General features: G+C 70.8%; 54 protein-coding genes and 1 tRNA gene (2 of these 55 only partly in view). 31 read left to right on the top strand and 24 right to left on the bottom strand.

Annotated elements, in window-relative coordinates; genetic code table 11:
• From V9U70_RS26220 to V9U70_RS26180, 9 genes are all read right to left on the bottom strand, one after another.
• Positions 1-418 carry the 5' portion of a type II toxin-antitoxin system death-on-curing family toxin gene (locus tag V9U70_RS26220; protein ID WP_336679152.1) on the bottom strand. The gene continues 356 nt to the left of window position 1, outside the view, so the window shows 418 of its 774 coding nt (coding positions 1-418); it begins with the start codon at positions 416-418; its stop codon lies off the left edge, out of view.
• A 60-nt stretch (positions 419-478) separates the two neighbouring features.
• On the bottom strand, positions 479-1351 hold the full coding sequence (locus V9U70_RS26215; protein ID WP_336679151.1) for a DNA adenine methylase: 873 nt from the start codon (positions 1349-1351) through the stop codon (positions 479-481).
• Positions 1348-2868, bottom strand: coding sequence for a hypothetical protein (locus tag V9U70_RS26210; protein ID WP_336679149.1), 1521 nt, complete (start codon positions 2866-2868; stop codon positions 1348-1350). Before V9U70_RS26210 ends, V9U70_RS26215 begins: the two co-directional genes overlap by 4 nt.
• Positions 2869-3465: 597 nt before the next feature.
• Entirely contained in the window at positions 3466-3795 is a 330-nt protein-coding gene (locus tag V9U70_RS26205; RefSeq protein WP_336679147.1) for a MazG-like family protein, read from the bottom strand.
• Between the two features lie 26 nt (positions 3796-3821).
• Positions 3822-5144, bottom strand: a complete 1323-nt coding sequence (locus tag V9U70_RS26200; protein WP_336679145.1) for a UDP-glucose dehydrogenase family protein — start codon at positions 5142-5144, stop codon at positions 3822-3824.
• A gap of 107 nt (positions 5145-5251) precedes the next feature.
• Positions 5252-6484, bottom strand: coding sequence for a hypothetical protein (locus V9U70_RS26195; RefSeq protein WP_336679232.1), 1233 nt, complete (start codon positions 6482-6484; stop codon positions 5252-5254).
• A gap of 97 nt (positions 6485-6581) precedes the next feature.
• On the bottom strand, positions 6582-6791 hold the full coding sequence (locus tag V9U70_RS26190; protein ID WP_336679143.1) for a hypothetical protein: 210 nt from the start codon (positions 6789-6791) through the stop codon (positions 6582-6584).
• Complete coding sequence (locus tag V9U70_RS26185) at positions 6788-7006, bottom strand: hypothetical protein (RefSeq protein WP_336679141.1); 219 nt, start codon at positions 7004-7006, stop codon at positions 6788-6790. Before V9U70_RS26185 ends, V9U70_RS26190 begins: the two co-directional genes overlap by 4 nt.
• Positions 7007-7289: 283 nt before the next feature.
• Positions 7290-8519 (bottom strand): helix-turn-helix domain-containing protein, encoded by a 1230-nt coding sequence (locus V9U70_RS26180; protein WP_336679139.1) that lies wholly within the window; start codon positions 8517-8519, stop codon positions 7290-7292.
• 300 nt (positions 8520-8819) lie between these two features.
• Between V9U70_RS26180 and V9U70_RS26175 the strand changes: the two genes are divergently transcribed.
• The gene (locus tag V9U70_RS26175; protein WP_336679137.1) at positions 8820-9662 is read left to right on the top strand and encodes an NAD(P)-dependent oxidoreductase; all 843 of its coding nucleotides are present in this window, start codon (positions 8820-8822) and stop codon (positions 9660-9662) included.
• A 189-nt stretch (positions 9663-9851) separates the two neighbouring features.
• Here the strand turns inward: V9U70_RS26175 and V9U70_RS26170 are convergent.
• Positions 9852-9925: transfer RNA gene (locus V9U70_RS26170), tRNA-Gly, on the bottom strand.
• Between the two features lie 802 nt (positions 9926-10727).
• On the opposite strand from V9U70_RS26170, the gene dcd reads away from it, so the two are divergent.
• On the top strand, positions 10728-11303 hold the full coding sequence (gene dcd, locus V9U70_RS26165) for a dCTP deaminase (protein WP_030588741.1): 576 nt from the start codon (positions 10728-10730) through the stop codon (positions 11301-11303).
• Positions 11304-11309: 6 nt separating this feature from the next.
• Positions 11310-11810 (top strand): phosphoribosyltransferase, encoded by a 501-nt coding sequence (locus tag V9U70_RS26160; protein WP_336679133.1) that lies wholly within the window; start codon positions 11310-11312, stop codon positions 11808-11810.
• A gap of 264 nt (positions 11811-12074) precedes the next feature.
• Here the strand turns inward: V9U70_RS26160 and V9U70_RS26155 are convergent, their stop codons facing one another.
• From V9U70_RS26155 to V9U70_RS26145, 3 genes are all read right to left on the bottom strand, one after another.
• The gene (locus V9U70_RS26155; RefSeq protein WP_336679132.1) at positions 12075-13037 is read right to left on the bottom strand and encodes a Yip1 family protein; all 963 of its coding nucleotides are present in this window, start codon (positions 13035-13037) and stop codon (positions 12075-12077) included.
• 218 nt (positions 13038-13255) lie between these two features.
• Complete coding sequence (locus V9U70_RS26150; RefSeq protein WP_336679131.1) at positions 13256-15523, bottom strand: (Fe-S)-binding protein; 2268 nt, start codon at positions 15521-15523, stop codon at positions 13256-13258.
• A 70-nt stretch (positions 15524-15593) separates the two neighbouring features.
• On the bottom strand, positions 15594-16214 hold the full coding sequence (locus tag V9U70_RS26145; protein ID WP_336679230.1) for a sugar transferase: 621 nt from the start codon (positions 16212-16214) through the stop codon (positions 15594-15596).
• Positions 16215-17103: 889 nt separating this feature from the next.
• Here V9U70_RS26145 and dnaK point away from each other — a divergent pair.
• From dnaK to V9U70_RS26125, 4 genes are all read left to right on the top strand, one after another.
• Positions 17104-18963, top strand: a complete 1860-nt coding sequence (gene dnaK / locus V9U70_RS26140) for a molecular chaperone DnaK (protein WP_336679129.1) — start codon at positions 17104-17106, stop codon at positions 18961-18963.
• A complete protein-coding gene (gene grpE, locus V9U70_RS26135) occupies positions 18960-19610 on the top strand; it encodes a nucleotide exchange factor GrpE (protein WP_336679127.1) in 651 nt (216 codons plus the stop codon). The genes dnaK and grpE overlap by 4 nt, the downstream gene beginning before the upstream one ends.
• Positions 19611-19706: 96 nt before the next feature.
• Entirely contained in the window at positions 19707-20894 is a 1188-nt protein-coding gene (gene dnaJ / locus V9U70_RS26130) for a molecular chaperone DnaJ (RefSeq protein WP_336679125.1), read from the top strand.
• Position 20895: 1 nt separating this feature from the next.
• The gene (locus tag V9U70_RS26125) at positions 20896-21348 is read left to right on the top strand and encodes a heat shock protein transcriptional repressor HspR (protein WP_336679123.1); all 453 of its coding nucleotides are present in this window, start codon (positions 20896-20898) and stop codon (positions 21346-21348) included.
• Positions 21349-21465: 117 nt separating this feature from the next.
• On the opposite strand, the gene V9U70_RS26120 is transcribed toward V9U70_RS26125, so the two are convergent.
• The 3 genes from V9U70_RS26120 to V9U70_RS26110 all read right to left on the bottom strand — a co-directional run bounded on the left by V9U70_RS26120 (position 21466) and on the right by V9U70_RS26110 (position 24468).
• On the bottom strand, positions 21466-22008 hold the full coding sequence (locus V9U70_RS26120; RefSeq protein WP_336679121.1) for a hypothetical protein: 543 nt from the start codon (positions 22006-22008) through the stop codon (positions 21466-21468).
• A 296-nt stretch (positions 22009-22304) separates the two neighbouring features.
• Positions 22305-23291 (bottom strand): LuxR C-terminal-related transcriptional regulator, encoded by a 987-nt coding sequence (locus V9U70_RS26115; RefSeq protein ID WP_336679120.1) that lies wholly within the window; start codon positions 23289-23291, stop codon positions 22305-22307.
• Between the two features lie 193 nt (positions 23292-23484).
• Positions 23485-24468, bottom strand: coding sequence for a helix-turn-helix transcriptional regulator (locus V9U70_RS26110; protein ID WP_419724033.1), 984 nt, complete (start codon positions 24466-24468; stop codon positions 23485-23487).
• Positions 24469-24596: 128 nt separating this feature from the next.
• Between V9U70_RS26110 and V9U70_RS26105 the strand changes: the two genes are divergently transcribed.
• Both V9U70_RS26105 and V9U70_RS26100 read left to right on the top strand, forming a co-directional pair.
• Positions 24597-24797, top strand: a complete 201-nt coding sequence (locus V9U70_RS26105; RefSeq protein WP_336679118.1) for a hypothetical protein — start codon at positions 24597-24599, stop codon at positions 24795-24797.
• Entirely contained in the window at positions 24794-25114 is a 321-nt protein-coding gene (locus V9U70_RS26100; protein WP_030588701.1) for a Rieske (2Fe-2S) protein, read from the top strand. The genes V9U70_RS26105 and V9U70_RS26100 overlap by 4 nt, the downstream gene beginning before the upstream one ends.
• 142 nt (positions 25115-25256) lie before the next feature.
• Here V9U70_RS26100 and V9U70_RS26095 read toward each other — a convergent pair whose 3' ends face one another.
• On the bottom strand, positions 25257-25658 hold the full coding sequence (locus V9U70_RS26095; RefSeq protein WP_336679117.1) for a pyridoxamine 5'-phosphate oxidase family protein: 402 nt from the start codon (positions 25656-25658) through the stop codon (positions 25257-25259).
• A gap of 196 nt (positions 25659-25854) precedes the next feature.
• On the opposite strand from V9U70_RS26095, the gene clpB reads away from it, so the two are divergent.
• Both clpB and V9U70_RS26085 read left to right on the top strand, forming a co-directional pair.
• Positions 25855-28440 carry an ATP-dependent chaperone ClpB gene (clpB, locus tag V9U70_RS26090; RefSeq protein ID WP_336679115.1) on the top strand — a complete coding sequence of 862 codons (2586 nt, stop codon included), beginning with the start codon at positions 25855-25857 and terminating at the stop codon, positions 28438-28440.
• A gap of 189 nt (positions 28441-28629) precedes the next feature.
• Positions 28630-29178, top strand: coding sequence for a YbjN domain-containing protein (locus V9U70_RS26085; protein WP_336679113.1), 549 nt, complete (start codon positions 28630-28632; stop codon positions 29176-29178).
• A gap of 95 nt (positions 29179-29273) precedes the next feature.
• Here V9U70_RS26085 and V9U70_RS26080 read toward each other — a convergent pair whose 3' ends face one another.
• Both V9U70_RS26080 and V9U70_RS26075 read right to left on the bottom strand, forming a co-directional pair.
• Positions 29274-31052, bottom strand: a complete 1779-nt coding sequence (locus tag V9U70_RS26080; RefSeq protein ID WP_336679111.1) for a C40 family peptidase — start codon at positions 31050-31052, stop codon at positions 29274-29276.
• A gap of 65 nt (positions 31053-31117) precedes the next feature.
• Entirely contained in the window at positions 31118-32287 is a 1170-nt protein-coding gene (locus V9U70_RS26075) for a pyridoxal phosphate-dependent aminotransferase (RefSeq protein WP_336679110.1), read from the bottom strand.
• 709 nt (positions 32288-32996) lie between these two features.
• On the opposite strand from V9U70_RS26075, the gene V9U70_RS26070 reads away from it, so the two are divergent.
• From V9U70_RS26070 to V9U70_RS26005, 14 genes are all read left to right on the top strand, one after another.
• Positions 32997-33518: a DUF2617 family protein gene (locus tag V9U70_RS26070; protein ID WP_336679108.1), complete on the top strand. Its 522-nt coding sequence runs from the start codon at positions 32997-32999 to the stop codon at positions 33516-33518.
• Between the two features lie 95 nt (positions 33519-33613).
• Entirely contained in the window at positions 33614-35215 is a 1602-nt protein-coding gene (locus V9U70_RS26065; protein WP_336679106.1) for a polyamine aminopropyltransferase, read from the top strand.
• A gap of 91 nt (positions 35216-35306) precedes the next feature.
• Positions 35307-36398 carry an SRPBCC domain-containing protein gene (locus V9U70_RS26060; protein ID WP_336679104.1) on the top strand — a complete coding sequence of 364 codons (1092 nt, stop codon included), beginning with the start codon at positions 35307-35309 and terminating at the stop codon, positions 36396-36398.
• Positions 36399-36559: 161 nt separating this feature from the next.
• Entirely contained in the window at positions 36560-37354 is a 795-nt protein-coding gene (locus tag V9U70_RS26055) for an aldose epimerase family protein (RefSeq protein WP_336679102.1), read from the top strand.
• Positions 37355-37417: 63 nt separating this feature from the next.
• Positions 37418-37957, top strand: coding sequence for an orotate phosphoribosyltransferase (gene pyrE / locus V9U70_RS26050; RefSeq protein ID WP_336679101.1), 540 nt, complete (start codon positions 37418-37420; stop codon positions 37955-37957).
• 233 nt (positions 37958-38190) lie between these two features.
• Positions 38191-39222: a class II fructose-bisphosphate aldolase gene (fbaA, locus tag V9U70_RS26045; protein ID WP_336679099.1), complete on the top strand. Its 1032-nt coding sequence runs from the start codon at positions 38191-38193 to the stop codon at positions 39220-39222.
• Between the two features lie 93 nt (positions 39223-39315).
• Positions 39316-40497, top strand: coding sequence for a MalY/PatB family protein (locus V9U70_RS26040; protein ID WP_336679097.1), 1182 nt, complete (start codon positions 39316-39318; stop codon positions 40495-40497).
• Positions 40498-40733: 236 nt separating this feature from the next.
• Positions 40734-41147, top strand: coding sequence for a DUF3151 domain-containing protein (locus V9U70_RS26035; protein ID WP_336679095.1), 414 nt, complete (start codon positions 40734-40736; stop codon positions 41145-41147).
• Positions 41148-41440: 293 nt separating this feature from the next.
• Complete coding sequence (locus V9U70_RS26030; protein ID WP_336679093.1) at positions 41441-42289, top strand: tryptophan 2,3-dioxygenase family protein; 849 nt, start codon at positions 41441-41443, stop codon at positions 42287-42289.
• Positions 42282-43502: a kynureninase gene (kynU, locus tag V9U70_RS26025; RefSeq protein WP_336679091.1), complete on the top strand. Its 1221-nt coding sequence runs from the start codon at positions 42282-42284 to the stop codon at positions 43500-43502. Before V9U70_RS26030 ends, kynU begins: the two co-directional genes overlap by 8 nt.
• Positions 43503-43612: 110 nt before the next feature.
• The gene (locus tag V9U70_RS26020) at positions 43613-44515 is read left to right on the top strand and encodes an alpha/beta hydrolase (RefSeq protein WP_336679090.1); all 903 of its coding nucleotides are present in this window, start codon (positions 43613-43615) and stop codon (positions 44513-44515) included.
• Positions 44516-44694: 179 nt separating this feature from the next.
• Positions 44695-46017 carry a sensor histidine kinase gene (locus V9U70_RS26015; RefSeq protein WP_336679088.1) on the top strand — a complete coding sequence of 441 codons (1323 nt, stop codon included), beginning with the start codon at positions 44695-44697 and terminating at the stop codon, positions 46015-46017.
• Positions 46014-46676, top strand: a complete 663-nt coding sequence (locus V9U70_RS26010) for a response regulator transcription factor (RefSeq protein WP_336679086.1) — start codon at positions 46014-46016, stop codon at positions 46674-46676. The genes V9U70_RS26015 and V9U70_RS26010 overlap by 4 nt, the downstream gene beginning before the upstream one ends.
• A 43-nt stretch (positions 46677-46719) precedes the next feature.
• Positions 46720-47925, top strand: coding sequence for a cytochrome P450 (locus V9U70_RS26005; protein WP_336679084.1), 1206 nt, complete (start codon positions 46720-46722; stop codon positions 47923-47925).
• A gap of 13 nt (positions 47926-47938) precedes the next feature.
• On the opposite strand, the gene V9U70_RS26000 is transcribed toward V9U70_RS26005, so the two are convergent.
• The 3 genes from V9U70_RS26000 to V9U70_RS25990 form a co-directional block, all read right to left on the bottom strand.
• Positions 47939-48289 (bottom strand): hypothetical protein, encoded by a 351-nt coding sequence (locus V9U70_RS26000; protein ID WP_336679083.1) that lies wholly within the window; start codon positions 48287-48289, stop codon positions 47939-47941.
• 69 nt (positions 48290-48358) lie between these two features.
• Positions 48359-49996 (bottom strand): ABC transporter permease, encoded by a 1638-nt coding sequence (locus tag V9U70_RS25995; RefSeq protein WP_336679081.1) that lies wholly within the window; start codon positions 49994-49996, stop codon positions 48359-48361.
• The gene (locus tag V9U70_RS25990) at positions 49993-50931 is read right to left on the bottom strand and encodes an ABC transporter ATP-binding protein (RefSeq protein ID WP_336679079.1); all 939 of its coding nucleotides are present in this window, start codon (positions 50929-50931) and stop codon (positions 49993-49995) included. Before V9U70_RS25990 ends, V9U70_RS25995 begins: the two co-directional genes overlap by 4 nt.
• 84 nt (positions 50932-51015) lie before the next feature.
• On the opposite strand from V9U70_RS25990, the gene V9U70_RS25985 reads away from it, so the two are divergent.
• The gene (locus V9U70_RS25985) at positions 51016-51624 is read left to right on the top strand and encodes a GbsR/MarR family transcriptional regulator (RefSeq protein WP_419724038.1); all 609 of its coding nucleotides are present in this window, start codon (positions 51016-51018) and stop codon (positions 51622-51624) included.
• Between the two features lie 166 nt (positions 51625-51790).
• On the opposite strand, the gene V9U70_RS25980 is transcribed toward V9U70_RS25985, so the two are convergent.
• Positions 51791-52669: a diacylglycerol kinase family protein gene (locus V9U70_RS25980; RefSeq protein ID WP_336679078.1), complete on the bottom strand. Its 879-nt coding sequence runs from the start codon at positions 52667-52669 to the stop codon at positions 51791-51793.
• A 186-nt stretch (positions 52670-52855) separates the two neighbouring features.
• Between V9U70_RS25980 and V9U70_RS25975 the strand changes: the two genes are divergently transcribed.
• From V9U70_RS25975 to V9U70_RS25955, 5 genes are all read left to right on the top strand, one after another.
• Positions 52856-54139, top strand: a complete 1284-nt coding sequence (locus V9U70_RS25975) for an adenylosuccinate synthase (RefSeq protein WP_336679077.1) — start codon at positions 52856-52858, stop codon at positions 54137-54139.
• Between the two features lie 318 nt (positions 54140-54457).
• Positions 54458-55126: a hypothetical protein gene (locus V9U70_RS25970; RefSeq protein ID WP_336679076.1), complete on the top strand. Its 669-nt coding sequence runs from the start codon at positions 54458-54460 to the stop codon at positions 55124-55126.
• 47 nt (positions 55127-55173) lie between these two features.
• A complete protein-coding gene (locus V9U70_RS25965) occupies positions 55174-55332 on the top strand; it encodes a hypothetical protein (RefSeq protein WP_336679074.1) in 159 nt (52 codons plus the stop codon).
• 219 nt (positions 55333-55551) lie between these two features.
• Positions 55552-55719, top strand: a complete 168-nt coding sequence (locus V9U70_RS25960; protein WP_336679073.1) for a hypothetical protein — start codon at positions 55552-55554, stop codon at positions 55717-55719.
• A gap of 347 nt (positions 55720-56066) precedes the next feature.
• Complete coding sequence (locus tag V9U70_RS25955) at positions 56067-56954, top strand: glycoside hydrolase family 19 protein (RefSeq protein WP_336679072.1); 888 nt, start codon at positions 56067-56069, stop codon at positions 56952-56954.
• A gap of 248 nt (positions 56955-57202) precedes the next feature.
• Here V9U70_RS25955 and dnaN read toward each other — a convergent pair whose 3' ends face one another.
• Positions 57203-57671: the 3' end of a DNA polymerase III subunit beta gene (dnaN, locus tag V9U70_RS25950; RefSeq protein WP_336679070.1), read on the bottom strand. It continues 749 nt past the right edge of the window; only the last 469 of its 1218 coding nucleotides appear in the window; the start codon falls outside the window, past its right edge; its stop codon occupies positions 57203-57205.

Genomic DNA, 57671 nt, shown 5'->3' with positions numbered 1-57671 from the left:
CCCTGGCCTCGTTTCTACCGAGCGGAAAAAGGCCAGCCACTACCGAGGTAGCCATTTGGTACAGCTCGTCTTCAGTGGTGTTGCAGAGGTCGAAGCCATTACGTTCCAGTGAAACAAGGCTGCAGACAAGAGCGGTTCTTTTGTTACCGTTCTCGAAGGCATGATTCTTGGCAACTCCGTAGAATAGAGTAGCGACCTTTTCGTGCGGCCTCTCATACTTACTACGGAAGATCCCACGAGCATCTGACATTCCCGTATTCTGACGCTCCACTGCCGAGGACAGCTTATTTGTATCCAGTGGAGTATCGCCCCCGAAATCGTGCGAACCGAGCGAGCTTTCGGCCAGCCTCTTTCTGACCATCAGCACCTCATCCAGTGTAAGTGAAACGTACTTTCCAGAATAGGAAGTTCTAGCCATCAAAGTCCCTTTTTAGTAGTACCTGGAAAAACGTGACTGGCGAGTGAGAGAGCGGGAAACCTAGTCACCCACGCAAGGGACCAGAAGTGAATCGGAAAATACCATTATTTCTTTGGCCTTGATAACGCGGTGAGCGGAATAGTTAAGTGAAAAAAATTCGCGCCGGCGATCGGGGTACAGTTCCGCAACCCTAGGAACGTTGTCGTAAGTCAACAGCCAGCGAGACGCCCGGGTTTTGTTCAAGCAGGAAGCCAGGTCTGAGTGGTGGCTATCAGCGAAGGAGTTGAGATACAGCGAGCCAGCTTTCTCGAAATACGGTGGGTCGGCATAAATGAGGACATTTTTCCTTCGGGAGTATTTTCTGATCACCTCCACTCCATCCATGTTCAACACAAAAATATTGCGCGCATGGAGAGAGATGAGCCGAATTCTTTCGATGAGTGCCTCCTTGTTGAAGCGCGCATCGATCTTGTAATTTCCACTTTGGTCCATTCCGCCGATAGGTCCGCCATTGAGCACCCCCGATCGGTTGGTGCGATTCAAAAAGAAGGTAGCGAAACCAAGTTCCATGTGATTATCTCTTGCTGCGGTAAGGTATATATTCTTTTGCCTTTCCCACTCTGCAATGTTGAGGGTAATCGCCTCGATCTTACGAGAGAACTCCGCTGGCTCGCTAACAATCGATTTCCAGAAGGAGTAGATAGCGGGATCCAGGTCGTTTATCACCACGCGCCTTACCTGGCCTGTTACCAGTAGCGCCAGCGCCGCGCCGGCTCCGCCCGCATACGGCTCAACGTAAGTGCCCGTCGAGAGTTCGTTAGTTTTTACGATTGAGCGTAAGCGAGGGTATAGCGATGACTTCCCGCCGGGATAACGCAAGGGCGATATGATGGGCCGTCTATGATGTGCCAGGCTGGTAGTGGCAGTTCTCATGGCTTCAGCATCACCTTAATCAGCCCCTCCATGCCTGCCCAACAGTTCTTTACGTCATCGGGCGTAGCGAAGATCTGGTGATTGTGGTTAATTGCATTCAGGTGATCCACGGTTGGTATGTAACCTCCAAGTGCAGTACCTCGAATTTTAGAAATCACCTGAATGTAAGCTGTCTTTTGATGAGCCTTCAAATGTTCTTCGAGCCAGGTCAAACAGTGACCTAGCTGTACGAAGCCGTTCTGATTTGCAGTATTGCGGATGACTTCGTTCAGTGATTCCGCGTACGCCTTGATAGATTTCTCGAGGAAAGTGCGCAGAAGGTCTAGTGCCGCGTTGGGGAAGTTCTTAATGTTGATTAGCGCCAACTCCTGGCGAATCAAGTGAATAGATGCCGGAAATCCGGGCGCCACTTGAATCTCGTCAAGATTCAAATATATCGACTTCGTCACCTTGGGCTTCGGCAGCTTGTCAGTGCTCGCATCTACCTGCGGTGATTTGTTCTGTGCAGCAGAACCAGAGTTCAGTGGCACGTTAGCTGGCGAGCCGGGGGAGCCAGCTGTAGTAGGGGGGTCTTGTCTGGTCTTCGATGCTCGGGCTTCGGTGATCTGAAAGAGCGAGCCCTGGGGTGGTACAGCAGGTGAGCTAGGAGGGCGTTGTTCTACGGCCAGAACGTCACTGTCAACGTGAGCGTTGATTAGATCACGTAGCTCGTTCATGTAATTTCGGTAGGAATCGGCCGTGTTGGCATTCAAAGTACGCGTGTTTACCCTCTTCTCCTTGATATCGCCAATGATTTTCTCGGCGACTTTGTCAAACTCTTGTTGTGAGGCGCGCAGATGGACGGTGGCCGTTGATTCGTCGACTGTGATCTTAACTAGATCGAGAAAGGTCGTGTTTCCGTAAAGTCGAGCCAAGATTGAAACGGGGAAAGAGCGTTTCCCGATGTAATCTTGGAGGTGGGCGTCTTTATAAGTTGCGCGACGGAAAAGGCCGAGGATTTGGCTTCTGATTATGAATTTCTTGACGTCGACAGTCGGGTAGTGTCGAATCAAGTACTCAGGCTTTTTTCCTGCGTCGATCTGGGCTTGGAAAAAAGCTGCCTGGCGGGCCGGCGACCAGCCCACTCGCTGATTCCCAGTGTGGATTGCGGCAATCAGTTGATCTGCATCGTCTTGGGTCGGTGCTACCTTGACGGTGATGTTGCGCAAGGTTTTTAGATCTAGGCCCGCTGTGATTCGCACTATTCTTGAGCGGTGCTCAGGGGCCAAGTAGGCGTTCTGCATGGCCTTTAGTGCGGCGACACGTCGATTCCCCTCGACCACAACATTATTGCCCGCTCGTTTGACGACGATTGGTAGCTCGTGGGTCAGGAGACCCACTTTGCAAATACTTTCAACGAGAGACAGTGCTTTCTCATTTTGAAAAAGATCTTGAATGATGTCAGCCTCGGGCGCCATGTCGCTAAGTTCAAGGCGCACGTTGCGCGGATCTAGCGATACATCGTCGGTTACATCCACGACGATTTCGTCCCACGTTGACATGTCAATCATTAAGCCCCCCCCGGGCCGCTCAGGTTCGCCGACCTCAGCCAGCGGTCTCCTTTACATACAGTATCTAGCGGGCTGCGGAAAGACCTCGTGGTTGGAATGTCTTGATGTAGCGGTTTTGATGGCCAAATCTGATACCTAATATGCCGACAAATGACCATCATCGCGTGATAGCTCAGGTCCAGGTTGCATTCGTTTGTAGGCCGGTGGAGCGGATTTGGCTGGTGCCCTGCCCGGGGTCGATCATGATCAGGTGGCCGCAGGCTGGCCAGCAACTCGGGCAGGCTGTGATCCTGCACGGAGAACGAGTGGCCCCTTGGTCCTGCTCGACGTGGGACTGAATCGGGGAGGTGGCTAAAGCCGTGGAGCCGACCGCCCCAGGTCGGGCCGAAGGCAGGAGCGTCGGGCCCAGCGGTGAGCCGGGGAGCGCGCGGCGTGCGGAGCGAGCCGCCGTGATGACATAGGGAAGGTGCAACCTTGCTGGATCAGGCATCCGGCGTGGTTCGTGCCCGCTCATGGCCGTCGACCGCGCCGGGTGAATGCGGTCGACGGTGGGTCCGGAGGTTGTCAGGCCGCCGCAGCGGCCTCCCGGCCCCTTCGCGTCCGACGGTGGAGGACCTCGCCGAAGGTGACGCGGGCGCCCGTGGGATCGATGTAGTGCATGGCCAGGAGGGCTGCGATGACGGCGCCGACCAGGTCGTTCTGGACCTCGGACCAGGTGTGGTCGTCGCCGCAGGTCGTGAGGCCCTTCAGGCCGTGGAGGGCGTGCATCGCCTCGCCGGCTTCCTCGGCGACCTTACCGACCTGGAGGGCTTTGAGTTCTTCGTCGGGGAGGTGGGCGCCGGCCGCTCGGTAGACGGCGGAGAGCTTCTCGATGTTGTCCCACAGGGTGTCCACGTCGGACCTCCGGTCGATGGGTTCGGCTATTCCTGTGCGGGTCGTCCGAGCTGGCGTACGGTCCATCCGGCCATGCGCCAGGCGTCGGCGTCGATGAGGTTGCGGAGGTCGACGAGGACTTGGTCCGCGACCAGTGGGGCGAGGGCCTTGGGGTCGGCCTCACGGAAGTGGGGCCATTCGGTGGCCAGGACGATCAGCTCAGCTGCCTCGACGGAGACTTCGAGGGTTTCGCAGTAGTCGAGTTCGGGGTGGCGGCGCAGTGCTGTGGGTACGGCGTGCGGGTCGTGGACGTTGACGGTCGCGCCGAGCTGGTGCATGAGCGCGGCGATTGCCAGGGCCGGGGATTCGCGGACGTCGTCGGTGCCGGCCTTGAAGGAGGCGCCCCAGACGGTGATGCGTACGCCGTCGACGGGTCGGCCGAGCGTCTGCTCGATGAGCTTCAGTGCGGCGGTGGGGCGGGATTCGTTGACCTCCTCTGCAGCGCGCAGCATGGTTGCTGCCTCGGCGGCGCCCAGGGTGCGGGCGGAGGCGGTGAAGGCGCGGACGTCCTTCGGGAGGCAGCCGCCGCCGTAGCCGGGGCCGGCGTTGAGGCCGCCGCGGCCGATGCGGGGGTCCAGGCCGATGGCCTCGGTGAGCTGCTGGACGTCGGCTCCGGCGGCGGTGCACATGTCGGCGACGCCGTTGATGAAGGAGATCTTCATGCCGAGGTAGGCGTTGGCGGCGCCCTTGATGAGTTCTGCGGTGGCGGGGTCGGTCACGAACAGCGGGATGCCGTTCGCCAGGAGGGGTGCGTAGACCTGGCGTACCGCGTCCTCGGCGCGGGCCGAGGGGACGCCCACGACGATCCGGTCGGGGCGCAGGGTGTCGTCGATGGCGTGGCCCTCGCGTAGGAACTCGGGGTTCCAGACGACCTCCACGTCCTCACCGGCCGGAGACAGCCGGGCGAGGAGAGCACCGAGGTCGCGCGAGGTGCCGACGGTGACCGTGGACTTCCCGACAATGACGGTCGGGCGGGTCAGGTGCGGGGCCAGGGCGCGGGCTGCGCCGAAGACCTGTCCGGTGTCGTAGCTCCGTCCGTCCGCGTCGATCGGTGTGCCCACGGCGAGGAAGTGGATGTCGGCGAACTCGGCTGCCTCCGCGAGGCTGGTGGTGAACCGCAGGCGTCCAGTGGCGGTGTGGGTGCTGAGGAGTTCGGGCAGGCCGTCCTCATAGATGGGGCACTCGCCGGCGTTGAGGCGGTCGATCTTCGCCTGGTCCAGGTCCACGCCGATGACCTCGTGGCCGATCTCGGCCATGGCAGCGGCGTGGGGGATGCCCAGATGACCACAGCCGATGACGGATACGCGCATGGGTCGACGCTCCTTTCCTTATCCCTCGCCCGCCCAGGGGAGTCCGGGCTGGCCGGGTGCGTCACGCTAGCGCCAACGCCCGGCGCGGCCCTCTTCGTGCAGGTGGATCAACCAGCGTGCTGTCTGAGCAGGTTGACGAGGGCGGGCAGGGCCTCGGCGGCGGTCGCCCGGCACACCAGGTCGCCGTCCTGGGGGCCTTCCAGCGGGTACGGCATGAACTGGCCGTTGCGCCAGAAGCCCTCCGGGTCCAGGTAGACGACCTGCATGCCGCGAGCGCGGGCGCGTGCCTGGACCTTGCGTCGGTCGGCGTGCAGGCCGACGACGAGGAGGGCCTTGGCGCCGTCCACCCACTCGACGTCGGGTACGGCCTGGTCGTAGCGGCGCATGAAGCACTCGTTGAGCCCGGCGCGCGCCGCGAGCACGTCGAAGTTGTTGGCGATGACCGGGCCGACGAGGTGACCGGCGTCCTTCAGTTCCTTCAGCGCCCACATGGCCGGAGTCGGTTCGGCCAGGAAGCAGGCGCGGAACATCTCCACGAACTCCGCAGTCTTCTCCTCCGGCTCCGTAAGAACCTCGTGGAGGAGCGTGTCCGCTGTCGGGGAGAGGGTGAAGCGGTGTTCCCGAGGCTCGTGGCCCTGGCGGTCGGTGACCCGGTAGATCTCATGGAGCCGGTGCAGGGGCGGGATACCCGCCTCGACCGACGTACCGCAGCCGATCTCCACCTGGAACGGCAGCAGGTCCGCGAGGACGGACAGGTCTGGGACGCGGGTCGGCGTACCGGGGCGGTCCTTGCACCTGATCCCGGTGGAGAGGACGTTCCACGGCAGCTGCCGGACAGCGGGCGGTGGTGCGTAGGACACCGAGGCGATCTGCACGTCCAGGCTGCGGTAGCCGACGGGGAGGGTACGGCCCGCCGCCGCGTCCTGGGGGTGGGCGTCGTGCTCGGTGATCCGGCACTTCAGGTCCCGGCGTGTCCATAAGAATCCGCCGGGAGCCTCCTTCCAGCCGCCGGTGGCGAGCGAGTCCCACAGGGCGTCGTGGTGCGCGTCGATCTCATCCGCTGGAGCGGTAGCGGAGTGGTAGAGGTACAGGTCGGTCAGGCCGATGGCTGGCGCGGCGGTGGTGGGGACCAGGCTGTACCGGTAGCGGTAGTGGATGATCCGCCGCCGGGCGTCGTCGGCGGCCGTCCAGCCGCTCTGTTCGGCCGTGGCCTTCTCCTGCGTACGGCGCCAGATGCCTTCCTCGATGTAGCGGGGTCGGTCGGCGTCGCCGAAGTAGGTCTTCCAGACCTGCTGTTGGTCGGGGGTGAGCTGGTCGATGACGATGTACGGGATGTCCATGATCTCTCCCTGGAGAATCACGCCTGGATGTTCCGGGTGCATGGCAAGGTCCGTTGGCCGGGAAGGTGGGGTGAACGGCCCGGACAGCGGAGCGGAGTCAGCGGTCGGAGAGCGGGCTCGCGTCCGTTGAGACGGCGGCGGGCTGGTGACCGAGGCCGTTGAGAAGCGGGACGGCCTGCTCACGCAGTGCCCAGGCCGGGCCCACCAGGCCGGCGACCGCCAGAAGCGTGAGCGCGATGCCTCCGCCTTCGGGGCGTACGGAGCGCGGCGCGGTCTTTCGGGCGTGGCGTCGCCGAGGTCCGGTCACGGGGTGCCGCCGAGGGCCCGTCCGTGTGCGTCGACGAGGCGGCTGGTCTGCTGGTGCAGCCACTCCAGCTCGGCAGAGGTGAGGATGAGCGCGCCATCGAGGGTCGAGCCGTCATCCAGGTGGAACTCGATGGGAACCGATCCCTGCCTGGCCCGCGCGTCGTAGACCGCGTCCCGTCCGGCCGAGAGCGTGGCGTGGGTGGCCCTCACCGGCACGGGATTGAGCGTCGTTCCGTCGGCGGGCGCGGACCAGGGGGCCCCGCCCCCAGGCGGACGCAGGTGGTACGTCGTAGCAGAGCCCTCACCAGGGAGAGCGACCACGACACCCACACGGCCATCGCGAGCGCTGTCTGTGGCGAGGTCGCCGAGCCGTGGAACGAACGGTGCTGCCGTACCTAACTCGGCCCCCTGCGAGGGAAGATGAAAAGAACGTCGTCGCGTCGTGCCCCGAAGTTAGGAACAGGACGGGCCTCGAATATGAGCCGGAGGAATACGACCCCTATCCGTCCAGGTGAAAGCGGTCGGACATGTGCCGCAGCTTCTCCCTCGTGGCTGCCCGTTCCGCGTAGACGATGCTGCGAAGCGTTGAACGGGCGATGGGATGGTTCCGCACGAGCTGCGGCGCGATCCGCTCAGCCGTCTCCAGCTCGGTGAGGGCCTTTGCCCGGTTCCCGTCCCACAGCCAGGCCCGTGCGACGTCCATGTGGTGGTGACCCTGACGGGAGTTGGGCAGTGCGCCGACCAAGCTCGGGCTGGTGCGGCGGTTTATCTCAAGAGCTTTGCCCTGCTCGCCCATTTCCAGGGCCACGCTGATCGCGTGGATCTGCACGTTTCCGGCGGAGAACGTCAGCGAATGCCGGTCGTACACCGGTGCCCCGACGTACGTGTCCATGCGTTCAGCCGCGTCCTTCGCATGTCCGATCCGGTCCTCCGCTTCCGATGGACGGTTGGCCCGAGCGGCGGAGATGGCCGCCCGAAGCTGAAGCGTGCCCCAAGCCCGCACGGCCAGCGGATCACCATGTTCGTACGGCTGTTGCACCGAGGCGATCGCCTTGTCCGAGAGGGCCAGAGCGTCGGCCCAGTCAGCCGTCGCCCACATGTCCCAGACGCGCATCCAGTCGGCGACGGCAGGCAGCACCGGGTCTCCCGACAACCTGGCTGACCACGCGGCCCGTTCGCACGCCATGGCCACCAGCTCGGGGTGTCCGAGGGCGTGCGCGGCGGTGTGCGCGAACTTGCAGCACACGGCGTAGACGGCGTACGCCTCTTCCCGCTCGTGCCCGTCCGAGTCCTCCGCCAGGGCGCGCACTTCTCGGAACAGGTCCGGGAGAACTCGGAGGATCGCGACGTTGGAGGCGGTGTCCCGCAGACGGTGCAGCCGGGTCACCTCACGCCATAGCTGTGATGCCGGACGCGGAACCCCACTGAAGACGGGAACGAGGTCGTAGCGGCGCAGCTCGCGCAGAATCGACGAGGCGGCGATCTGCCACTGGCTGTCGTCTGGGGAGGCGCTGTACGGGCGTCCGATCAGGTCGTTCGGATGTACGTGCAGCTCTGCGGCCACCTGGTTGAGCAGCCCGACCCGGTCCAGCTCGATCAGGCCACGCTCCATCTTCGACACCCAGCCCTGCGACTTCCCCAGGGCCGTCGCCAGGTCGGCCTGCGGCATGCCCAGCCGTAGCCTCGCCCTGCGAGCGCGCTTGCCGATCTCCTCGGCTTCCTCCAGCATCAGGACACCTCCCGGCCGCCGGACGATCCGGCGCGACCGCCAGCCTGTCCGTACAGAGTTCGTCTCCTGCACGGTACCCATGACGCTGCTTCAGCGTGAGACGAGCTGCAAGGACAGTCGGGGCCGCGGCCCGTGTACCGCTGTCCCGTCCTGAACGGCGAGTCCGAGACCGGCGGCACTTCTGTCCGCCATCAGTGCCCGGACTGCCATCAGGCATTGATCCCGAAGCCGCCGGTGCCGAGAGGCAGCGGATCATGGGGATGAGGAACGTTCCACGTCGCGCACCGCCGGAGGCAGCCAGTGATCACCGTGACCGTCCTCCATCCTGGAACCATGGGCGCGGCGATCACCGCCGAGCTCGTGGCCGGCGGCCATGAGGCGCTGTCGGTGACCAAGGGCCGCAGTGAGAACACCTGGCTACGCGGGAGGGAAGCCGGTGCCACGGTGTACGACTCGCTCGCGGAGGCGCTGTCCCGAAGCGCGGTCGTTCTCTCGGTCTGCCCACCACAGGCGGCGGAGGATGTCGCGGCGGCGGTGGCAGCGCACGGCTTCGCGGGGGTGTACGTCGACGTCAACGCCATCAGCCCTCAACGCGTACGGCGCATCGCCGACGAGATCCGCCCCGGCTCCGCAGTCGTCGACGGTGCCGTTTTCGGTCAGCCGCCAGGCGAGGGGCGTGCCACACGGCTCTATCTCGCGGGGGCCGACTCTGCCGTCGAGCTGGTGGCGTCGCTGTTCACGGACTCTGCGCTGCACGTGTGCCGGGTCGGGGACACACCCGGTTCCGCTTCCGCTCTGAAGATGGCCTTTGCCAGTTATCAGAAGGCCGCTCGCACCCTCGCCGGCATCGCTCACGCGCTCGCCGACACCCATGGAGTCGGTGATCAGCTCACGGCCGAAGCCGAGATCATGATCTCCGCGATCCTCTCCGATCCGGAGTATCTGCCGAGTGTTGCAGCCCGAGCCTGGCGCTGGGCACCTGAGATGGAAGAGGTCGCGGATACTCTCCGTGCGGCTGACCTGCCTACGGACATGGCCGAGGCGACTGCTCGGGTGCTTGCCCTCTGGGAGGAAGACAAAGACCAGTACGACCTGTCGGTCGTGCATGCCCTCTCTCAGCTCCGCTCTGGAAGGAGCAGTTGATTCGTTCACGCTGACGGCGTGGCCGCGGGGCGGTCACCTCCGCCGAGGGCGAGACGTAGGAGCGGTGGGCGGGGCCGCCACCGCAGGCTCCGGCGAGGGCACGGGGCGCAGCACGGTGCTGCGAGCCTGTGCTGCCAGAGCTCGCCGGACAACAAACAAGGCCCTGTTCACTGACCAGGGCCTTCATCATGGAGCGGGTGACGAGAATCGAACTCGCGCTCTGAGCTTGGGAAGCTCATGTTCTACCATTAAACTACACCCGCGAAGCGTGCCGGTGACCGGCGTTGCATCGTCCCACACTGTACCCCATGTCAGGCCCCCGGCGGACGAGCCGCGGGGCCTTCGTGTCGTGTGCGCGGTGCGGGGGCGGGGGTGGACGTGGTTGTGGGGCGCGGGAGTTGGGGGCGTAGCGTGGGGCGTCGGAGTGCCGCGTGAGGTGGCGTCCTGTTCATCCCCTAATGTGGCGGTCTCGTCCATACGCGGTTGGGGAAGGGACTTGATGGAGTCGATGGAGCGCACCGTCGTCCGCTGTGCCGAAGGGCACGTTTTCGCTACCTCGTCGTTCCCGATGCAGCAGCTCGGGTCCGACCGGATCGGGCCGGGGCGGTTGCTCCGGTGTCCTCGATGTGCCCGGTTGCGGCAGGCCGTGCCGGTCGGGTTCGAGAGGCGGTAGCTCCGCGCGTGGTCGGCCGCGTGACGCCCGGGCCACCCGTCGTTCACGCAGCCGACCACGTCGGCGGGCACCGCCCGGCCCCACTCGCCCGCGGGCCCGGCCCGCCGGCCCGGCACCCGGCCACCACGCCCGGGCCGGAAACCAGGCGCGCGCCCGGGCCGGGAAGCCATGCGGGCCAGAGGCGGGCCCCCGCCCGGCCCCCGGCCACCACGCTCCGGCCCGGAAGCCGTGCAGGGCAGACCCGTGGCCGGACAGGGGCCCTACGGGGCAGCCCCCACCAGGGGATGTCGTAGCCGCCTGGGGCGGGGGTGCAGAGGCAGGGGGGCTTCGGGGCGGGGGCGTGCGGGTGGTCCGGTTGGGGTGGGCTCGCGCGTTCTGCGTATCCTCGGGAGGTGCTTCTCTCAGACAAGGACATCCGGGCCGAGATCGACTCCGGCCGCGTCCGTATAGACCCGTACGACCCGTCGATGGTGCAGCCGTCGAGCATCGACGTGCGGCTGGACCGCTACTTCCGGGTGTTCGAGAACCACCGGTATCCGCACATCGACCCAGCCGTCGAGCAGCCCGACCTCACCCGCACGGTCGAGCCCGAGGGCGACGAGGCGTTCATCCTGCACCCCGGGGAGTTCGTGCTGGCGTCCACGTACGAGGTGATCTCGCTCCCCGACGACCTGGCCTCGCGGCTGGAGGGCAAGAGCTCGCTCGGGCGGCTCGGGCTGGTGACGCACTCGACGGCCGGGTTCATCGACCCCGGGTTCTCCGGGCATGTGACCCTGGAGCTGTCGAACCTCGCCACGCTCCCGATAAAGCTGTGGCCGGGCATGAAGATCGGGCAGCTGTGCCTGTTCAAGCTGACCTCGTCCTCGGAGTTCCCGTACGGCTCGGAGCGGTACGAGTCGCGGTACCAGGGGCAGCGGGGCCCGACGGCCTCGCGGTCGTTCCAGAATTTCCATCGGACCCAGGTGTGATGACCCATGGCGAGTGACGTGCGCGAGAACCTTACCTACGACGGCTTCGGGCGGGCCGTGCGCGAGCTGGCGCAGGCCGTCGCCGACGACGGGTACGAGCCCGACGTGGTGCTCAGCATCGCGCGCGGCGGCGTCTTCGTCGCGGGCGGGCTCGCCTACGCGCTGGACTGCAAGAACATCCACCTGGTCAACGTGGAGTTCTACACCGGGGTGGGCACGACGCTGGAGATGCCGGTCATGCTGGCCCCCGTGCCGAACGCCATCGACTTCTCCGAGAAGAAGGTCCTGATCGCCGACGACGTCGCCGACACCGGCAGGACGCTCAAGCTCGTCCACGACTTCTGCGTCGACCATGTCGCCGAGGTGCGCAGCGCGGTCATCTACGAGAAGTCCCACTCGCTCGTGAAGTGCGAGTACGTGTGGAAGAAGACCGATCAGTGGATCAACTTCCCCTGGAGCGTGGAGAAGCCCGTCGTCCGTCGCGAGGGCCAGATCCTGGACGCGTAGCGTCCCCAGCCCAGCCCAGCCCAGCCCAGCCCAGCCCCGCCCAGCCCTGCCCCGCCCGTCCCGCCCCGGGACGGGCGCAGTCGGCGCCGTCCCGCGCCAGGGCTCACCCAGCCGTGCGGCCGGGTTCGCTCAGGGGTCGGCGGGGCCCGGAGCGGGTCGACCGGCCTTCCACGGGTTTTCGTCGTCGCGTCCGGGGAGGCGTGAGGCCCTCCCGAGCGCGGGGCGCTCAGACCGTGCCGTGCTCCGGGGCGGGTGGCGGCGCGGTCAGATCGTGCCCAGCTTGATGATCGACAGCAGCGCGACCAGCTGGATCGCGGAGGCCCCCAGCGCCTTCGGCCACGGCAGGTCGTGCGACTTGCTCACCATCGACGTGAACAGCGCGCCGGCCGCCAGCCAGGTCAGCCAGCCCAGGATCTGGACCACGGCGTTCTCACCGCCCAGGAACACGGCGAAGATCAGGCGCGGGGCGTCGGTGATCGACATGATCAGCATCGACAGGCCCACCGTCGGCTGCCACGAGCCGGTGCCCCCGAGCTGGCGGGCGAGGGTGTGGGTCACCGCGCCGAGGACCAGGCCGCCGATGACGAAGCCGACGCCGGTGAACAGGACGTACGGGAGGGCCGTCGAGATCGTCGCGTTGATCGCCTCGTCGCGCGCCTGGTCGAAGCCGAACAGCGCGAGCAGGCCGTACAGGAACGTGATGACCAGCGCGGGGCCCCAGACCGGGTGGTCCCGCATCTGCCAGAACGTCGCACCCGGCCGTGTGACGATCCCGCTCAGCAGGTCCTTCCAGCGCAGGCGTGGGCCCGTCGGCTGGGTGGGGGCCTGACCGGCGCGGTAGGTGTTGCCGTCGCCGTACGGGTCCTCGTCGACGCGGAACGCCTGCGTGTGGCCCGGGCTGTCGGCGTACGGGTCGTGGGGCGCGGGGTCCGCGTACGGGTCGCCGAAGTACTCCGGCTCGCCGTGCCCGTGAGGGCCCGGCCCGTGCCCGCCGCGGCCATGAGGGGCCCCGCGGCCGTCGTCGGCGTAGCCGCCCTGGTACGGAGCACCCTGCGGGGGGCCGTACGGCGGGGGCGCGGAGCCGTTGCCGCCGCCTCCTGTCGTCGGCCACGGCTGAGCGCCGTACGGCGGCTGTGGTGCTTGCCCTCCGTACGGCTGCTGCCGCGGGTGCTGCGGTTGTTGCGGGGTGCGGTTGTCCCGGCCGCGTCCGATCCTGAATCCAGCCACCCACCGAACGTACCTGGTCCGCGCGACCGCGGTGCGGGCGGCGGGGGAGCCCGTCCGCCATTGCTGCCGAGCTGTGACATCCCCTGAGGGCCGCGGGGCGGGGGAGTCCGGGGGAGGAGGAGAGCCGCGGAGAAGGCTTCCGCCGGGCCCGTACACGCCGGAAGCGGCCGACCCTGCCCCCGAGGCAGGTCCGGCCGCTTCCGCGGTGCTGCGATCCGCTACTTCGCCGGTTCCGGCTCCGGCGCGTCCGCCTGGTCCGACTCGCCCGACGGGTCGGCGGGGGCCTTCACGGACTCCAGGAGGAGCTGCGAGACGTCCACGACCTGGACGGACTCCTTGGCCTGGCCGTCGTTCTTCTTGCCGTTGACCGAGTCGGTCAGCATGACGAGGCAGAACGGGCAGGCGGTGGAGACGATGTCCGGGTTGAGGGCGAGGGCTTCGTCGACGCGCTCGTTGTTGACGCGCTTGCCGATCCGCTCCTCCATCCACATCCGCGCACCACCGGCGCCGCAGCAGAAGCCGCGCTCCTTGTGGCGGTGCATCTCCTCGTTCCGCAGACCGGGGACCTTGGCGATGATCTCACGCGGCGGGGTGTAGATCTTGTTGTGGCGGCCCAGGTAGCACGGGTCGTGGTAGGTGATCAGGCCCTCGACCGGGGTCACCGGGACGAGCCTGCCCTCGTCGACGAGGTGCTGGAGCAGCTGCGTGTGGTGGATGACCTCGTACTCGCCGCCGAGCTGCGGGTACTCGTTCGCGATCGTGTTGAAGCAGTGCGGGCAGGTGGCGACGATCTTCTTCGACGCCTTGGGCTTCTTCGTCGTCGTGTCTTCGTCGTCCTCGCCGTACGCCATGTTCAGCATGGCCACGTTCTCCTGGCCGAGCTGCTGGAAGAGCGGCTCGTTGCCCAGGCGGCGGGCGGAGTCACCCGTGCACTTCTCGTCGCCGCCCATGATCGCGAACTTGACGCCCGCGATGTGCAGCAGCTCGGCGAAGGCCTTGGTGGTCTTCTTGGCCCGGTCCTCCAGGGCGCCGGCGCAGCCGACCCAGTACAGGTACTCGACCTCGGTGAGGTCCTCGACGTCCTTGCCGACGATCGGGACCTCGAAGTCGACTTCCTTGGTCCACTCGACGCGCTGCTTCTTGGCGAGCCCCCAGGGGTTGCCCTTCTTCTCCAGGTTCTTGAGCATCGTGCCCGCTTCCGAGGGGAACGCGGACTCGATCATCACCTGGTAGCGGCGCATGTCGACGATGTGGTCGATGTGCTCGATGTCGACCGGGCACTGCTCCACGCACGCACCGCAGGTGGTGCAGGACCACAGGACGTCCGGGTCGATGACGCCCATCTCCTCCGCGGTGCCGATCAGCGGGCGCTCGGCCTCGGCGAGAGCGGCCGCGGGGACGTCCTTGAGCTGTTCCTCCGTCGCCTTCTCGTTGCCCTCCATGTCCTTGCCGCCACCGGCGAGCAGGTACGGGGCCTTGGCGTGCGCGTGGTCGCGCAGCGACATGATCAGGAGCTTCGGGGAGAGCGGCTTGCCCGTGTTCCAGGCGGGGCACTGTGACTGGCAACGGCCGCACTCGGTGCACGTGGAGAAGTCGAGGATGCCCTTCCAGGAGAACTGCTCGACCTGGGACACGCCGAAGACGTCGTCCTCGCCCGGGTCCTCGAAGTCGATCTCCTTGCCGCCCGAGGTCATGGGCTGGAGGGCGCCGAGGGCGACCTCGCCGTCGGCGTTCCGCTTGAACCAGATGTTCGGGAAGCCGAGGAAGCGGTGCCAGGCGATGCCCATGTTGGTGTTGAGCGAGACCGTGATCATCCAGATCAGCGAGGTGCCGATCTTGATCATCGCGGTGAGGTAGATGAGGTTCTGGAGCGTGCCGGGCGCGAGACCGTCGAAGGCCAGCACGAGGGGGTACGAGACGAAGTACGCGGCCTCGTAGCCGTCGACGTGGTGGATCGCGCCCTCAAGGCCGCGCAGGACCAGGATGGCCAGGCCGATGGTGAGGATGACGTACTCGACGAAGTACGCCTGCCAGGCCTTGGAGCCCGTGAAGCGCGACTTGCGGCCGGCCCGCGTGGGCAGGTTCAGCAGCCGGATCGCCATCAGCGTGACGATGCCGACCACCGTCATCAGGCCGATGAACTCGATGTACAGCTCGAACGGCAGCCAACTGCCGACGAGCGGGAGCACCCAGTCCGCCTGGAAGAGCTGTCCGTAGGCCTGGAGCAGCGTCGGCGGCAGGGTCAGGAAGCCGATGGCGACGAACCAGTGTGCGAAGCCGACGATGCCCCACCGGTTCATCCGGGTGTGGCCGAGGAACTCCTTGACCAGGGTGATCGTGCGCTGTTTGGGGTCGTCGGTGCGGCTGCCTGCCGGTACCGGCTGTCCGAGACGGACGAACCGGTAGATCTGTGCGACGGCTCGGGCGATGAGCGCAACGCCGACGACGGTCAGCACCAGCGACACGATGATCGCGGCGAGTTGCATTTAGGGGCTCCTCGGGCCTGCGAGAGCGGGTTCCAGGACTACTACCCACTACTACTAAGCAGTAACTTAATTAGTCTCTGCTGACACTATCCACATATTCCGCCGGGCTGTAGCCGGGCCGGCGGTGATCTGTGTCGCTCAGGTCAGCCTTGGTCCGGCGGGCCCTCCGCAGCGTCGCCCGCAGCGGGCCGTACGCGGCTTCGGCGAGGATCACCAGATCGAGCGTCACTCCATGGTGCTCTGCGTAGTGCTGGTCCAACAGGGCGGGGTCGTCCCACGGCATCCCGGAGCGGGCGCGCACCTGCGCCAGTCCGGTCAGTCCCGGCCGCAACTCCTGCCGCCACGGGCGGGCCCCGGGTCGCGCCGCCCGGGGGTCTCCCGGGGCCAGCGGGGCGGGCCCGACGAGCGCCAGCTCTCCTCGGACGACGTGGGGAAGCCGGGAGAGCAGGTCCAACCGCAGCCGGCGGGTGCGCAGACTGCGCAGTTCGAAGACCCGGCCGCCCAGCCCGGTCCGCACGCGCCGGTCCCACACGCCGCCCGGAGGCCGCCGGACCGCGAGGGCGAGCGCGGCGACGGCGACGGCGGGAGCGGTCAGGGCCAGCAGGGCGGTGCCGAGGGCCAGGTCCAGCACCCGTTCGGCCGTCGTGCGGGGGGTGAGGCGGTCGGCCAGCCGCCGCGCCCGGTCCTCGATGTCGGCCCGGCGTGCGGCGGGCCGGGAGGGGAAGTGGGCCCGCGCGACGCCGGTCGGGGTGGCGGGCCCTCGCGGGGGGCGGCCGCGGGGGCGGGGCGGGGGCTCTGGGGCGTACGGCCGGCGTCGGGGGCCGGGGCCGGGCGGGGCCGGGGGCCGGGGGCTCCCCGCCGCCGGGCTTTCCGGGACCCCGGCCTCCGCCGCCGGGTCTTCCGGGGGGCTGGCCTGCTCCGCCCGGACCTTCGCGGCCGGGTCTCCCTGCGTCCTCGCCCGCTCCGCCGGATGACCCGGGCCGTTCTGCCGCTGGTCGTTCCGGCGGGCGCGGTCCCTCTGGATCTGCCGGTTCCGCTGCCGGTTCTTCTGCCGTACGCGCCGCTTCCTCGCGTTCTGCATCGCGCCCACCCGGGGTTCAAGGTTCGATGGTGTGACGATTCATGGTGAAACCTGCTGTTTGACGCCGTTTGCCAACGACTCACGGCTTACGGCCGACTCGCGGCATTTTGTGACAGAACGATCCCACGGTGGCAGGGTGGGTGGGGGGTGCGCGGCCGTGTGGCGCGTAGCAGGTGTCGTGTCAGGGCGCCGCGGACGCGTGAGGTGTGGCGGGCCGCTGAGTGAGCAGAGGCTCAGGGGGCCGGAGCCCCGCAGCGCAGAGGTGCAGTGACGCAGAGGCCCAGCGGTGCAGAGGCCCGGGCGGCGCGCAGTGGCTCGGAGGGGGTCGGCGGTGCGGGCCCGGTGCGGGCCGGCGCGGTGCGTAGGTCGTGGCGCAGTGGCCCGTGAGCGATGTGAGGCATTTAAGTTGAGCCCTACCGACTCATGTCTGTTGACGCCCGGCCCGGCGTCATGCATCCTTGAGTCAGATCCACTCAAGTAGTCAGTTGGAGGAATTGAAATGGCACGTGCGGTCGGCATCGACCTGGGCACGACTAACTCCGTCGTCAGCGTTCTCGAAGGCGGCGAGCCCACCGTCATCACCAACGCCGAAGGCGCCAGGACCACGCCGTCCGTCGTCGCCTTCGCCAAGAACGGCGAGGTGCTCGTCGGCGAGGTGGCCAAGCGCCAGGCGGTCACGAACGTCGACAGGACCATCCGCTCCGTCAAGCGCCACATGGGCACTGACTGGAAGATCGACCTGGACGGCAAGAGCTTCAACCCGCAGCAGATGAGCGCCTTCATCCTGCAGAAGCTGAAGCGGGACGCCGAGTCCTACCTGGGCGAGAAGGTGACCGACGCGGTCATCACCGTCCCGGCGTACTTCAACGACTCCGAGCGCCAGGCGACGAAGGAGGCCGGCGAGATCGCGGGCCTGAACGTCCTGCGCATCGTCAACGAGCCGACCGCCGCCGCCCTGGCGTACGGCCTCGACAAGGACGACCAGACCATCCTCGTCTTCGACCTCGGCGGCGGCACCTTCGACGTGTCGCTCCTGGAGATCGGTGACGGCGTCGTCGAGGTGAAGGCCACCAACGGTGACAACCACCTCGGTGGCGACGACTGGGACCAGCGCGTCGTCGACTACCTGGTGAAGCAGTTCGCCAACGGGCACGGCGTGGACCTGTCCAAGGACAAGATGGCTCTCCAGCGTCTCCGCGAAGCCGCGGAGAAGGCGAAGATCGAGCTCTCGTCCTCGACCGAGACCACGATCAACCTGCCGTACATCACGGCGTCCGCCGAGGGCCCGCTGCACCTGGACGAGAAGCTCACGCGCTCGCAGTTCCAGCAGCTGACCTCGGACCTCCTGGACCGCTGCAAGACCCCGTTCCACAACGTCATCAAGGACGCGGGCATCCAGCTCTCCGAGATCGACCACGTCGTTCTCGTCGGTGGCTCCACCCGTATGCCCGCCGTCGCCGAGCTCGTCAAGGAGCTGACCGGCGGCCAGGAGGCCAACAAGGGTGTGAACCCGGACGAGGTCGTCGCCATCGGCGCCTCCCTCCAGGCCGGTGTCCTCAAGGGCGAGGTCAAGGACGTCCTGCTCCTCGACGTCACCCCGCTGTCCCTCGGCATCGAGACCAAGGGAGGGATCATGACGAAGCTCATCGAGCGCAACACCACGATCCCGACCAAGCGTTCCGAGATCTTCACGACGGCAGAGGACAACCAGCCGTCCGTGCAGATCCAGGTGTACCAGGGCGAGCGCGAGATCGCGGCGTACAACAAGAAGCTCGGGATGTTCGAGCTGACGGGTCTGCCGCCGGCCCCGCGCGGCGTGCCGCAGATCGAGGTCGCCTTCGACATCGACGCCAACGGCATCATGCACGTCGCCGCCAAGGACCTCGGCACCGGCAAGGAGCAGAAGATGACCGTCACCGGCGGCTCCTCGCTGCCGAAGGACGAGGTCAACCGGATGCGCGAAGAGGCCGAGAAGTACGCGGAGGAGGACCACGCCCGCCGCGAGGCCGCCGAGTCCCGCAACCAGGGCGAGCAGCTCGTCTACCAGACGGAGAAGTTCCTCAAGGACAACGAGGACAAGGTCCCCGGTGACGTGAAGACGGAGGTGGAGACCGCGGTCGGCGAGCTGAAGGAGAAGCTCAAGGGCGAGGACACCGCCGAGATCCGCACGGCCACCGAGAAGGTCGCGGCCGTCTCCCAGAAGCTGGGCCAGGCGATGTACGCCAACGCCCAGGCCGACGGTGCGACGCCGGGCGCCGAGGCCCCCGGTGACGCGGGCGCCCAGGGCAAGGCCGACGACGACGTCGTCGACGCCGAGATCGTGGACGACGAGAAGGACTCCAAGGGCGGTGCGGCGTGACCGAGGAGACTCCGGGCTTCGAGGAGAAGCCCGACGTCCCCTCCGGCGCCACCCCTGATGACGCCGAGCCGAAGGCCGCCGCTCCCTCGGAGGAGGAGGCGGCGGCCCCGGCCGGGGACGTTGACCCGACCGTCGGTCTGACGGCGCAGCTGGACCAGGCCCGCACCGCGCTCGGCGAGCGCACCGCGGACCTCCAGCGGCTCCAGGCCGAGTACCAGAACTACCGCCGCCGCGTGGAGCGGGACCGGGTCACGGTCAAGGAGATCGCCGCGGCGAACATCCTGTCCGAGCTCCTGCCCGTGCTCGACGACGTCGGCCGCGCGCGGGAGCACGAGGAGCTGGTCGGCGGCTTCAAGTCGGTGGCCGAATCGCTGGAGACGATCGTCGCGAAGCTGGGTCTCCAGCAGTTCGGCAAGGAGGGCGAGCCCTTCGACCCGACGATCCACGAGGCCCTGATGCACAGCTACGCGCCGGACGTCACCGAGACGACCTGCGTGGCGATCCTCCAGCCGGGGTACCGCATCGGCGAACGGACCATCCGCCCAGCGCGGGTGGCCGTCGCGGAGCCGCAGCCGGGCGCCACGCCCGCCGCGGGCAAGGAAGAGAAGACAGACGACGAGGAGAGCGGTGGCACCGAGGAGGTCTGACGCCGACACGTCCGACCACCAGGGTGCACACCGCCCGGCCCGGCGGCCGGCCCACGGGCCGGCCGCTCGGCCGATCGTCCGGAAGGAGGGACGTCGATGAGCACGAAGGACTTCGTCGAGAAGGACTACTACAAGGTCCTCGGCGTCCCCAAGGACGCCACCGACGCCGAGATCAAGAAGGCGTACCGCAAGCTCGCCCGGGAGAACCACCCCGACGCCAACAAGGGTGACACCAAGGCGGAGGAGCGCTTCAAGGAGATCTCGGAGGCGAACGACGTCCTCGGCGACGCCAAGCGGCGCAAGGAGTACGACGAGGCGCGGGCCCTCTTCGGCAACGGCGGCTACCGCGCCGGCCCCGGCGGGGCGGGCGGCAACTTCAACTTCGACCTGGGCGACCTCTTCGGCGGCGGCGCCCCGGGCGGACAGGGCGGCCCCGGCGGAGGCTTCGGCGGCGGTGGCGGTCTCGGCGACGTCTTCGGCGGGCTGTTCAACCGCGGCGGCACGGGCGCCCGCGTCCAGCCGCGCCGCGGCCAGGACGTCGAGTCCGAGGTGACGCTCAGCTTCACCGAGGCGGTCGACGGGGCCACGGTCCCGCTGCGGATGTCCAGCCAGGCCCCCTGCAAGGCGTGTTCCGGCACCGGAGACAAGAACGGCACCCCCCGGGTCTGCCCGACCTGCGTCGGCACCGGCCAGGTCTCGCGCGGCAGCGGCGGAGGCTTCTCGCTGACCGACCCCTGTGTGGACTGCAAGGGCCGGGGTCTCATCGCCCAGGACCCCTGCGAGGTCTGCAAGGGCAGCGGCCGGGCCAAGTCGGCCCGCACCATGCAGGTGCGGATTCCGGCGGGCGTCTCGGACGGCCAGCGCATCCGGCTGCGCGGCAAGGGCGGTCCGGGCGAGCGCGGCGGCCCGGCCGGCGACCTGTATGTGGTCGTCCACGTCGGCTCCCACCCCGTCTTCGGCCGCAAGGGCGACAACCTCACCGTCACCGTGCCCGTCACCTTCCCGGAGGTGACGCTCGGCGGCGAGGTCAAGGTCCCCACGCTCGGCGGCCCCCCGGTCACCCTGAAGCTTCCCCCCGGCACCCCCAACGGACGTACGATGCGCGCCCGGGGCAAGGGCGCGGTACGCAAGGACGGCACCCGCGGCGACCTGCTGGTCACCGTGGAGGTCACGGTCCCCGGGGAGCTCGGCCAGCAGGCCAGGGACGCCCTGGAGGCCTACCGGGAAGCGACCGCGGACGGAGACCCGCGGGCGGAACTGTTCCAGGCCGCGAAGGGAGCTTGAGATGGACGGCCGTCGACGCAATCCGTACCAGCTGACCGATGAGACACCGGTGTACGTGATCTCGATCGCGGCCCAGCTCTCGGGCCTGCACCCGCAGACGCTGCGCCAGTACGACCGCCTCGGGCTGGTCTCGCCCGACCGTACGGCGGGGCGCGGCCGGCGCTATTCGGCCCGCGACATCGAGCTGCTGCGCACGGTGCAGCAGCTGTCGCAGGACGAGGGCATCAACCTGGCGGGCATCAAGCGGATCATCGAGCTGGAGAACCAGGTCGCGGCGCTCCAGCAGCGCGTCGCCGAGCTGTCGGCGGCGGTGGACGGCGCGGCGGTCGCCATGCGGCAGCGCGAGGCCCAGGTGCACGCCTCGTACCGCCGTGACCTGGTGCCGTACCAGGACGTGCAGCAGACCGGCGCCCTGGTGGTGTGGCGGCCGAAGCCGAAGCGGCCGATGGATTAGAGGGTGTCCGGCGGATCTTGACCGGGAGAGGCGCGCTCCTCGCGCCGTACGGAGTTTTGTGCCCCCGGGGCCGGGAGAGCTGGTGCTCTCCCGGCCCCGGGGCATGGGCGGGCCGGGTCACGGCAGGGCGGCGCTGATCGCGTCGACCGCCATCATCCACAGGGGCTGGCCGCCGGTGCCGAACGCCGCGGCCAGCGCGTAGCCGATCGCCGCGTCCAGCGGCTCGACCGGGGCGCCGGGCCGCCACTCGGCGAGCACCCGCCGGTCGCCGTCAGAGGAGAAGTCCCCGAGGCGCTCACGGCCGCGGGTCAGTCGGCTGCTCGGGATCGAGTCGGGCACGAGCCGGTAGGACGTGCCCGCGTACCGGACGTCGACCCGGTGGGAGCGGCGGCGCAGCTTCCCCTTGCCGGGTGCGATCACCGCCTCCCGGCCGTCCACCGTGAGCGTGAGGCGGTGCGGGTCGCGGGTGCCGATCGCGATCCGGTCGTCGGGCTCGACGCCGGGCGCACGGGTGAGGACGACGCGCGGGACTCTCTCGCCGCTCACGACGAGCGTCTCGTGGTGCTCGCCCGTGAGCTCGACCGTGATGGTCCCGTAGTGGTCGTCCTCCACGACGGCGGGGGCGGGCACGGGCGAGGGGGCGGGCGTGGTGTCGGTCATCCTGGGCCGTGGTCCTTCGGTCGTGCGGAGGGGCGGGCGCCGGTCGGGCGGCGGGGCGGGACGCCGGCTCCGGGGCCGGTTCCGCGGGCTGGTCACGCGTCCCGGCCGGTTCCGTGCTCCAGGAGGTCCCGCGGGTCGGCTCAGGGCGATTCTCGCAGGGCGCCGCGGGGGCCCTGGTGCCCGGGCCCCGCCCGGTGCGCGGGCCGCCTCCTGGCGGGCGCTCCGGCCCGGCGCCCGGCCGGCCCGGGGGCCGTCGGCGGCCCCCGGGGGCCGTGGCGTCAGCGGGGCCCGGCGGGTCAGCGCTCGTGCGGGTCGCTTCCGACGATGCCCGACTGGACGAGGAGCGCGCCGAGATGGGTGCGGCTGGTGGCGCCGAGGGTCTGCATCAGCTTCGCGATGTGCGCCCGGCAGGTGCGGACGCTGATGCCCATCTTGCGGGCGACGACGTCGTCCAGGTGGCCGTCGGTGAGGTGGCGGGCGATGCTGCGCTGGACGGCGGTGACCGGGGCGCCGGGGTCCGCGGCGGGGCGCTGCCGGGTGTACGGAGTGGCCTGGGCCCACAGCACCTCGTAGACCTGGACCAGATAGCGGACGAGCGAGGGGTGGCGGATCTCCAGGGCCGCGGTGCGGTCGGGGTCGGCGGGGATGTAGGCGACCGTCCTGTCGAAGATGATCAGCCGCTCGATGGTCTGCTCCATGGTGCGGACTTCGAGGCGGCCGGGCGGTATCTGGGCCAGATACGCGGAGAACCCCGGGCTGTAGCGCACGGGGTGCTGGTAGAGATGGCGCAGCCGGCCGCCCGCGGCGATGACGGTCCGCGCGTTCTCCAGTCCCTGCCGCAGGTTCTCCGACATGCGGTTGCCGCCCGGCTGGGCCGTGAGCACCTCCTCCCGCGCGGCGGCGGAGGAGTGCCGCAGGGAGTCGGCGATGGGGCCGCGCCCCTCCAGGACCGTGATCGCGAGGTTCGGGTCGTCGCTGGCCACCGCCGCCAGGGGGGCGAGCGTGCTGCTCAACGCGGCGGTGAGCCGGACGCGTTCGTCGATCTCGCGGGCGATCGGCCGCAAGAGGTGGGCCAGCGCCGCCGAGGGCGGCACGGGACGCATCCAGGCGGCGTCGGCGGGATCGGGACGCAGGAGGGCCATCTCGATGAGGCAGGGGACGGACAGGGCGTCGGCGCGGGCGATGCGCCCGGCGCGGAGGGCCTGTTCGTAGAGCTCGACGGCGGGTGCGCACAACTCCCTGTTCCCGTGCGCATGCGGCTGGTTCGCCCCGTCCGTACGCATTGGTGATCCCCTCACTTCCTGCAGTGCAACAAGATGACGGTGGCGAAAGTCCCCGGCTCGCGAAAGGCTCGGCACGGCGGGAGAGCCTGGTGTTTCTCCTCCGGTGCGCCGTGCGCCGGTGCGCGTCCGGCTCCGCTCCGGCGCGGCCGGGCCCCCGGCGTCGAGGAGGAGCGGCGGGCGGCGGCCCGTACGGTCAGGAGCTCTGGTCCAGGATTCCTGAACGCGCGATCAGATAACCGAGTTGGGCGCGACTGCTGCTGCCCAGGGCGGCGGAGAGTTTGGCCACGTGAGCACGGCAGGTGCGGACGTTCATGCCGAGTCGGCGGGCGATGGAGTCGTCGACGTGCCCCTCGACGAGCAGTTGGGCGATGGACCGCTGGACGCCGCTGATCCCCTGCGGCATCGGGTCGTACTTGACTTCTTCGAGCAGCGGGGCGGCCCGGGTCCACAGCTGCTCGAAGACCTTGACGAGGTACTCGACGAGACCGGGGTGGCGCAGCTCCAGGGCGACCTGGCGGTCGTCCTGGGCGGGGATGAAGGCCACGGCGCGGTCGAAGACGATCAGCCGCTCGATGAGCTCTTCGAGCGTGCGGATCTCCACGTTGTCGCTGGCTATGCGCTCGGCGTAGGCCAGCGTGCTCGGGCTGTGGCGGACCGTGTGCTGGTAGAGGGTGCGGATGCGCACGCCCCGGTGCACGACGGACAGGCCGCGCTCCAGCGACTTGCTGAGCTGGTCCTCGTTCCTGCCGCCGCCCGGTTGGACGGTGAGGACCTCGGTCCGGCACTCCGTGGTGGCGAGGTCGAGCGCCGCGTTGATCCGGTTGACGCCCTCCAGCACGGTGATGGCGTGCGTCATGGGCGGGCCCTGAGCGCTGATGTCCATAAAGGGCTCGAAGGACTCGGTCAGTTCCACCGAATGCCTTCGGCGCTCCTGGATCTCGCGTTCTATGGGATGCAGATGCTGCGCCAGCGCCGCTGACGGCGGCACCGGCCTGAGCCAGCCAGGATCGTCCGGGTCGGGATGGAGCAGGGCGAACTCCACCAGGCACGGAGCGGGCTCCAGCTCGCACCGGGCGATGCGGCCGGAGCGGAGTGCGGTGGCGTAAAGACGCCCCCCTGCTTCACATAGTTCGGTGATCCCATGAGGATGTGTCGTCTTTATGTGGCTTGCGGTCATATCTCCACCCCCCAGGTTCCTGAACATTCAGGAACATGATGCATCGACCCAGTGGTGTTCGCGTGCCCAGGTGGGACATCGTCTTAAGTGCGGGGGAGAAGAATCCACAAGTGAGGACGAAGCCGACTATGTACAAGCGAATGCTTCGCTCGGCGCTTGCCGCCTCGTTCGTCGCGGCCCTTGGACTCGGGCTGACGGGCGTCGGCGTCATGGGCGGCGGCGAGGAGAAGGCTGCTCAGGCTGTTGCGCCGGGCGACATCGGCTGGACCGCGCCCGCCACGGTTCCAGGTGACATCGGTTGGGTCGCACCGGCCCGTTCGGTCGCATGACCACCCCGCCGGACGACCGCACCTTCCGGCGCGAGATGGCAACCGCCTATCGCTCAGGGTGGCATTTCATCGATCTGCTCACGGCCCTCCCCCGTCGTGGCGACTCGTTGATGGTCACCCTGTTCGGAGAGCCGATCGTCGTGGTGATGGAGGAGGACGAGGACGTCCGCGCCTATCGCTGTCTCCGTCGGCCGCGTGGCGCGCCGCAGCCGGTCCGCTGCGCCGTCAGGTACGGCATGATCTTCGTCAACCTCGACCAGCGGGACCACGAGCTGTTCGACGCAGAACCCCTTTCCGCCACCCCCCGCAGTGCCTGAGCGATTCCCCCGTCGTCACCCATCGCTCCGGCGCTTCCCCCACACAGCGGCGCCACCGTGACCTGAACACGGTGGCGCCGTTGTGCTGTCCTCCCTCCGGCGCGCTGCCGGGGCCTGCTCCCGGGCCCGCCCGCCGTGGGGCTCACGCCCTGCCGAGGGCCCGGTCGAGGGTGATCTCGATGACGACCCGGTCCGGGTTGGGCTTCGGCGTGCGCTCGTAGCGCTCCGCGTAGCGGCTCACGGCGTCCGCGACGACCTCCGGCTCCGTGCGGATCGCCGCGCGGCCCTCCAGGGTCGCCCAGCGGGCCCGGTGCATCTGACAGACGGCGACCCGTGCCCCCTCGGGGCCCGCGGCCAGGATGTTGGCGACCTTCCGGCTCCCCCTGTCAGTGATCACGCGGGCGATCCCCGCCTCCGGGTCGTACGTCACTCCGACGGGCACCACGTGGGGCGTGCCGTCGGGGCGGAGTGTGGTCAGGGTGCACAGGTGGTACTCGCGCCAGAACGCGAGGTACTCGGGGCTGGGGTTGCGTACGTCGGCCATGGGTGCAGCGTAGATGGGAGCGTGCCGGCGCAGCCGGGGCGCGTCGGCGTGCGGGGCGCCCCGAGAGGCGATGCGTGTGCCCAAAACGCCTTGAGTGGAATAGACTCAACTTTGTGCAGGTTGAATCAGTCAAGGACTGAGCGACGAGGCAGTATCGAGGCTGAGCAGCGGCAGCTGCGAGGAGGAGGGACCACACGTGGACGCCGAGCTGACCAACAAGAGCCGGGACGCCATCAACGCGGCCACCGGCAGGGCCGTCAAGGACGGGCACGCGGACCTCACGCCGGGGCATCTGCTGCTCGCGCTGCTGGAGGGCGAGGACAACGAGAACATCGTCGACCTGCTCGCCTCCGTCGAGGCCGACCAGGTCGCCGTGCGCTCCGGCGCCGAGCGGATCATCGGTTCCCTGCCCAGTGTCACCGGTTCCACCGTGGCGCCCCCGCAGCCCAACCGCGAGCTGCTGGCCGTCATCCAGGACGCCGCGCAGCGGGCGAAGGAGCTGGGCGACGACTACATCTCCACCGAGCACCTGCTGATCGGCATCGCGGCCAAGGGCGGCCGCGCCGGTGAGATCCTCGACGCACAGGGGGCCGGCGCCAGGAAGCTGCTGGCCGCATTCGAGACGAGCAGGGGAGGGCGCCGGGTGACCACACCCGACCCGGAGGGCCAGTACAAGGCCCTGGAGAAGTTCGGCACGGACTTCACGGCCGCCGCGCGCGAGGGCAAGCTGGACCCGGTCATCGGCCGCGACCAGGAGATCCGCCGCGTCGTGCAGGTGCTCTCGCGCCGGACGAAGAACAACCCCGTCCTCATCGGCGAGCCGGGCGTCGGCAAGACCGCCGTCGTCGAAGGGCTCGCCCAGCGGATCGTCAAGGGGGACGTCCCCGAGAGCCTGAAGAACAAGCGGCTCGTCTCGCTCGACCTCGGAGCGATGGTCGCGGGAGCGAAGTACCGGGGCGAGTTCGAGGAGCGCCTGAAGACGGTCCTCTCCGAGATCAAGGAGAGCGACGGCCGGATCATCACCTTCATCGACGAGCTGCACACCGTCGTCGGCGCCGGTGCGGGCGGTGACTCCGCCATGGACGCGGGCAACATGCTCAAGCCGATGCTGGCCCGCGGCGAGCTGCGCATGGTGGGCGCGACCACGCTGGACGAGTACCGCGAGCGCATCGAGAAGGACCCCGCCCTGGAGCGCCGCTTCCAGCAGGTGCTGGTCGCCGAGCCGTCCGTGGAGGACACCGTCGCGATCCTGCGCGGGCTCAAGGGCCGCTACGAGGCCCACCACAAGGTGCAGATCGCGGACTCGGCCCTGGTCGCCGCCGCCACCCTCTCCGACCGTTACATCACCTCCCGGTTCCTGCCCGACAAGGCGATCGACCTGGTCGACGAGGCCGCCTCCCGGCTGCGTATGGAGATCGACTCCTCGCCGCTGGAGATCGACGAACTCCAGCGCTCCGTCGACCGGTTGCGCATGGAGGAGCTGGCGCTGAAGAACGAGTCCGACGCCGCCTCCAAGGAGCGCCTGGAAAGGCTGCGCCGCGACCTCGCCGACAAGGAGGAGGAGCTGCGCGGCCTCAACGCCCGCTGGGAGAAGGAGAAGCAGGGTCTCAACCGGGTCGGTGAGCTGAAGGAGCGGCTGGACGAGCTGCGCGGCCAGGCCGAACGGGCCCAGCGCGACGGCGACTTCGACGCCGCGTCCAAGCTTCTCTACGGGGAGATCCCCGGCCTGGAGCGGGAGTTGGAGGAGGCCGCGGAGGCGGAGCAGGAGGCCTCCAAGGACACCATGGTCAAGGAGGAGGTCGGGCCCGACGACATCGCCGACGTCGTCGGCGCGTGGACCGGCATCCCGGCCGGGCGGCTGCTGGAGGGTGAGACGCAGAAGCTGCTGCGGATGGAGGCCGAGCTCGGCAGGCGGCTGATCGGCCAGTCGGAGGCGGTGGAGGCCGTGTCCGACGCCGTACGCCGCACCCGCGCCGGGATCGCGGACCCCGACCGGCCCACCGGCTCGTTCCTCTTCCTCGGCCCCACCGGCGTCGGCAAGACGGAGCTGGCCAAGGCGCTCGCGGACTTCCTCTTCGACGACGAGCGGGCCATGATCCGCATCGACATGAGCGAGTACGGCGAGAAGCACAGCGTCGCCCGCCTCGTCGGCGCCCCGCCCGGCTACGTCGGCTACGAGGAGGGCGGCCAGCTCACCGAGGCCGTCCGCCGCCGCCCGTACAGCGTGGTGCTGCTGGACGAGGTGGAGAAGGCCCACCCCGAGGTCTTCGACATCCTGCTCCAGGTCCTCGACGACGGCCGGCTCACCGACGGCCAGGGCCGTACGGTCGACTTCCGCAACACGATCCTCGTCCTCACCTCCAACCTCGGCAGCCAGTTCCTGATGGACCCCCTGGTCAAGCCGGAGGTCAAGAAGGAGCAGGTGCTGGAGGTGGTGCGGGCCTCGTTCAAGCCGGAGTTCGTCAACCGGCTGGACGACCTGGTGGTCTTCTCCGCCCTCTCCGGCGAGGAGCTCGCGCACATCGCGAAGCTCCAGGTCGACCGGCTCGCGGCCCGGCTCGCGGACCGGCGGCTCACCCTCGACGTCACCCCGAAGGCGCTGGCCTGGCTCGCGGAGGAGGGCAACGACCCGGCGTACGGAGCGAGGCCGCTGCGCCGGCTCATCCAGAGCGCGATCGGCGACCGGCTCGCCAAGGAGATCCTGTCCGGCGAGGTCCGGGACGGAGACACCGTACGGGTGGACCGGGTCGAGGAGGGGCTGACCGTGGGCCGCGTGGAGTAACCGCCGGCTCCGCCGGGCGAGCGGCGGTCGCCACCGGTCCCGGCCGGTCGCGCCCGGTGTGCGGACGCCCGGTGGGCCCGGCCCCAGCCCGCTGTCTGTCAGCTTCTGGCGGATAGGGGCCGCCGGGGCTTGCCATGCCCCGCCCGCCATGGGAGAGGATGGCCGCAATCGTCACGAAGGGAAATAACGGTGAGCATCGATCCGTCCTCGATTCCTAATTTCGGGGGCCAGCCCGAACCGCAGGCGGCAGGACCGGAGGGCCCCGTCGTCCCTGACCAGGACCTCGTCAAGCAGCTTCTCGACCAGATGGAGCTGAAGTACGTCGTCGACGACGAGGGCGACCTCGCGGCGCCGTGGGAAGAGTTCCGGACGTACTTCATGTTCCGGGGCGAGGCCGAGCAGCAGGTCTTCTCGGTCCGCACGTTCTACGACCGCCCGCACGCGCTCGACCAGCGTCCCGTCCTCCTGGACGCGATCGACGACTGGAACCGCCGCACGCTGTGGCCCAAGGTCTACACGCACTCCCACGAGGGCGAGGAGGGCGAGGCGGGCTCCGTCCGGCTGATCGGTGAGGCACAGATGCTCATCGGCACCGGCGTCAGCCTGGAGCACTTCGTCTCCTCGACGGTCAGCTGGGTGCGCGCGTCGATCGAGTTCGACAAGTGGCTCGTCGAGCGCCTCGGCATCCAGCCGGCCGAGGGCACGGACGGCGGGGGCACGGAGTCCGCCCAGGCTTAGGGCGCCCGGCCCGCACGACGGCCCGGGAGACGGTCACCACGACCGCCTCCCGGGCCGTCCGCCGTCCGCGGCCGCCCCGGGCGCGGACGCGCGCCTCAGAACCGGCGCACGACCCGCAGCGACTTCGTGTACAGCGCGTCCGCCGGGCCGTTCAGGATCGACTTCGCCCCCAGGTCCGCCATGGTCGGCCCGTCCGGCGTCCGGCGGCTGGAGACGAACCGCAGCCCGCCGTGCTGGTCCCGGCCGACATAGATGCCGACGTGGTCGATCACGCCACCGTCCGTCTCGGGGTCACCGCTGTCGGGGACGCTCGCGTCGAAGAAGACCGCGTCGCCGACCCGCAGCGCGCCCAGCGAAGGCGCCTGGCCCGTCGCCCGGGCCACCACCACGCCGGGCCCGTGCGCGGACTGGTTCTTCGAGGTACGAGGCAGGTTCAGGCCGTCGAAGTTCCTGGAGCGGACCATCGGGATGCCCAGGTGGTGGCCGTACACCATCCGGACGAATCCCGAGCAGTCCATGTTGTGGAGGTTGTCGGCCTTCGCCGGGTCCACGGCGTCCGGCTCCATGTGCTCACCGCTCGCGGGGAAGTCCCAGCTCAGGCCCATGTAGTCATGGAAGTCGAAGCCGATGTCACGTGTTCCGGCGGCGTTCCTCGGGCTGTAGCCGGACTCGCCGAGGACCTGGGCGCCCTGGAGCGAGGGGTCCGTCACGGCGGGGGCGAAGGGCCGGTACATCGAGGCGTACGCGAGGGCGTCGGGGGAGGTGTCGCCGGCCCAGGCGCTGATCCGCTGCTCCACGGCGGAGGTCCAGGCGCCGTCGAAGGGCTCCGGGAGGACCCGCACCCAGGTGTCGTGGGAGACCACCGGAGGGTCCGTCCACTGGGCCGCGTCGATGACGAAGTCGTACACCCGGGCCTCCAGCGGCACCGCCGCACCGGAGGAGGCGAGAGCCCGGACGCCGACGGCGCCCGTGGTGAAGACCTTGTCCGGGTCGGCCTCGGGGTCGCGGAGGCTGTGCTGCCAGGTGGTGGGCTCGGTCGCGTCGTGGCGCCAGGCCCGGGCCCGGAGCAGGTCGCCGGTCTTCTCCACCCGCACCCACCAGTGCTGGAACGCCACGAAGCCGGAGCCGACGGTGACGGCGGGGCTCAGGGCGGTGGTGACGTCGGCGAGTTCCTTCTCCAGGAGGAACTGGACCTCGCCGGCGGGGGTGACGTTCAGCCGGGCCCGGTAGTGGTTGTTGACGTCCTGGGCGGCGAAGGAGAGGGCGAGCGAGACGGGCCCGCCGGTGGGCGCCTTGTCGAAGGAGACGCGGGCGGCGGCGTTCACGTCCCCGACCGCCTTGTCGGACAGCAGGGCGTGGCGGCTGGCGTTGGTCGTGGTGAGCCGCACGGTCGCGCGGCCGTTCTCCAGGAAGTAGTCCGCGTCGGAGCCGTTGACCGTGTACCACCTGCCGCCGCCGGGGGAGGACCCCCAGCCGGTCTGCCCGGCGGGGAGGGTGCGGTCGAAGGCGTCGCTGAGCGGCTTCTTCTGCTCGGTGAACGAGCGCTTCGGCCCGCGCAGCGTGACGGTCCTGGCCCCGGTGGTGAGGGTGGCGAGGACCCCGTCGCCGTCGGACACCTCCAGTACCGCGGGGGTTCCGGGGAGGGCACGGGTGGTCAGCGCGCCGGCGGGGTGGTCCCCGAAGTGCCACGGGTCGGTGGAGTCGATCACCATCGGCAGCCGCCCGGCGGCGGCGGTGGCGGTGGCGGTCGTGGCGCCCGCGGCCGGGGCGGCCGCGGCGGCGGACGGGGCGAGCGGCAGCGTACTGCCGGCTGCGAGCCCGGCGATCGCGGAGAGAACCGATCTGCGGTTCGGTGAGGACGTCGGTGCGGACATGCGGGTACCCCCAAGTGAGCCAAGGTGCTTGGTCCGAGACCCTACTCAGCCGCGTCCGAGCCCTTTCAGGGCGCAAGCCGCCCCAGCCGCGCTACCGCCTCCTCCAGCACGTCGTCGCGCTTGCAGAAGGTGAAGCGGACCTGGCTGCGGCCCGCCTCCGGGTCGTCGTAGAAGACGGAGACCGGCACGGCGGCCACCCCGCAGCGCTCGGGGAGCGCCCGGCAGAAGGCGTAGGCGTCCTCCTCGCCGAACGGGGAGATGTCGGTGGTGACGAAGTACGTGCCCTCCGGCTCGTGCACCCGGAAGCCCGCCGCGCGCAACCCCTCGGCCAGCAGGTCGCGTCGGCGCCGCATCCCCTCCCGGAACGCGGTGAAGAAGGCGTCGGGCAGCGCGAGGGCCTCGGCGATCGCGTACTGGAAGGGGCCCCCGCTGACGAAGGTCAGATACTGCTTCGCCGCGCGCACGGCGGCCACCAGCGGGGCGTCCCCGGTCACCCAGCCGACCTTCCAGCCCGTGTACGAGAAGGTCTTGCCCGCGCTCGAAACGGAGACCGTGCGCTCGCGCATCCCCGGCAGGGCGGCGATCGGGTGGTGCGCGCCGGTGAAGACGAGGTGTTCGTACACCTCGTCGGTGACGACCAGCAGGTCGTGCTCCACCGCCAGTGCGGCGATCCCGCTGAGCTCGTCGGGGGTGAGCACCGTGCCGGTCGGGTTGTGCGGGGTGTTGAGGAGCAGCAGGCGGGTGCGCGGGGTGACCAGGGCGCGCAGCTCGTCGAGGTCCGGGCGGAAGGAGGGCGCGCGGAGCGTCAGGGGGACGCGGACCGCGCCCGCCATCGCGATACAGGCGGCGTACGAGTCGTAGTACGGCTCGAACGCGATGACCTCGTCGCCCGGTTCGAGCAGGGCGAGCAGGGAGGCGGCGATCCCCTCCGTGGCCCCGGTGGTCACCAGGACCTCGGTGTCCGGGGACCAGGTCAGGCCGTAGAAGCGCTCCTGGTGGGCGGCGACGGCGGCGCGCAGCTCGGGGACCCCGGGGCCCGGCGGGTACTGGTTGCCGTGCCCGGTGCGCAGCGCCCGGACCGCCGCCTCCCGGATCTCCTCGGGGCCGTCGGTGTCGGGGAAGCCCTGCCCGAGGTTGATGGAGCCGGTCCGCACGGCCAGCGCGGACATCTCGGCGAAGATCGTCGTGCCGAACGCGGCGAGGCGGCGGTTGAGCAGCGGTCGTCCCAGTGTCATGGGCGCCATCCTGCGCCGAAGCTCTGGAGTTGCTCAAGTCTGCTTTCACCCCCGGGGGGTGGGGGCATGCCCCTGCCACGCAAGCGACCGGCGGAAACGGGGAAGCGACGGGGGACGTCGCTCCGGGGGAAGGGTGTGAGGGACATGGGCGGCTACATCGCGGCACTGATCGCCGCGGCGGTCATCGGGGGGCTGGTGGTCCTGATGGGCAGGGGCAGGGGCGGAGGCGGTGCGGCCCGGCCTGCCGGGAGACGACGGGGGTCGGCCGGTGGGGGATCGGGGTCCGGCCTGTGGGCGGACGGAGGCGACTCGGGCGGCTCCTCGGGCGGACACACGTGCGGTGGTGGTGGCGGCGGCTGCGGCGGTGGCGGCGACTGAACGATCCGGCGCGCGGTCACCGGCAGTGACCTGACGGCGGGTGCCCGGGGGGTGAACTCCCCCCGGGTTTTTTTCGGTTGGCTGCATCCAGGGAGCGACGCGGATGTTTTCTGCTGAACACGTGAACCGTGCTGCCCCCGGGGGGATGGAAACCACGGCAAGTTGGTCGAAAGCGCTGTGAGCAAGGCGTACTTCGTGATTCCCTCATCGAAGAGAACATTCAGCCCTCGGACCCCAGTTGGGCCGGATCGGGCGCTCCTGCCTCCCACGCGCAGTCACCAGAGGGGCGTCCGCCTGTCCATGTGTCCATGTGTGTTTGCGGAGCCGATCCATGCTCACCACCCTCCAGACGGCCTATTCCGATACCCGCGCCGCCGACCTGGCCTGGACGCTGGGGCGGGAACCGCTTCCCGCCCTCGCCGTCCTCGACCTCCGGCTCGGCGGCGCCGAACTCCAGTTGAGGCTGCTCGGGGCCTCCCATCAGGTGCTCCTGCGGGAGGGCCGCGGAACCTGCTCGGAGACGGTTGCCTGCATGCCCGGCAGCAGCACCCCCCTGCCCCTCGGCGTCGCGAAACGGCTCGGGAACTGGGAGTACGAGTTCGCGGCGCGCGTAGAGAACTTGACGGTGGGTCAGTTCACCGGCCGTGCCCAGGAGTTGCTGGCCCTGGTGAGCGACCATCCGCACGGGCTGGCCGGCACCTTCCCCGGCAGCCCGTACGCCTTCACCGCGATGCTCGCCCAGCGCATCGAAGGCCAGGTGCGCTGGCGCACCTGGCATGCCTACCCGCAGGAAGGCCAGTTGGTGGTGACCCGTTCCCGGTTCGGCGCGCGCGTGGCCGCGCCGGTGGGCTGAGGCCTTGGCGGCGCGGCCGGAGCGCCGCGGGGTGCAGGGGGCCGCAGGCGCGTGGGTGACGGGAAGCGACGGATGCGTGACGTAGCGTTCGCTTCATGATCGACCAGCAGGCACCGCTCCGCGCAGGGGCGGCGCGGCTTCCCGTACGGCCGAGGACCGGTCGGTTCCTCGTGCTGGCCGTGGTCTTCGTCTGCGCCGCCTGCGGCCTCGTCTACGAGCTCGAACTGGTCGCGCTCTCCTCCTATCTGGTCGGCGACACGGTGACGCAGGCCTCCGTCGTGCTGTCCGTGATGGTCTTCGCCATGGGCATCGGCTCCCTGTTCGCGAAACGTTTACGCTGCCACGCCGCCGCCGGCTTCGGTCTGATCGAGGCGGCCCTCGCCCTGGTCGGCGGTTCCTCCGCGCTGGTCCTGCACGCCTCGTTCGCCTGGCTCGGCGACTCCCGGTACTCCCTGGTCGCGTTCTCCCTCGCGATCGGCGTCCTGATCGGAGCGGAGATCCCGCTGCTGATGACGCTGATCCAGCGCGTCGACCGGCAGGACGCGGGCGGCGCCGTCGCCGACCTCTTCGCCGCCGACTACGTGGGCGCGCTCGTCGGAGGGCTCGCGTTCCCCTTCCTCCTGCTGCCGGTGCTCGGTCAGCTGACCGGCGCGCTGTGCACCGGAGCGGTCAACGCGGCGGCGGGCGGCGCGCTGGTCCTGTGGGTGTTCCGGCGCGACCTCGGCCGCCGCTCCCGGTGGCTCGTCGCTCTGGCCAACGTCTCGGTGATCGCCCTCCTGGGGGCCGCCACCGTGCTGGTGGACGACTTCGAGCGGGCGGCACGCCAGGCGGTGTACGGGGACCACGTGCGGGTCGCCGTGCACAGCGGGGTGCAGGAGGTCGTCCTGACAGGCGCCGGCCGGGACGCGCTCAGCCTCTATCTGGACGGTCGGCTGCGGGCCAGCGCCCGCGACGAGCACCGCTTCCACGAGGCGCTGGTGCACCCCGCGATGGACGGCCCCCGCGCGCGGGTGCTCATCCTGGGCGGCGGCGACGGGCTCGCCGCCCGTGAGGCCCTGCGCTACCCGGACGTCCGCTCGGTCACGGTCGTCGAGCTGGACCCCGCCCTCACCCGCCTGGCCCGCACGGACCCCGCCCTCTCCGGGCTCAACGGCCACGCCTACCGGGACCCGCGCCTGACCGCCGTCGCGGCGGACCCGTTCGCCTGGCTCCGGGCCGACCGCGGCCGCTACGACGTGGTGGTCTCCGACCTGCCGGCCCCCGGCATCACCGCCGGCGCGAAGCTGTACTCCGCCGAGTTCTACGGCCTGGTCGCCGAGGCCCTGGCGCCGGGAGGGCGGCTCGCGGTGCACGCCGGGCCGCCGGGGAGGCGGCCGGAGACCTTCTGGACGGTGGAGGCCTCGGTGCGGGCGGGCGGCCTCGTGCCCCGCCCGTACCGCATCGCCTGCCGGTGCGCCGGCCGGGCGGCGGCGGGCCGGGAGCGGGGCGGGGCCGGAGGGCCGGGGGAGGAGGAGTGGGGCTTCCTCCTCGCCGGGGCGGGCAGGGCGCCGTCGCCCGGGCTGCCGGCCGACGGGCCCGTACCGCGCTCGCTGGGCGACCGCGAGCTGCGGGAGGGCGCGCGGGCCGCGGAGAGCGTCCGGCTGCCGCCCCGGCCCCCGTCGACACTCATCCGCCCCCGGTACCGGGAGGGCGGGTGAGCCCGCGGTGGGGGCGACCGTTGCGGACGGGGACGTGCCGGGCGGGCCGAAGCGCTGACGTCCGGGCCGGGGCCGATTAGGCTCGGTTTCCATGGAGCATGAGGTGTACGTCCCGGTTCCCGCCCCGGCCCTGCGGCGCGCGCTCGGCGATCCCGCCCGCGTCGCCCGCTGTGTACCGGGCCTCCAGCAGGACGCCGACGCGTCGGCGTCGCCCCTGGCGGGCCGGCTGAAGCTGCGGGCCGGCGGCCACACCATCACCTACCGGGGCGAGCTGCGGCTCTCCGGACCGGACGGCGAGCTCGACACCGGTGAGCAGCGCTTCTCGGTGACCGGGGAGGGCGTGGAGGCCCGCGGCAGCGGTGCGGTGAAGCTGGCCCTCACCATCGGCCTCGCGGCGGCGGACGACGGGACGACGCTGACGTACAGGGGCACGGTGAGCGGGGACGGGCGGCTGGTCGAGCTGGAGAAGGGCGCGGCGCTCGCTGCCGCCCACCGGCTCTTGGACCGCTTCACCCAGCAGCTGGTGACGGAGTCGCTGGCCGGGCACGAGGAGGACGCCACGGCTGCGGAGGACGCCCCGGCTGCGGCGGAGGGACTGGACGCCGAGGGCGAGGGCCCGGGTGCTGAGGGCGCGGATGCCGAGGGCCTGGGCGCAGAGAGTGCAGGTGTCGAGAACGCCGACGCTTCGGGCGCGGAGCAGGATGCCGATGCCGGGGGAGGCGCCGACACCGATGTCGGCGCCGGGACAGGATCGGACGCCGCCGCCGGGACAGGATCGGACGCCGCCGCCGGGAGAGGCTCGGACGCCGAGGGGAGCCGGGGTGTCCGAGCAGGGGCCGGCGACGGGGCGGAGGCCGCCCCGGGCAGCGGTGCCGGTGAGGGCCGCGACGCCTCCGGTTCCGTGTTCGACTCGCCTGTGCCGCCGCCCTCGCTCGACCCCGTCGCCGGTGTGGAGTTCACCGTCCCCGACGAGCCGCCCGCCGAAGCCGCGCACGCCCGGCGGACCATGATCGGGCGCAGCGCGGAGGAGGTCGACCACGCCCCTCCGCGCGGCCGCTACGCCCCGGTGCCCTCGCCGGAGTCGGGCGGTGCGGGCACCACGCTGCGGTGGGTGGCTCCGGCGGCTGCGCTCGCGCTGGCCTCCGCCGTGGTCCTGGGGCGGGCGCTGCGGCGGCGGAGGTAGACCCGCGGGGCGGCGGTCCGGCGACGGCGGGCACTTCGAACGCAGGCGCCAAGGCGGGCGGAAGCCGGGGAACCGGCTCCGGGGCCGGCGGCGCGGGCACGTTCGGGGCGGGCGGCCGTCCGAGGGCCGGGTCCGGGACGGGCGGCCAGTAGGGTCGTCGGGTGAGCAGTAGCGAAGAGAACGTCCGGCTGACCGCCGGCGACGCCGAGTTGACCGTCGACCCCGCCCACGGCTGCCGGATCAGCAGCCTGCGGATCGGGGGCGTCGAACTGCTGCGCCAAGGCGAGCGGTACGGCTGCTTCCCGATGGTGCCCTGGTGCGGACGCACCGGGAACGGGCGGTTCCGTAACGGCGACGCGACCCACCAGTTGCCGCTGAACCCCCCTCCGCACGCACTCCACGGCACCGGACGGGACGTCTCCTGGCACACCGCGCACACGGACGGGGCGCAGGCGGCCTTCTACTACGATCTCGCCGAGCCCTGGCCGTATCCGGGCCGGGTGACGCAGACCTTCGAGCTGACCGAGGACGCGCTGACGCTCGGCCTGGCCGTGGAGACGTACGGCGACTCCTTCCCGGCGCAGGCGGGCTGGCACCCGTGGTTCCTCCGCGACATCGGGGGCCGGGACGCCGTCCTGTCCTTCGACGCCGCCTGGCAGGAGGAGCGCGGCGCGGACCACCTGCCGACCGGCCGCCGCATCGACCCTGCCCCCGGGCCGTGGGACGACTGCTTCGGGATGCCCGACGGCGTCGAGGTCACGCTCACCTGGCCCCAGTGGCTGGAGCTGACGGTGAAGAGCCGGAGCGAGTGGGTGGTGGTCTACGACGAGCAGGAGGCGGCGGTCTGTGTGGAGCCGCAGTCCGGGCCGCCGAACGGGCTGAACACCACGCCCCGGCTGGTGACCCCGATCGATCCGCTGGAGATCACGTCGACCTGGAGCTGGGTGCGGCTGTGAGGCGGCCGGTGGGCGCGGGACCACGGGCCGCGGGGGCCGGCGGGAGCGCTTACCCTCGTGGACATGACTGACGTACGCGCTGACCTGCTCCAGCAGATCAAGGACAAGGCCGTGGTGCACGGCAAGGTGACCCTCTCCTCGGGTCTGGAAGCCGACTGGTACATCGACCTGCGCCGGATCACGCTGGACGGCAAGGCCGCGCCGCTGGTCGGCCAGGTCATGCTCGACGCCACCGCGGAGCTGGACTACGACTGCGTCGGCGGGCTGACCCTGGGCGCGGACCCGGTCGCCACCGCGATGCTGCACGCCTCCGCCGCGCGCGGTGGCAGCCTGGACGCGTTCGTCGTCCGCAAGACGCAGAAGGCGCACGGCATGCAGCGCCGGATCGAGGGCGCCGACGTGAAGGGCCGCCGCTGCCTGGTCGTCGAGGACACCTCCACCACGGGCGGTTCGCCGCTGACCGCCGTCGAAGCGGTGCGCGAGGCGGGCGGCGAGGTCGTCGCCGTCGCCGTGATCGTCGAGCGCGGGGCCGCCCCGGCCATCGCCGAGGCCGGTCTGCCGTATGTCCAGGTCTACTCCGTGGCCGACCTCGATCTGGGCTGAGCCGCTTTCGACCGCGATGTGACCTGCGGTTTTCATCCGGGGTGGACGGTTTCACGTGAAACCGTCCACCCCGGGAGCGTATCCCGCCCCACCCCGCGCCGGGCCCCGGCTTCCGGCCAACGGGGTCCGCCGGGTGGAGCCGAAGGGAGAGTCTGGGAAGATGGGGGCGACGATGACGTCGCCCCCAGGTCAGGGACCAGCCTGCACACCCGCACATCCCAAGGAGCGGTCAGATGCCCATCGCAACCCCCGAGGCTTACGCCGAGATGCTCGACCGGGCAAAGGCGGGCAAGTTCGCCTACCCGGCCATCAACGTGACCTCGTCCCAGACCCTGCACGCCGCACTGCGCGGATTCGCGGAGGCCGAGAGCGACGGCATCGTCCAGATCTCCACCGGTGGTGCGGAGTTCCTGGGCGGCCAGCACAACAAGGACATGGTCACGGGCGCGGTCGCCCTGGCCGAGTTCGCCCACATCGTCGCGGCGAAGTACGACGTCACCATCGCGCTGCACACCGACCACTGCCCCAAGGACAAGCTGGACGGTTACGTGCGTCCGCTGATCGACGTCTCCGCCGAGCGCGTGGCCAAGGGCCTCAACCCGCTGTTCCAGTCCCACATGTGGGACGGATCGGCCGAGACCCTCGCCGACAACCTGTCCATCGGCCAGGAGCTGCTGGCGAAGGCGGCCGCCGCCAAGATCGTCCTTGAGGTCGAGATCACCCCGACCGGCGGTGAGGAGGACGGCGTCACGCACGAGATCAACGACGAGCTGTACACGACCGTCGACGACGCGCTGCGCACCGCGGAGGCGCTCGGACTGGGCGAGAAGGGCCGCTACCTGCTGGCCGCCTCCTTCGGCAACGTCCACGGCGTCTACAAGCCGGGCAACGTCGTGCTCCGCCCCGAGCTGCTGAAGGACCTCCAGGCGGGCGTCGCCTCGAAGTACGGCCAGGCCGCCGGGAGCCAGCCCTTCGACTTCGTCTTCCACGGCGGGTCCGGCTCCACCGAGCAGGAGATCCTCACCGCCCTGGAGAACGGCGTCGTGAAGATGAACCTCGACACCGACACCCAGTACGCCTTCACCCGCCCGGTCGTGGACCACATGTTCCGCAACTACGACGGTGTGCTGAAGGTCGACGGCGAGGTCGGCAACAAGAAGACCTACGACCCGCGCACCTGGGGCAAGGCGGCCGAGGCCGGCATGGCCCAGCGCGTCACCGAGGCCTGCGCGAACCTGCGCTCCACCGGTACCAAGCTGAAGTAACCACGCACGGACACACGCGTACGGCGCCGGGCCCGGCCCTCCCTCGGGGGACCGGGCCCGTCGTCGTACCGGGACCAGGGAAGAGGGCATGCGGTGACGGGCACGAAGAGGACCGGGACGGCGAACGCGCACTACGACTTCGACACGGTGGTCGACCGCCGGGGCACCTGGTGCGTCCAGTGGGACGGGGTCGCGGACCGGTTCGGGGTCGACGGGCTGCTGCCGTTCACCATCTCCGACATGGACTTCGCCACGGCCCCCGAGGTGCTGGACGCCCTCCGGGCCCGCCTGGAGCACGGGGTGTTCGGCTACACCACCTGGCGGCAGGACGACTTCCGCTCCGCGATAGCCCACTGGTACGCCACCCGGTACGGCACGGACATCGACACCGGGCGCCTGGTCTACGGTCCGTCCGTGCTCAACCAGCTCTCCCAGCTCCTCCGGATGTGGACGGCGCCGGGGGACGGCGTCGTCGTCCACACCCCCACGTACGACGGGTTCCGCAAGGCGGTCACCGGGCTCGGCCGGGAGCTGCGCGGGGCGCCGGTGGGGGACGAGGAGGCCCTGGAGCGTGAGCTGGCCCGGCCCGACGCGAAGGTCCTGGTGCTGTGCTCGCCCCACAACCCGACCGGCCGGGTGTGGACGGGCGAGGAGCTGGGCCGGACCGCTTCGCTCGCCCGGCGGTACGGCGTCGCGGTGATCAGCGACGAGATCCACGCGGACTTCGTGCACGCGGGGCACGCCCATGTGCCGTGGACGCGGGTGGCGGGGGAGGGCCGCTGGGCGCTCATCACCTCCGCGTCGAAGTCCTTCAACTTCCCCGCGCTCACCGGTTCGTACGGCCTCATCGGCGATCCGGCCGACCGGGCCGAGTACCTGCGCCGGATGGAGACCGCGGAGGGTCTCGCCTCCCCGGCGGTGCTGTCGCTGACCGCGCACATCGCCGCGTACCGCGAGGGCGGGGCGTGGCTGGACGCGGCACGGGCTTATGTGGCGGGGAATCTCGCGCTCGTCGCGGAGCGGCTGCGCACGGCCTTCCCCGAGCTGGGATGGCGACCGCCGCAGGCCGGCTACCTGGCGTGGATCGACCTGAACCCGCTGGGGGTCGGGGAGGACGCCTTGCAGCGGGTGCTGATCGACCGCGAGAAGGTGGCGATCATGCCGGGCTCGGTGTACGGGGCTCCGGGATGTGTACGGCTGAACCTGGGATGCCCCCGGAGCAAGGCGGAGGCGGGGGCGGAGGCCCTGGTCCGGGCGGTGCGGGCCCTGCGGTAGCCGACGGCGCGGAACGGCGGGGCCCGCCGCCCCGCGCCGGGAAGCGAGCGGGAGACCCGGGCGCCCGTTCCGGAAGGCGAGCGGGACGCCCCGCGCCCCGCGCCACCGCTCTCCGCGCCCCGCGCCCCGCGCCCCGGGGGCGGCGGGCGGGCCGGTGCCGGAACCCGGGGCGAACGGCCCGTGAAGGGGCACGGGGTGTGGTCCCGCCGGGCCGTGGGGGCAGGCACACTTGGACCATGTCCATCCACGAGAACCTCCTCGGGGGCCCCGCCCCGACCCACCTGCCCGACGACCCCGAGCCGCGCGAGCTGCTCGCCGCCGGCACCCCGCCCGACGAGGTCGCCGCGAAGTACCCCACCTCCTCGCTCGCCTGGGCGCAGCTCGCCGACGAGGCGTTCGAGGGCGGCCGGGTCGTCGAGTCCTACGCGTACGCCCGCACCGGCTACCACCGCGGCCTCGACGCCCTGCGCCGGGCCGGCTGGAAGGGGCACGGCCCCGTCCCGTTCGAGCACGAGCCGAACCGCGGCTTCCTGCGCGCCCTGCACGCCCTGGCGCGGGCCGCCGGCACGATCGGCGAGACCGCGGAGCACGAGCGCTGCTCGACGTTCCTGCGGGACTCCTCGCCGACCGCGGCCGACATCCTCGGCTGAGCTGATCGCACCCCGGCCCGCCCGGCACCCCGGGCGGGCCGGGCTCAGGGGGCGCCCGGCGGGTCCGGACCGGGTCAGCGACGCCTGGACCGGCGCCTCGCGACGTTGCCGGGAGGCCCGCATCGCTCCGCGACGAGGACGCTCCGGCGCCGTGCGGGGCACCGCACCGGACGCCGCGGTCTGTCCGCCCTGATCCGCCGGACACCCTCTAGGATGCGAACAGGGGACCGGAGCTCCATCACCTCACGGAAGGGGCGGACCGCTACCCGGAAGCTCGTGTCGAGGAGACAGCGATGTCGACGAACCACCCCGACCCCGAAGCCACCGGTGTGGAGACCCCGCACCTGGACTTCGAGGGAACGACTCCGTACGAGGACTACGTCCAGGCGGACGTCCTGACCCATCTCCAGCACCTTCGTTCCGACGACCCCGGCGAAATGGTCTTCCTGGTCACCACCCAGGTCATGGAGCTGTGGTTCACGGTCATCGTCCATGAGTGGGAGACGGCGATCCGCGCCCTGCGCGAGGACCGGATACCGGTCGCGCGCGACGCACTCAAGCGGTCGCTGCGCGAGCTGGAAGCGCTCAACGACACCTGGCGGCCGCTCGCGGCCCTCACCCCCGCCCAGTTCAACTCCTACCGCGGCTCGCTCGGCGAGGGCTCCGGCTTCCAGTCCGCGATGTACCGGCGGATGGAGTTCCTGCTCGGCGACAAGTCGGCCTCCATGCTGGTGCCGCACCGGGGCGCCCCCCGGGTGTACGCCGAGCTGGAGAAGGCGCTCGGGGAGCCCGGCCTGTACGACGAGACGCTCGCCCTGCTGGCCCGCCGCGGGTACGCCATTCCGGAGGCCGTCCTCACCCGCGACCTGACCCAGCGCTACGAGCCGTCGCCCGAGGTCGAGGCGGTGTGGGCCGAGATCTACGCCTCCGACGACCAGAACGACGAGCTGGTGCGCCTGGGCGAGCTGCTGACCGACGTGGGCGAGCTGGTCTGGCGCTGGCGCAACGACCACCTCGTCGCCACCCGGCGCGCGATGGGCTCCAAGACCGGCACCGGCGGTTCCGCAGGCGTGGCCTGGCTGGAGAAGCGCGCCACGAAGAACGTGTTCCCGGAGCTGTGGACGGCGCGCAGCTATGTCTGAGACCCCGCACAGCGGCCTCGCCGAGCGCGCGGCCGCCCTCGACGCCGCCGACCGGCTCGCCGGACGGCGGGAGCTGTTCGCCCTGGACGACGGCGTCTACCTGGACGGCAACTCGCTCGGCGCGCTTCCCGTCCACGTCCCCGACCGGGTGCGGGACGTCCTCACCCGCCAGTGGGGCGAGCTGCGCATCCGGTCCTGGGACGAGAGCGGCTGGTGGACCGCGCCCGAGCGGATCGGCGACCGGATCGCCCCGCTCGTCGGGGCGGCCGCCGGGCAGGTCGTCGTCGGCGACTCCACCAGCGTGAACGTCTTCAAGGCGGTCGTCGCCGCGGGCCGCCTGGCGGGCGAGGGGCGCGACGAGATCCTGGTCGACGCCACGACGTTCCCCACGGACGGCTACATCGCCGCCTCCGCCGCCCGGCTGACCGGCCACCGGATCGTCCCGGTCGAGCCCGCCGACGTCCCGGCCGCGCTCGGGCCGCGTACCGCCGTCGTCCTCCTCAACCACGTGGACTACCGCACGGGCCGGCTGCACGATCTGCCCGGTCTGACCGGCGCCGTGCACGCGGCGGGCGCCCTGGTCGTCTGGGACCTGTGCCACAGCGCCGGTGCGCTGCCGGTCGGGCTCGACGAGCACGGGGTGGACCTGGCGGTCGGCTGCACCTACAAGTATCTGAACGGCGGCCCCGGTTCGCCCGCGTACCTGTACGTGGCCGAGCGCCACCAGGCCGCGTTCGACTCGCCGCTGCCGGGCTGGAACTCGCACGCCGACCCGTTCGGGATGACCCCCGGCTACGCCCCGGCGGACGGCTCCGTACGGGGCAGGGTCGGCACGCCCGACATCGTCTCCATGCTCACGCTGGAGGCGGCGCTGGACGTGTGGGACGGGGTGTCCGTGGACGCGGTGCGGGCCAAGTCGCTGGCGCTGACGGACTTCTTCCTGGAGTGCGTCGAGGCCTACGCGCCGGCCGGCCGGGTCACCTCCGTCACCCCGGTCGCACACGCCGAGCGCGGCAGTCAGGTCGCCCTGCGCTGTGACGACGCGGAGCCCGTGATGCGCCGGCTCGTCGAGCGGGGCGTCGTGGGCGATCTGCGCCGGCCCGACGTGCTGCGGTTCGGCTTCACCCCGCTGTACGTGGGCTTCGCGGACGCGGAGCGGGCGGCGCGCGTCCTCGCCGAGGTGCTCGTGCTCCCCCGGGAGCAGGCAGCCTGACGGCCTGTCAGGAGTGGTGTGGCCGGATGGGGGCGGTGCCGAGTGCTGGTACCGTCCCCGCAGGTCGACCCAGTTGGGCACAGGGAACGGGCAGAGGACGGTTGAGCAGCATGTCGGATTCCGCCGCGCGTGATCGGGACGCCGTCGAGAGCGCATCGGCGTTCGCTCACCCGGAGGTCGCCCCCGACCGGTCCGCCGCCTACGGGAGCCACCCCGACCAGGTCGTCGACTTCTTCGCCCCGCGTGACGGCCGCACGGGCGCCCCGCTCGTCGTCCTGCTGCACGGCGGAGCCTGGCGCGCCCCGTACGACCGGGCGCACGTCTCCCCGCTCGCGGACTTCCTGGCCCGCCGGGGCTTCGCGGTGGCGAGCGTGGAGTACCGGCGTGGCGGCGACGTCCCGCAGCAGCGCGGCGGCGACGCGGGTGCGCTGCCGCCCGGCGCGAGCCCCGTCGCGGGGCGCTGGCCGGAGACCTTCGACGACGTGGCCGCCGCGATGGACGCCCTTCCCGCCCTGGCCGCCCGCGAGCTGCCGCAGGCCGACGTGCGGCGGACGGTGGTCGCCGGGCACTCGGCCGGCGGGCACCTGGCCCTGTGGGCGGCGGCGCGGCACGTGCTGCCCGAGGGCTCGCCGTGGCGGCTGCCCGCCCCGCCCCCGCTGCGCGGGGTCGTCGCCCTGGCGCCGATCGCGGACTTCGCGACGGCCGTCGAGCTGGGGGTGTGCGGCGGAGCTGTCGCCCAACTCCTCGGCGAGGGAGGCCGGTTCGCGGAGCGGGCGGCGCAGGCCGACCCGGGGGTGCTGCTGCCCACCGGGATCGCCACCGCCATCGTCCACGGCGTCGAGGACACCGAGGTCCCCCGGGCCGTCCCGGAGGCGTACGTCGACGCGGCGGCCCGGTCCGGCGAGACGGTCGGGCTGACGCTGCTCGGCGGCGTCGGGCACTTCCCGCTGATCGACCCGTCCGCCGACGCCTGCGCGATCGTGGCGGAGGAGATCACCCAGCTGGCCTGGTGACGGCCGGCCGCGGCGGCGCCAGGAGCACGGGGCCGCCGCCACCGCGCGGCACGCCCCGGACAGGTCTCTTGCAGTCCCGGGACAGGCCTGCGGTGGAGACGGGTCATCCTTGAGACGGACGCCGACAGATCCGTATCGGTGCGGACGACCCGCCCTTGGCCGCCGCCTACCGTGGAAGCGTGACCGAGACCCAGACGAAGAACAGAAGCCCGGAGTTCCGGGCGGCCGCAGGAGCGATGGACGGCCTGCGGGAGGACCTCTGCCGTCATGTGTTCGCCTACCGCCCGCTGCCGCCGCTGTCCCCGGAAGGCCGGGTGATGCGGCTGCTGCCCGAGGGAGTGCGCCGGTACGCCGTCTGGACCCCGCACGCCCTGGTGCTGTTCGCCGCCTTCATCGTGCTGATGGCCGGGTTCGCCACCTGGCACTACCGCTTCCTGATGGGCGTGGTGCCGGCGATTCCGGTCGCGATGACCCTCATCAGGCCGATCGCCGCGTTCTGGGGCTCGCTGCTGGCGACCGTCTTCTGCGCGATCCTGAGCGGCGGAGAGCTGCTTGGCCCCAGCGCCTTCGTCGCCCAGATGGTGGTCATGGTGGTCGTGGCCGCCCGGACCCGGCCCCGTACCGCGGTCTGGATGTGGCTGCTGGCTCTGCTGTTCGGGATGCTGCTGGAGGGCGGTGAGACCTCGAACACCGCGTCGCTGGCCACCGTCTCCGCCTTCGCCCTGCTCGTCGTCACCGTGGTCCAGGTCCGGCGCGACGCCGAGCGGGAGGTCACCGTGCAGCGCACCGTCACCGCCGTCGAGCGCGACCGGCGCACGCTGCTGGAGGAGCGCACCACCATCGCCCGGGAGCTGCACGACGTGGTGGCCCACCACATGTCCGTGGTCGCGATCCAGGCGGAGGCGGCCCCCTACCGGGTCGAGAACCCGCCGCCCGAGCTGGAGCAGGCCTTCGTCACCATCCGGGAGAACGCGGTCGCCGCCCTCACCGAACTGCGCCGCGTCCTCGGCGTCGTCCGGGCCGACGACTACGAGGCCCCGGACGCCCCGCAGCCCACCCTGGCCGCCCTCGACGGGCTGCTGGACAACGTCCGGGAGGCGGGCCTGGAGACGGTCAAGACGGTCACCGGAGCCGTCCGCGAGCTGCCCCAGGGCGTGGAGTTGTCGGCGTACCGGATCATCCAGGAGGCCCTGAGCAACACTCTGCGGCACGCGCCGGGCGCCACGGCCCAGGTGGAGATCGGCTACGTGCTCGGCGGGCTCGGGCTGCGCGTCGTCAACGGGCCGCCCACCGGTCTGGTCAAGCCGTCACCGGGGGCCGGGCACGGCATCACCGGGATGCGGGAGCGGGTCGCGATGCTGAACGGGGAGATGACGGCCGGGAGGACCGAGGACGGCGGGTACGAGATCGTCGCCTTCCTCCCCGTGCCGCCGCCGAGCCGCCCGGACGACCCGGATGAAGGCGCCGACACGCTCGTGACCGGCCGGGGCGGCGCCGCGTGAGCGACATCCGCGTCCTGATCGTCGACGACCAGATGATGGTCCGCGAGGGCTTCTCCGTGCTGCTCAACGCGATGCCGCAGATCACCGTCGTGGGGGAGGCCGTCGACGGCCGGCAGGCCGTCGAGCAGGTCGCCGCCCTGCGCCCGGACGTCGTGCTGATGGACATCCGGATGCCGCGGATGAACGGCATCGAGGCGACCCGCGAGATCGTCGCGCAGGACGCCGACGCGAAGGTCCTGGTGCTGACGACGTTCGACCTCGACGAGTACGTCTACCAGGCGCTGCGGGCCGGGGCCTCGGGCTTCCTCCTCAAGGACGCCTCGGCCCGGCAGCTCGCCGACGGGGTGCGGGTGGTGGCCTCCGGCGAGGCGCTGCTCGCCCCGACGGTGACCCGGCGGCTGATCACCGAGTTCTCCAAGCTCGCGGAGGCCCCCCGGCCACCCGCCCTCGCCCGGATCGGGGACCTCACGGAACGCGAGACGGAGGTGCTCGTCCTCATCGCCCAGGGGCTGTCCAACGCGGAGATCGCCTCCCACCTGGTCGTCGCGGAGTCCACGATCAAGACCCACGTCAGCCGCATCCTGGTGAAACTCGGCCTGCGCGACCGGACCCAGGCGGCGGTGTTCGCGTACGAGGCGCGGCTGGTCACACCGGGATAGCGGCCCCCCTTGCGTTGGCGGCGGGTGCGGGTAGCGTCGGGTCATGCACGTGTCCTTCGACCCCTGGTCGCCCGCGTTCGTCGCCGATCCCTACCCCGCCTACGCCGCGCTGCGCGCCACCGGACGGGCGCACTGGTTCGAACCGACCGGGCAGTGGCTGATCCCGCACCACTGCGACGTCTCGGCCCTCCTGCGCGACCGGCGCCTGGGGCGCACGTATCTGCACCGCTTCAGCCACGAGGAGTTCGGCCGGACCCCGCCGCCCGCCGCGCACGAACCCTTCCACACGCTCAACGGGCAGGGCATCCTCGACCTGGAGGCCCCCGACCACACCCGCATCCGGCGGCTGGTCTCCCGGGCGTTCACCCCGCGCACCGTCGAGCGGCTCGCCCCGACGGTGCGGCGGCTGGCGGCGGAGCTGGTCGGCGCGTTCGTCGCCGAGGGCGGCGGCGACCTGCTGAGCGCGGTCGCGGAGCCGCTGCCGGTCGCGGTGATCGCGGAGATGCTGGGCGTTCCCGAGGCGGACCGGGCGCTGCTGCGTCCCTGGTCGGCGGCGATCTGCGGGATGTTCGAGCTGAATCCCTCGAAGGAGACGGCGAAGGCCGCCGTCCAGGCCTCCACCGACTTCTCCGCTTATCTGCGCGCCCTCATCGCCGAGCGGCGCGCGACCCCGGGCGAGGACCTGATCACGGCCCTCATCGCCGCCCACGACGAGGGGGAGCGGCTGAGCGAGCAGGAGATGATCTCGACCTGTGTACTGCTGCTCAACGCGGGCCACGAGGCGACGGTGAACACCACGGTCAACGGCTGGCGCACCCTCTTCCGCCACCCGGAGCAGCTGGCCGCCCTGCGCGCCGACCCCGCGCTGCTGCCGACGGCGATCGAAGAACTCCTGCGCTACGACACCCCGTTGCAGATGTTTGAACGCTGGGTGCTGGACGACGTCGAGATCGACGGAACGGTGATCGAGCGCGGGTCGGAGGTGGCGCTGCTGTTCGGGTCGGCCAACCGGGACCCCGCGCGGTTCGACCGGCCGGACACCCTGGACCTGGCGCGGTCCGACAACCCGCACCTCACCTTCGGCGCGGGCATCCACTACTGCCTGGGCGCTCCCCTGGCCCGCCTCGAACTCCTCGCCTCCTTCGGCGAGCTGCTGCGCGAGGCGCCCGGGATGCGGCCGGTGACGGAGCCCGAGTGGCAGCCGGGGTATGTGATCCGGGGGCTGAAGGAGCTGCGCGTCGAGCTGTGAGGCGCCCGGCGGCTCAGCAGGGGTCTCCGCAGTCCATCGTCGGGGGCCCGGCCAGCACGTCGAAGCCGAAGCCGAAGGCGGCGAGCGCGGCGAGCGCCGCCACCAGCCCGAGCGCGGCCCGCCACCTGCGCCGGATCAGGGCGAAGACGGCCAGGAACACGGCGATCCCGCCGAGGACCATGACGGGCAGGCCGAGCAGCAGCACGTCCGGGTTCATCTCCCCCTCGAAGCCGCCGAAGAGGCCGCTCACGCCGTACGGGGTCCAGACCGCGATGCCCGTGAGGGCCCCCAGCCCGGCAGTCAGGCAGCCCGCGGTTCCGATGACGGCTTCTCTGCGGGCGCTCGTGGTCTCCTCTGCATCCATGTCCTGAAGGACGCGGCGGACGCGCCGGCCGGTTCCCCGCACCGGGGGCGCCGGCCGCCGCGCCGCGGGTCATGACAGCAGGTCACGGCGGCGCAGCGCCGCCAGACCCGCCGCCGTGAGGGCCGCTGCCCCTGCGCTCATGAGGAGGACGGGCGGCCAGGACATGGCGTCGCCCGGCAGCTTGGGGAGATGGCTGAAGGGCGAGAGGTTCAGCACGGCCCGGGGCAGGTCCAGAGCCGGGCCGATCCAGCCGAGCGCGAGGCTGATCCCGGCCGGCGCCCAGGCCGCGGCGGCGAGTCTCGGGGCCGCCCCGTACAGCAGGACCGTGAGCCCGCCCAGCACCCATACGGCGGGGAGCTGGACCAGGGTCCCGCAGAGGGTCTCCGCCGGGCGCTGTCCGTGGCCCACGGCGAGCCCCAGGCCCCCCGCGGCCAGGACGAGCGCCGATCCGCCGAACGCGACGGCCAGGTGGCCGCCCGCCCAGGCGGTCCGGGTCACCCCGCCGGCGAGGACCGGCTCGGCCCGGCCCGTCGTCTCCTCGCCGTGCGGCCGGAGCGCGGAGGAGACGACGTACAGCGCGGCCACCATGCCCAGCATCCCGGCCATCGCGGCCAGGAAGGCGTCGGTGATCGCGGCGTCGCCGCCCATCCGCCGGAAGATCTCCTGGGTCTGCGCGTTGTCCCCGATCAGGTCGGCGGCCCCGTCCGCCAGGGAGCCGAAGACGGTCCCGACCGCGGCGAAGGAGAGCGTCCAGCCGATCAGCGCGCCGCGTTGCAGCCGCAGGGCCAGCCCGGCCGCCGAGGAGATCCGCCCCGAGGAGGGCCCGGGGCGGCTCGGCAGGAAGCTCATGCCCACGTCGCGGCGGGCGGCCAGGGTGTAGGCGAGGGCCGCCTGCGCCAGGGCCGCGGCCGCGAGGAGCAGCAGCACCCACCACCGCTCGGCGGCGTACGCGCGCACGTTCTCCGCCCAGCCGACGGGGGAGAGCCAGGTCAGCGGGGACGAGGCGTCGTCGGTGGCCGCGTCGCCCGCCGCCTTCAGGACGTACGCCGCGCCCAGCGCCGCCGCCGTCAGCCCCCTGGCCAGCCGGGTGTTCTCCGTCAGCTGCGCGGCGACGGCGGCCGTGCAGGCGAATAGCACACCGGTCCCGGCGACCGCCAGGGCCAGTGCCACCGCCCCCGGGCCCCCGGCGCCGGCGCCCGCCAGCCCGGCGGCGATGAGCACGGCGAGCGCCGCGTTGGCGACCACCGCCGCCAGCAGCGCGGCGGTCAGCGGGGCGCTGCGGCCCACGACGGCGCAGGAGAGCATCTCCTGACGGCCGGTCTCCTCCTCCTCGCGGGTGTGCCGGACCACGATCAGCAGGCTCATCACGGCGGCCAGCGCCGCCCCGAAGCCGACCATGCGCCAGGCGACGAGTCCGCCGACGCTGTCGTCGAAGACGGGCCCGTACAGCGCCCGGAGCGAACTGTTGCCGGTCATCGACACGGCCAGCTCCGAGCGCTCCGCCGCGGTGGGGTAGAGGGTGGTGAGGGACGAGGCCACGGAGGAGAAGGAGCCGCCGAGCACCGCCACCCACAGGGGCGTCGTCAGCCGGTCCCGGCGCAGCGCCAGGCGCAGCAGCGCCCCGGTCCCCGCGAAGCGGTGGCGGCCGCCCGCGCCGGGGGACGGCGGGGCGGACCCGGCGGGCCCGGTCTTGGCGCCGGCGGTCACCGGGCCCCCTCCGCCTCGTCCGTGGCCGGCCGGCCCGCGGGGCCCTGGGCCGGCCCGTCCGCGTAGTGCCGCAGGAACAGCTCCTCCAGCGTGGGCGGGCTGCTGGTCAGCGAGCGCACCCCGGCGGCGGTGAGCGAGGTCAGGACGGCGTCCAGCAGGTGCGTCTCGACCTGGAGCCGGACCCGCGCGCCCCGGACGTCGAGGTCGTGGACGCCCGGGAGCCGGTCGAGCCCGGCGGGCGGCCCGGCCAGCTCGGCGGTGATGCTCGTGCGCGTCAGGTGGCGCAGTTCGGCCAGCGAGCCCGTCTCCACGGTCCGGCCCTGCCGGATGATGCTGACCCGGTCGCAGAGCGATTCGACCTCGCTGAGGATGTGGCTGGAGAGCAGCACCGTCGTGCCGCGCTGCCTGGCCTCCTCGACACAGCGCTGGAAGACCCCTTCCATGAGCGGGTCGAGTCCGCTGGTCGGCTCGTCCAGGATCAGCAGGTCCACGTCCGCGGCGAACGCGGCGATCAGCGCGACCTTCTGCCGGTTGCCCTTGGAGTAGGTGCGCCCCTTCTTCGTCGGGTCGAGGTCGAACCGCTCGATCAGCTCCGCCCGCCGGGTGCCGTCCAGGCCGCCCCGCAGCCGCCCGTACAGGTCGATGACCTCCCCTCCGGAGAGGTTGCGCCACAGGGCCACGTCCCCGGGGACGTACGCCACCTTGCGGTGCAGTTCCACGGCGTCGTCCCACGGGTCGCCGCCCAGCAGCCGGGCCGTGCCCGCGTCGGCCCGCAACAGGCCCAGCAGCACGCGGATGGCGGTGGACTTCCCGGAGCCGTTGGGCCCGAGGAAGCCGTGCACCTCCCCGGTGTCGACGGCGAGGTCGAGGCCGTCCAGAGCATGGGTGCGCCCGAACGACTTGTGCAGTCCGGTCACGCTGATCGCCTTTGCCATGCCTCCGAACGTACGCTCCTTTCACAGATTTATGAAGTTAAGGAAGTGTATAAAATTGCGCCCATGAGCACCGACGACGCGTCCATGAGCACGGCCAGGCAGCACGGCGGCGGACCGGGCGGTGAGCCTTCCGAGGGCCGGGCCGGGGAACGGGCCGGGGAGCAGCCCGAGGGAGGGGCCGGGGCCAGGGGGCGGGGCGCGCCGGACGCCGAGGCCGTCTCGCGCTTCGTGGAGCGGTTCGCCGCTGACATGACGGAGGCGGGGATGCAGCGCATGGCCTCCCGCGTCTTCGCCGCCCTCCTCGCCGACGACGACGCCGCGATGACCTCGGCGGAGCTGTCCGAGGCCCTCCGGATCAGCCCGGCGGCGGTCTCCGGGGCGGTCGGTTACCTGACCCGGGTCAGCATGGTGAGCCGGGAGCGGGAACCGGGCTCCCGCCGCGACCGCTACCGCCTTCAGAACGAGGTCTGGTACACCGCGTTCGCCGACCGGGACCGGGTTCTGACCCGCTGGGAGGAGACGCTCGGCGAGGGCGTCCGCACGCTCGGCGCGGACACCCCGGCCGGAGCGCGGCTGGCCGAGACCGTCGCGTTCTTCGACTTTCTCCGGAAGGAGATGTCGAGCATGCTGGACCGCTGGAAGACCCACCGCGACACGTTGGACCTGGGGCCGGCGGCCGACCGCGGACGGTGAAGCACCCGGCGGAGCGGCCGGGCCGGGGCGGCCGGGCCGGGGCGAGGCTGGGCGAGGTGAGAAGCCCGCCGCGTGGTGGGCCCGACAGGCGCCGCCCCCCGAGGAAAAGTCTGCCGCGGCGAGCGCCCCCGGGGTGTCGTCCGACCGTCGCCCGGTCCCTCTCCCCTCAGGCTGCGCCCCCCGTCCCGCCGACGCTCGTCGAGGGCGGGAGTATCAGCCCCCACGCGCCCGCGCGCACCGTCCAGGTCCGGGTGCGCACCGGGCCGCCGGTCTGTATGTCCGCCCGGTAGCGGAAGTCCGCGCCGGAGACCGTGACCGCGCCCGCCTCCGCCGTCACGTCCTCGCCCGCGGCGGTGCGGACGACGACGTCGACCAGGCCGCCGTCGCCCTGGGAGGTCACCCGGACGTCCCGCACGGGCGTGTCCAGGTCGCTCAGCAGCACCCCGTCCGCCTCGACGCGCAACCGGTGCGTGCCGGGGTGCGCGGCGGCGGCCCCCGGGGCGGGACGGACCAGCGACGTCATCAGTGAGCGGCAGGTGTCCCAGACGGCCGTGACGCCCGAGTACTGCGCGCCGGGCCCGGACGGCGGGGTCGGCGCGGGGATGCGCAGGCGGCCCAGGACGACGCCGTCGCTGTCGTCGACCAGGAGGTCCAGACGCCGCACGGCGCCGTCGAGCGCGGTCCGCGCCGCCGCCACCGCGCCCCGGGGCACGCCCAGGGCGTGGGCCACCTCCAGGGCGTGCGCCGCGCCTACCGGTACCAGCGAGAGGACGCCTTCGGCCAGCTCCCGTTCACGGTGCAGATGGGCCACGGCACGCAGCAGGGCATGGTCGTCGCCGACGATCACCGGCCGGCGTGAGCCCCGGCGGGACAGCGCTCGCGTGAACTCCTCGTGGCTGTCCGGAAGGCAGATCTTGGCCTGCGATCCGGCGCTCAGCACGTCCTTGGCGATGCGGACGGACTCGCCGTCGGTCCGGCGGGCGACCGGGTCGATGACCACCAGAAGCTGGTCGTCGCCGTCGCCGGGGGGCTCTGCAGCCGACACCTCGGTCCTTCCTCGGGTAGCATCTTGGTGCAAGAGCCCCTTGCGCTATTGCGCCAGGGGCTTCGTCTATTCCGGGGCACCCGGTTCGACGGCTCAGGCTGTGTCGTACATCGTCGTGCGGCAGGTACGACCTTTACGTACGCCCCTGACCCTTGGACATGCCCCGCCCGGAAGGGGTGTACGCCTGTGCCCGCACTTGTGCTGCTCGGTGCTCAGTGGGGTGACGAGGGCAAGGGGAAGGCCACCGATCTCCTCGGTGGCTCCGTCGACTATGTGGTGCGTTACCAAGGCGGCAACAACGCCGGTCACACGGTCGTCGTCGGCGACCAGAAGTACGCGCTTCATCTGCTCCCCTCCGGAATCCTGTCGCCGGGCTGTACCCCGGTCATCGGGAACGGTGTCGTGGTCGACCCGGCGGTCCTGCTCTCCGAGCTGAGCGGTCTGAACGAGCGAGGCGTCGACACGTCCAAGCTTCTGATCAGCGGCAACGCTCATTTGATCACTCCGTACAACGTCACGGTCGACAAGGTGACCGAGCGCTTCCTCGGGAAGCGCAAGATCGGCACGACGGGCCGCGGCATCGGCCCGACGTACGCCGACAAGATCAACCGGGTGGGCATCCGCGTCCAGGACCTCTACGACGAGTCGATCCTGGAGCAGAAGGTCGAGGCGGCCCTGGAGCAGAAGAACCAGCTCCTGGCCAAGGTCTTCAACCGGCGGGCGATCGAGGCCGGCAAGGTCGTCGAGGACATGCTCCAGTACGCGGAGCAGATCAAGCCGTACGTCGCCGACACGACCCTGATCCTGAACGATGCCATCGACGAGGGCAAGGTCGTCCTCTTCGAGGGCGGCCAGGGCACCCTGCTCGACGTCGACCACGGCACGTATCCCTTCGTCACCTCGTCGAACCCCACCGCGGGCGGCGCCTGCACCGGCGCCGGCGTCGGCCCGACGAAGATCAGCCGCGTCATCGGCATCCTCAAGGCCTATACGACGCGAGTCGGCGCCGGTCCGTTCCCGACGGAGCTGCACGACGAGGACGGCGAGGCGCTGCGGCGCATCGGCGGCGAGCGCGGTGTCACCACCGGCCGCGACCGCCGCTGCGGCTGGTTCGACGCCCCGATCGCGCGGTATGCGACGCGGGTCAACGGCCTGACCGACTTCTTCCTCACCAAGCTCGACGTGCTCACCGGCTGGGAGCAGATCCCGGTCTGCGTGGCGTACGAGATCGACGGCAAGCGGGTCGAGGAACTCCCGTACAGCCAGACCGACTTCCACCACGCGAAGCCGATCTACGAGAACCTGCCGGGCTGGTCGGAGGACATCACCAAGGCCAAGACCTTCGACGACCTGCCGAAGAACGCGCAGGACTACGTGAAGGCCCTGGAGGAGATGTCGGGCGCACCGATCTCCGCGATCGGCGTCGGCCCCGGCCGGACCGAGACGATCCAGATCAACTCGTTCCTGTAGGGAACGGCCGGGAAGAACCGCGGCGGCGGACGACGGGCGCCACGCGTCGACCGCCGCCGCACACCCCCGTACGCGGGCTGGATGGTGTGACTGATGTGTCCGCAATGAAGGAGCCGGGACGCTGCTGAGATTCCGGGTGGCGAACGTCCGGTCCCCGCGGACGAGCAGGAACTGTCGCTCGTCGCTTCCCAGGGGGGCGAGAGGGAGCAGGCCGCGGCGCGCGAGCTGGCCCTCTCCGACGGCAGCCTGCTCCCGGTCCACACCGTCGTCGGAGTCTTAGGCGCCAACGCCTCCGGCAAGTCCGATGTGATCGCCGCGTTGAAGAACATGAAGCACGCGGTGATGCGCTCCTATGCCGACTGGACTTCCTACGACGGCATCCCCCGGGACGAGTTCGCCCTCGACCCGAAGGCAGCTGCGGAGACTTCGCTGTACGAGGCGGACTTCGTCCCCGGCGACCGGCTCCACGACCGCACCCGGCTGGCGCGTACGACGAGGCAGGATGCCCCCCTTCTGACCCGCGCGGCCAACGACGGACACGAACAGCTCACACCGATCTTCGACTGGTTCAGGAACAACCTCTGGGACGTCACACCCGAGACCGAGCGCACACAGCGCGAGGACTACACGGCCGTGAACTTGCTCAGGAACGAGGACTTCCGGCCACGGGCCGAGGAACTGCTCCGCGTCGCAGACCTGGGCATTGCCGAGGTGGAGGTCGAGCAGACTTCGTCCGGGCGCCCTGTGGTGCGGTTGGTTCACGCAGGCGGAGGAGAGCACACGGCGCTGGACTGGTCCGCGGAGTCGTGGGGCACTCGCTCCTGGTTCGCGTTGATCGGCCCGCTCCTGCTCGCCCTCGACAGCGGTGCGGTCCTGTCGTATCTGGCGGGCTCCTTCGGCGCGGTGCCGAATGTCTCCGAAGGGCAGATCGGGCGGCGGCTGGTACGGACGGACGACATGGCGGACATGGAGGCGGGAGAGGTCTGATGGCGAGGCCAAGGGGAGGGGACAGCATTTCCCGCCGGAAGAGTGGCATGAAAGGCCGCGCGAGCCGCGCCCGCCAGGTGTACATCTTCACCGAGGGCGAGGTCACCGAGCCCGAGTACATCGACATCATCGTGAGGAACGGCACGCAGGCCACGCCACGCCGGGCCGGGGCGTCGATCACCACTTCGAGAACGAGAACGCCGTAGGCAAGCACCGTAAGCCGTACGCCATGGTCAAGGACGCCGTACGCACCCTGCGCAAGGTCGAGCGGCAGGCCCGGGACGCGGGGCTGGCCCCCGAGGACTACCACCAGCAGCTTCGGCGGAGTCTGCGGCGACGCCAACAGCCGGCTCCGCTCCCGCCCCGGTTTCGCGGCGACGTACGGCCGAGAGGTCCGTACGGTCTCCGAGCAGCAGTCGAAGCACATGCGTGAGGAGCAGGTGCTGAGCAAGGACGGGCAGCGGTACAAGGACGCCAAGAAGTACGCACAGGCGATGAACAAGCGCGTCGAATCGGCCGATCCCGAGAAGTGGGACCCGTACACCGACGTCTGGAGTTTCGTCGAGGACGGACTGCTCCTCAGCGGTTGTTAGGCGGCGTCGATCGGCCTCACGCCGTCGGCGTCCGGCTCCTCCGGCGAGGGGGAGGGGGCGAGTGCGTCGGGGTGCCGAGCGCGTCCGCATGCTGGGCGGGCCGAAGATTTTACCTTCGGCGCCCGCCTCCGTTCGCGGTCGGCCCGGACGGGCTTCTTCCGGTATCAGGGCTGTTGGGGGCGGTGCGGTCCGACTGGCCCCGGTCGGCGGCGGGCCGGGCCCGGGAGGGCGTCGTATGACTCGGGATGGTCTAGACCTTGACAGGTTCAGACCATCGTCGGTTGAGTGTCGGTCACCCCCACGGCGGCGTGCGGCCGGACGTCGCGCCGCGTCTAAGGAGTGATCACGTGATCCGACGTGCCTTGAGTTTCCTCGTCGCGCTCGCCGCGCTCGTCGCCACGCTCGTCGTTCTCCCCGCCGCCACCGCGCAGGCGGCCACCTGTGCCACGGCCTGGAGCTCCTCGGCCGTCTACACGAACGGCGGCGTGGTCTCGTACAACGGCCGCAACTACACCGCCAAGTGGTGGACGCAGAACGAGCGTCCGGGCACCTCGCAGGTCTGGGCCGACCAGGGCGCCTGCGGCACGGGCGGCGGTGAGGAGCCGGGCGACAACGACGGCTTCGTCGTCAGCGAGGCCCAGTTCAACCAGATGTTCCCGAACCGGAACTCCTTCTACACCTACCAGGGCCTGACCGCCGCGCTGAGCGCCTACCCGGCCTTCGCCAACACCGGCAGCGACGAGCTGAAGAAGCGGGAGGCCGCGGCCTTCCTCGCCAACGTCAGCCACGAGACCGGCGGGCTGTACTACATCAAGGAAGTCAACGAGGCGAACTACCCGCACTACTGCGACACCACCCAGTCCTACGGCTGCCCGGCCGGTCAGGCCGCCTACTACGGGCGCGGTCCCATCCAGCTGAGCTGGAACTTCAACTACAAGGCCGCCGGCGACGCCCTGGGCATCAACCTGCTGGCCAACCCCTACCTGGTGGAGCAGAACGCGTCCGTGGCCTGGAAGACCGGCCTCTGGTACTGGAACACGCAGAACGGTCCCGGCACGATGACGGCCCACAACGCCATCGTGAACGGCGCCGGCTTCGGTGAGACGATCCGCTCGATCAACGGCGCACTGGAGTGCAACGGCGGCAACCCGGCGCAGGTCCAGAGCCGAATCAACAAGTTCACCGCCTTCACCCAGATCCTCGGCACCACGCCCGGCTCGAACCTGAGCTGCTGACCCCCGGCTCCTGAGGGCCTGCTCCGAGGTGAGACCCCACCCGTACGGGGGGTGTGACCGGCTCACGCCGGGCGCACCCCCCGCTTCGGCGTCGTGGGCACCGCCGGGAACAGGGGCGCAGACCCGCCGTGCGACCGCGCCTCCGGTACGGGGGAGGCCACCAGCGCGCCCCACGCCCCGGCGCGCCCCACGTCCCCGGTACGAGGCCAGTCCTGCTTCGTCCCGGGCCCCGGTCCGGCCCCGTGGGCTCAGGTCAACTGCGGCTTCACCGACATGAGCAGGTGCCGATGGGTCTCCCCGCCCGTGCCGGCCACGCTGTCCGGGCCCGCCACGCCACCCCTGCCCGCCACACCGCCCGTGCCGGCCGGGGTGTTGGTGGCGTCGCCGTCCTCCGCGTCGGCCGCGGGGCCCGTGTCGTCCGTGATCATCGCGCGCTGGCCCGCCCCCAGCAGCAGGAGCCGGAGCGAGGGCCCCGCGAAGGAGGCCAGGGCGTCCGTCAGATACGCCGGGTTGAAGGCCACCACCGTCTCCTCGGCGCCCTCCAGGGCCGCCGGTATCCGCTGGGAGGCCACATCGTCCTCATAACCCGCCTGGAGCAGGACGGAGGCGTCGGCGCGGGAGAACGTCATCTGCACCGGGCTGTCCCCGTCGGCGACGACGGCGACCCGTCGGACGGCCTCCACCAGCCGGGCCCGGTCCACCACCGCGACGGCCGGG

It is taken from the genome of Streptomyces pratensis, assembly GCF_037137275.1.
In the GTDB taxonomy this organism is placed as follows: Bacteria; Actinomycetota; Actinomycetes; order Streptomycetales; family Streptomycetaceae; genus Streptomyces; species Streptomyces pratensis_B.
This window is presented reverse-complemented; position numbering and strand designations above follow the sequence as displayed.

Coding starts and splice junctions, on each gene's coding strand:
- V9U70_RS26000 (WP_336679083.1), bottom strand. CDS start 48,289: ATGGATGCAGAGGAGACCACGAGCGCCCGCAGAGAAGCCGTCATCGGA.
- V9U70_RS26035 (WP_336679095.1), top strand. CDS start 40,734: ATGTCCATCCACGAGAACCTCCTCGGGGGCCCCGCCCCGACCCACCTG.
- V9U70_RS26060 (WP_336679104.1), top strand. CDS start 35,307: ATGGAGCATGAGGTGTACGTCCCGGTTCCCGCCCCGGCCCTGCGGCGC.
- V9U70_RS26125 (WP_336679123.1), top strand. CDS start 20,896: ATGGACGGCCGTCGACGCAATCCGTACCAGCTGACCGATGAGACACCG.
- V9U70_RS26120 (WP_336679121.1), bottom strand. CDS start 22,008: ATGACCGACACCACGCCCGCCCCCTCGCCCGTGCCCGCCCCCGCCGTC.
- V9U70_RS26100 (WP_030588701.1), top strand. CDS start 24,794: ATGACCACCCCGCCGGACGACCGCACCTTCCGGCGCGAGATGGCAACC.
- fbaA (WP_336679099.1), top strand. CDS start 38,191: ATGCCCATCGCAACCCCCGAGGCTTACGCCGAGATGCTCGACCGGGCA.
- dnaK (WP_336679129.1), top strand. CDS start 17,104: ATGGCACGTGCGGTCGGCATCGACCTGGGCACGACTAACTCCGTCGTC.
- V9U70_RS26160 (WP_336679133.1), top strand. CDS start 11,310: ATGGCGAGTGACGTGCGCGAGAACCTTACCTACGACGGCTTCGGGCGG.
- V9U70_RS26070 (WP_336679108.1), top strand. CDS start 32,997: ATGCTCACCACCCTCCAGACGGCCTATTCCGATACCCGCGCCGCCGAC.
- V9U70_RS26105 (WP_336679118.1), top strand. CDS start 24,597: ATGTACAAGCGAATGCTTCGCTCGGCGCTTGCCGCCTCGTTCGTCGCG.
- dnaJ (WP_336679125.1), top strand. CDS start 19,707: ATGAGCACGAAGGACTTCGTCGAGAAGGACTACTACAAGGTCCTCGGC.
- V9U70_RS25960 (WP_336679073.1), top strand. CDS start 55,552: ATGCGTGAGGAGCAGGTGCTGAGCAAGGACGGGCAGCGGTACAAGGAC.
- V9U70_RS26180 (WP_336679139.1), bottom strand. CDS start 8,519: ATGCTGGAGGAAGCCGAGGAGATCGGCAAGCGCGCTCGCAGGGCGAGG.
- V9U70_RS26095 (WP_336679117.1), bottom strand. CDS start 25,658: ATGGCCGACGTACGCAACCCCAGCCCCGAGTACCTCGCGTTCTGGCGC.
- pyrE (WP_336679101.1), top strand. CDS start 37,418: ATGACTGACGTACGCGCTGACCTGCTCCAGCAGATCAAGGACAAGGCC.
- V9U70_RS25965 (WP_336679074.1), top strand. CDS start 55,174: ATGAAAGGCCGCGCGAGCCGCGCCCGCCAGGTGTACATCTTCACCGAG.
- V9U70_RS26065 (WP_336679106.1), top strand. CDS start 33,614: ATGATCGACCAGCAGGCACCGCTCCGCGCAGGGGCGGCGCGGCTTCCC.
- V9U70_RS26110 (WP_419724033.1), bottom strand. CDS start 24,468: ATGACCGCAAGCCACATAAAGACGACACATCCTCATGGGATCACCGAA.
- V9U70_RS25985 (WP_419724038.1), top strand. CDS start 51,016: ATGAGCACGGCCAGGCAGCACGGCGGCGGACCGGGCGGTGAGCCTTCC.
- V9U70_RS26020 (WP_336679090.1), top strand. CDS start 43,613: ATGTCGGATTCCGCCGCGCGTGATCGGGACGCCGTCGAGAGCGCATCG.
- V9U70_RS26200 (WP_336679145.1), bottom strand. CDS start 5,144: ATGCGCGTATCCGTCATCGGCTGTGGTCATCTGGGCATCCCCCACGCC.
- V9U70_RS26215 (WP_336679151.1), bottom strand. CDS start 1,351: ATGAGAACTGCCACTACCAGCCTGGCACATCATAGACGGCCCATCATA.
- V9U70_RS26075 (WP_336679110.1), bottom strand. CDS start 32,287: ATGACACTGGGACGACCGCTGCTCAACCGCCGCCTCGCCGCGTTCGGC.
- V9U70_RS26150 (WP_336679131.1), bottom strand. CDS start 15,523: ATGCAACTCGCCGCGATCATCGTGTCGCTGGTGCTGACCGTCGTCGGC.
- V9U70_RS25990 (WP_336679079.1), bottom strand. CDS start 50,931: ATGGCAAAGGCGATCAGCGTGACCGGACTGCACAAGTCGTTCGGGCGC.
- V9U70_RS26115 (WP_336679120.1), bottom strand. CDS start 23,291: ATGCGTACGGACGGGGCGAACCAGCCGCATGCGCACGGGAACAGGGAG.
- V9U70_RS26080 (WP_336679111.1), bottom strand. CDS start 31,052: ATGTCCGCACCGACGTCCTCACCGAACCGCAGATCGGTTCTCTCCGCG.
- V9U70_RS26030 (WP_336679093.1), top strand. CDS start 41,441: ATGTCGACGAACCACCCCGACCCCGAAGCCACCGGTGTGGAGACCCCG.
- kynU (WP_336679091.1), top strand. CDS start 42,282: ATGTCTGAGACCCCGCACAGCGGCCTCGCCGAGCGCGCGGCCGCCCTC.
- V9U70_RS26195 (WP_336679232.1), bottom strand. CDS start 6,484: ATGGACATCCCGTACATCGTCATCGACCAGCTCACCCCCGACCAACAG.
- V9U70_RS26005 (WP_336679084.1), top strand. CDS start 46,720: ATGCACGTGTCCTTCGACCCCTGGTCGCCCGCGTTCGTCGCCGATCCC.